Below are 41,434 nucleotides of genomic sequence, written 5' to 3'. Positions count from 1 at the left end.
GGGGGGGGGCGGGGCCGGCCCGGGCGGTGGCCGCCCGTGCCGCCCGGCCGGACGAGGGGCCGCGTGCTCCAACCGGCCCACCCGCGTCACCCGGTCGTGCAGCGGGCGCTCACGTCACCCGAGGCGCCGGGCAGGGCCTGAGCCGCCTGGGTCACCCGACCGGCCCCCGGGGCAGTCCGAACCACCTGAATCGCCTAGATCACCTGAACCGCCCGAAGCGCGTTAACCACTCGGACCACGTCCGTCACCAGGCCGCGCGACCCGCGCCGGCCGGCGGACGCGCAGGACGACTGCGCAGGACCACCTGATCTGCCCGGACCCGCCCCATCCCGCACGGGAGGACCGACCCATGTCAGCACGGAGCGCACGCCGCGCCGCGAGGGCACCACACGGCACGCTGGCGTTCGTGGAGTCGCCGGTGCAGTTGCTCAACGTGCTGGAGTGGGCGCACCTGTCCACGGCACGCGAGCCCGAGACCGCCCCCGGCGACCTGACCCTCGTGGTGCTCGCCCCCACCGACCCCATGACCCGGGGCCAGCTCCGCCGCATGTCCGAGCTGGCGCGCGTGGACGGCTTCCAGGTGCGCTGGGAGGAGGCGCGCGGCGGTACGACGGCGCCCTTCCACACCATCGGCGGCCTCGCGGCCCCGCTGCGCAAGGCGGCCCGGGTGGTGATCGGCGACCCCTTCTCCCGCTACGTGCAACTGCTGCTCACCATCACGCGCGCCCGCGACCTGGTGGTCGTCGACGACGGCACGGCGACCATGGAGTTCGTCTCGCAGCTCGCCAAGGGCGAGCGGCTGGTGCGCTGGCACCGCAGGGGCGGCCGCCCCGGCCCCCGGGACATGGTCTTCATGCCGGTCTCGTCCTCGGCCCGCCGCAGGCTGACGCCGAACCCCAAGGGCCGGCGCCGGGTGGAGGTCTTCTCCTCGATGCCCATCGACGAGGCCCCCTCCGGCGTGACGGTCACCGTCAACTCCTTCGCGTGGACCCGGGCCCGCTTCGGCCCGCCGCGCATCACCAAGGGCGCGGACCTGGTGGGCACGTCCCTGGTGGAGACCGGGGTGGTGGACCCGGACCGCTACCTGGACGCGGTGGGCGCGCTCGCCCGTACGCACGGGGCGGCCCGCTACTTCGCGCACCGCCGCGAGAGCGCCGAGAAGCTCCACCGCCTGGCCGTGGAGACGGGCCTGCAGGTGATCCGGCCCGACCTGCCGCTGGAGCTGATCGCCCGCCGCGGCCCCATCGGCAGCACGATCCTGAGCTTCCCCTCCACGGTCGTCCACACCCTGCCCCTGGCCCTGGCCGGGACCGAGGTGAAGGTGGCGGTCATGGACATCGACCCGGCGTGGCTCACGGACAAGGCGTCACCGCGCGCGCAGGGCTTCCTCTCGGGCGTGACGGACACGGCCCGCGACGTCCACCGCCTGGCCGCACTGGACCACACCCCGCCCCAGCCCGGCATCCCCACCCAGGGCGGCACGCAGCAGGCACCGGCTCCGGCGTGAAGGCCCGGCCGGACCCGGGTCAGCGGCCCCCGGGCCCGGCCGGCGCGTCCGGGACGTGGCGGGCGCTCAGGGCCAAGGCGTTGGTCGCCGTGTAGTAGGGCCTGAGGCGGGTGGGGGTGCCGGTGGGGTGGGGGAGTTCCACCGCGGGGTAGGGGTTGGGCTTCTTGCGTTCCACCGTGTCGCCGGTGATACGGCCGATCGGAACGGTCCGCCCGGCCGTGCGCAGGTGGAGGTCCCAGATGGTGTGCTCCGCCGTGCCGTGGCGCGCCTGCGCCTCCGCGTAGGGGAGCGTGAACTGGAAGTGGGCCGGGGACAGGGCGCGTACGGGCACTGTGAGGGCGGCGGCCCGCGGGTCCGTGGCGCCTTCGGCGGCCGGGTCGGCGCGGGGGGTGAGGGTGACCGCGTCGGGCTCCGCGCCGGGGAGCGGGGAGGCGTCGCCCGTCGTCCTGCGCAGCTCGGCGTCGCCGAGGAGCTTCGCCGTCACCGTCGCGCCCTCCTCGCTGACCAGGACGTGGTGCACCTCCGCGTGGGCCGGGCGCAGCCACGTGCGGACGGCCAGGTAACCGTCGGACGTGGTGTACGGGATCCAGGAGGTCAGGCCCTCGGCCGTGACGACCGGGGGCAGCGTCAGGAGCGCCGCCGTCTCCACCAGGCGGGCCCGCAGGCGCCGGCGGTCCGCCGGGGCCGCGCGCGGTGCCACGTAGCAGTCCCAGCGGCCCTCGGCGAGGACGTGGGCGGCGCGGGGGACCGCGGCGACCGGAACCGCACCGTCCGCCGCCGCGGCGGCCGGGGGCCCGGCCGGGACGCGGACCTCGCGGCGCTCCGGGTCCTTGCGCTTGCGCAGGACCAGGTCGAGGGGGCCGTCCGGCAGGGTGTCGGGGGTGAGGGCGACCACCAGGCTGCCGTCGGACGTCATCCGCGCCGAGGCGGCGGGGACGACGGCCTCCTGCTCGGGCTCCGGGGCCGGAGCGGTCCCCTCGCGCGGGGACTTGAGGGCCGCGCGGAGGCGCGTGGTGAGGCTCCGGCGCGGGGAGGTGACACCCGGCCGCAGGGACTCCATCAGGTCCTCGTAACGGCGCGCGATCACGGACGGGGCGTACGTCGCGGCCTTCGCGCGGGCCGCCGCGCCCATGCGCGCGCGTGATTCCTCGTCCTTGATCAGGGACTTCAGCGCGTCCGCGTACGCGTCCACCCCGCCCGCCAGCGGGACCAGGAGCCCGTCCGCGCCGTGCGTGATGATCTCCGCCGGGCCGTGCGGGCAGTCCGTCGCCACCACGGGGACACCGCAGTGCATCGCCTCGACGATCGTCATGCCGAACGACTCCATGTCGGAGGAGACCGCCGCGATCGCCCCCTTCGCCCACTCGGTCTCGATGGGGGAGGCCGGGCCCATGAGGAACACCCGGTTGTAGAGGCCGAGTTCGTCGACGAGGCGGCGCAGGCGGGCCTGGTCGGGGCCGCGGCCGTAGACGCGCAGCGTCCAGTCGGGGTGTTCGGCGGCGACCTTCCCGAAGGCGTTGATCAGGCGGTCGTAGCGCTTCACGGCCACCAGGCGGCCCGCCGCGACGATGGTGCGGGAGTCGAGCGCGGACGGGGTGACCGACGGCGGGGTGACGCCGTTCGGTATGCAGAGGATCTTCGCCCGTACGTCCGGGAGCGCCGCGCGGTAGAGCTGGGCGTCCGCCTCCGAGACCGTGACGAAGGCGTCCAGGCCCTCGGCTATCGCGGCGTTCTGGTCGCCGCGGAGCTGGTCGCTGTGCGCGTCCAGGGAGAGGTGCTCCTGGCCGATGCGGAGGTAGGCCGGGCGGCCCCGCCTCGTGCGCGCGTACCGCGCCAGGTAGCCGTTGAGGATGGGGCGGGTGGCTATCACCGCGTCCGCCTCGGTCCCCTCCAGGTACGCGGCGATCCGCTGGTCGTGCAGCCTGGTGTAGCGCATGCGCCCGAAGTCCACGCCCTTCTCCGGGAACATGCTGTTCGGGCCGCTGTTGAGCTCGTGCTCACCCTCGTACGTCGGGCTATCCGGACGCATGTCGATCAAGGAGCGCAGCCGGACCCGCGGGTCGAACGGCAGCTCGGGGTTCTCGGCCACCCGGTGCACGCTCACGACCTCCACGTCGTGGTGCGCGGCCGCGAGCGCCGCCGAGAGGTTGGCGGTGGAGCGGATGGTGCCGCCGATGCCGTACGCGTTGTGGATCAGGAACTCGATCTTCACCCAGGGTCCTCAGGTCGTCCTCCGCCCGCCTCGCGGGCACGCGAGGGCGCACGCACACCGGCGGGCAGGCAGGGGTGCGTGAAGGAGATGTGATCTCGTGAAGGCTGGGTGATGAATTCACAGTGCACGTGTAAAAGTCAAAGTGAGGAACAGAGTGGGGCGATCTGTCGCTCTGAGTGACATTTCGCACATCGCGGACAGGCGGGGTGCCGCCTGTCCTGTCCCGGCACAGGACAGGCGAGGGGCGACCGGCCCCCCGCCCCAGTTTCAGTTGGACGCCGCTCGACTCCGGCCGCACGCCCCCCGGCCGCCCGCGCCGCCCCGGGGATGATCTCCCCGTCGCCGAGCCGTGCCACGTGACCTGCGGCGATCGCTCTGCGCGTGCGAATGGCAACAGTGCTACATACCCGCTGTACCAAGCGCGCATGCGCAAGGGGGCCCTGATTCTTACCTCAATCTGGCTGAAGTTTTGTTGATCGCGCCTTAGTTGACGGCCCCGTCGGCTTACCCTTCACAGGGTGAACCAATTGATGTCCCTCGCGTCCGCAGACGCGTCAGACGCGTCCGACGGGTCCGAAGAAGCCGACAACGCACCGCCCGGAAACCTGCCCGGCGCGCTGCCAGAAACGCTGCGCGCCGAACTCGTCGCGTTCCGTCGCGACTTGCACATGCACCCCGAGCTCGGCCACCAGGAGTTCCGCACCACCGCGGCGCTCAAGGCCCGCCTGGAGAAGGCCGGGCTCGCCCCGCGCGTCCTGCCCGGCGGCACCGGGCTCATCTGCGACGTCGGGGGCGCCCCGGACGCCGCCGCGCGCCCCGTCCTCGCCCTGCGCGCCGACATCGACGCGCTGCCGATCCCGGACACCAAGGCCGGCGTCCCGTACCGGTCGACCGTGCCGGACCGCGCCCACGCCTGCGGCCATGACGTGCACACGACCGTCGTGCTCGGCGCCGGCCTGGTCCTCGCGGAGCTTGCGCGCCAGGACCGGCTGCCGCAGCCGGTGCGGCTGATCTTCCAGCCCGCCGAGGAGGTGCTGCCGGGCGGCGCCACGGAGGCCCTGGAGTGCGGCGCGCTCGACGGTGTCGGCCGCATCATCGCCGTGCACTGCGACCCCCGCGTCGACGCCGGCCGCATCGGCCTGCGCCACGGGCCGATCACCTCCGCCTGCGACCGCCTGGAGATCGCCCTGGGCGGGCCCGGCGGCCACACCGCGCGACCGCACCTGACGACGGACCTCGTCACGGCCGCCGCCAAGGTCGTCTCCGAGGTCCCGGCCCTCGTCGCCCGGCGCGTCGACGCCCGCTCGGGCCTCTCCATCACCTGGGGGCGCATCGAGGCCGGCCACGCGTGCAATGTCATCCCGCAGCACGCCGAGCTGTCCGGCACCATCCGCTGCCTCGACCTGGACACCTGGCGGCAGGCGCCCGACATCATCCACGCCGCCGTGCAGGAGGTCGCCGACCTGCACCGCGCGAAGTCCGCGATCAACTACGTCCGCGGCGTGCCGCCCGTCGTCAACGACGCGGCCGTCACCGACCTGCTGCGTGACGCCATGACGGCCCGGCGCGGCGCCGACGCCGTGGAGGACACCGCGCAGAGCCTCGGCGGCGAGGACTTCTCCTGGTACCTGGAGCACGTGCCCGGAGCCATGGCGCGGCTCGGCGTCCGTACGCCCGGCGAGCGCGGCGTGCGTGACCTGCACCAGGGCGACTTCGACGCCGACGAGCACGCGATCACCGTGGGTGTCGAGCTCTTCACCGCGGCGGCGCTCGTGGACGCGGCCAACCGCCCCTCCTGAGGACCCGCCCCCCTCCAGGGACCGCACACCCGCACACCGGGCCCCCGGGCGTCCCGCAGACAGCACCACGGCCGCCACGCCAGAAGCTCCCGGCCGGGACCCCGCGCGCGTCGCCGTCGGCACCCACAAGGCGCCCACGGCGCGACGGCCCGCACCGGGAGGTGCCCCGCACCGGGAGGCGCCCCGCACCGGCGGGAGGCGCCCCGCACCGCAAGACGCCCCGCGTCCCACCCGTCACACGGTGTCGGCAGCACCCGCCACGAATCGGTAACGGCGGCCGCCGGACCCGTGTCGCCCCCTTTCCGCGCGCACTACTGTGCGCCGACATCCGCGCCGTCCCAGGTGCGCCGGGGAACGATCGGAACGTAGGGGGTTCGTCCTATGCGTCGGCGTCGTCAGCTCCGCACCACCCGCTCCCGCTCCCGTACACGCACCCGTACACGCAACGCGCAGTGGCCCCAACTCGCCGTCACGGTCACAGCGTTCGCCCTCCTGGCCACCGCCTGCGGCGAGACCAGCAGTGACGCCGCCAAGGACGACGACGGCGGCAGGAAGAGCGGCGCCTACCAGGGCGAGGGCATCGGTCTCGCGTACGACATCGGCGGCCAGGGTGACCAGTCCTTCAACGACGCGGCCTTCTCCGGCTACGAGCGGGCCCGCAAGGACTTCGGCATCGGCGGCGTCGACATGGAGCCCGGCGACGGCGAGTCCGCCGCCGACAAGACCCAGCGCATCGAGCAGCTCGCGCGGCAGGGCTACGACCCCGTGATCGGCGTCGGCTTCGTCTACGCGCCCGCCATCCAGGAGGTGGCGAAGAAGTACCCGAAGACCACCTTCGGGATCGTCGACGACAACACCGTCCAGGCCGCGAACGTCGCCGACCTGGTCTTCCACGAGGAGCAGGGGTCGTACCTCGCCGGGGTCGCCGCGGCCCGGGCGACGAAGGCGCGGCACGTCGGCTTCATCGGTGGCGTGGACATACCGATCATCCACAAGTTCGAGGCCGGGTTCGTCCAGGGCGTGCGGTCGGTCGACCCGAGGATCAGGATCGAGCGGCGGTACCTCACCGAGAAGCCGGAGGAGGGCGGCTTCTCCAGCCCCGACAAGGGCCAGGACGCCGCGAGCGGCCAGCTCGAAGCGGGCGCCGACGTGCTGTACCACGCCGCCGGGCTCTCCGGCCAGGGCGTGATCCAGGAAGCCGGGACCCAGAAGAAGTGGGCCATCGGCGTGGACTCCGACCAATACCGGCAGAAAGCCCTCGCGAAGTACAAGAGGTACATCCTGGGCTCGGCCTTCAAGGACGTGGGCGGGGCGGTGTACGACCTGACGAAGTCGGTCGTACGGGGCAAGCCGCTGACCGGAACCCAGCGGTACGACCTCCGGTCGGGGCGGGTGGGGTTCTCGGACTCCAACCCCGCCTACCGCGCCCGCAAGGACATCGTGGCGGCCGTGGAGAAGGCGGAGAAGGACATCATCAGCGGCCGGGTGAAGGTCCGCACGCGCCCGTGAGGGGCGCATGCGCCCACCCGTAGGGGGCAAGGGCCGTCCCCCAAAATCCCCCCGCCGTGGGCAGGTTCACGTCGTACGTATAACGCGGGCGCCCGTCCCTGCCCCGCCCGCCCGGTCGTCGTACGTATAACCCGTTGCGCCCCGGCGGATCGGCCCCGGGCAGGGGCGGGGTGGGGGTGATCACCTGCGTGTCATCTCGCCGTCGCCCGGGGGCCACAGGTCGATAACGGAGCGGACAGAAGGGTTCTTATGTCAGGTCTACGCGCGTTACGCTGCGGCGAAATCGCGCCGGTGAGGCGCGTTCCCGTACGTCGTCCCGTACGCACCGCACGTTCGTACTCCCAGGCAAGAGCACGCCGCAGGCGTGCCCGGGCCCGGGGTGCACGCGGCGGCCGTACGCACGTACGCACCCCCGTCCTCGTCCAAGGACTTGTCTAAGGAGTTCGTCCATGCGCCGGGTGTCCCGATTCGCGCTCGCGTCCGCCGCGACCGCCGCCCTCGCCGTCACCGTCTCCGCCTGTGGCGGCACCTCAAGCGACGCCGCCAAGAGCGAGGACGGCGGCAAGAGCAAGGGTGTCGCGATCGCGTACGACGTCGGCGGCGCGGGCGACCAGTCCTTCAACGACGCCGCCACGGCCGGTATGGACAAGGCCGCCAAGGACTTCGGCGTCGGCAAGAAGGCCGTCGAGCCCACCGACGGCGAGTCCGACGCCGACAAGATCCAGCGCCTCACCGAGCTGGCCAAGCAGGGCTACAACCCCGTCATCGGCGTCGGCTACGCCTACGCGCCCGCCATCAAGGAGGTGGCGGCCAAGAACCCGGACGTCACCTTCGGCATCGTCGACGACGCCACCATCGAGGCGAAGAACGTCGCCGACCTGGTCTTCAACGAGGAGCAGTCCTCGTACCTGGCGGGCGTCGCCGCCGCCAAGGCCACCAAGTCCAAGACCGTCGGCTTCGTCGGCGGCGTCGACAACATCCTGATCCGCAAGTTCGAGGCCGGCTTCGTCCAGGGCGTCCAGGCCACCGACAAGTCGGTCAAGATCAAGCGCCAGTTCCTCACCGAGAAGGCCGAGGACGGCGGCTTCTCCAGCCCCGACAAGGGCAAGGAGGCCGCCAGCGGCCAGATCGAGGGCGGCGCCGACGTGGTCTACCACGCGGCCGGCCTGTCCGGTCAGGGCGTCATCGAGGCCGCCGCCGCCAAGAAGATCTGGGCGATCGGCGTCGACTCCGACCAGTACAAGCAGAAGGCGCTCGACAAGTACAAGAAGTACATCCTCACCTCGGCCACCAAGGACGTCGCCGGCGCGGTGTACAACCTGGTGAAGTCGGTTCAGGATGACAAGGCCGAGGGCGGCGTCGTGCGTGCCGACCTCAAGTCCGGCGGTGTCGGCCTCGCCGACTCCAACCCGGAGTTCATGAAGATGAAGGACCTGCAGGCCGAGCTGAAGAAGGCCGAGCAGGGCATCATCAGCGGCAAGATCAAGGTCAAGACGAAGCTGTAGATCGCGGCGTCACGGCCGCGGAACGGGGCGGGGAAGGCCCCCGGGCACCCGCCCCGTTCCCACGGTCAGGGCCTCAAGTCCCGCGCACGGCGCCGCAGTCGGCGGGCGCGGCGGTGCTTGAGGCGTGAAGCAGGGGCACACCGCGTGCGCGGCGCCGGCCCCTTTCCTTTGAGTCCCCGAGGAGAGTGCGCCATCGACGCGTCCACCACCCCTCCGTCCACCGCCACCACCGCGTGCGCGGTGGAACTCACCGGGATCACCAAGCGGTTCCCGGGCGTCGTGGCCAACCACGACATCCACCTGAGCGTCCGCAAGGGCACCGTCCACGCCCTCGTCGGCGAGAACGGCGCCGGCAAGTCGACGCTGATGAAGATCCTCTACGGCATGCAGAAGCCGGACGAGGGCACCATCGCGGTCGACGGCGAGCAGGTCGCCTTCCACAGCCCCGCCGACGCCATCGCGCGCGGCATCGGCATGGTGCACCAGCACTTCATGCTGGCCGACCAGCTCACCGTCCTGGAGAACATCGTCCTCGGCAGCGAGAAGCTGTACGGCATCGGCGCCGGGGCCCGCCGCAAGGTCCTGGAGATCTCCGAGCGGTACGGCCTCGGCGTGCGCCCCGACGTGTACGTCGAGGACCTCGGCGTCGCCGACCGGCAGCGCGTGGAGATCCTCAAGGTCCTCTACCGGGGCGCCACCACGCTCATCCTCGACGAGCCGACGGCCGTGCTCGTGCCGCAGGAGGTCGACGCGCTCTTCGACAACCTGCGCGAGCTCAAGGCCGAGGGCCTGTCCGTCATCTTCATCTCGCACAAGCTCGGCGAGGTGCTCTCGGTGGCGGACGACATCACCGTCATCCGCCGTGGCACCACGGTGGGCACGGCCGTCCCCGCCGAGACCACTCCGCGCCAGCTCGCCGAGCTGATGGTGGGCAGCGAGCTGCCGACCCCGGAGACCGCCGAGTCGACGGTCACCGACCGCCCGATGATCGAGGTCGCGGACCTGCGGCTGCTCGCCGACGGCTCGGAACGCGCGCTCCTCGACGACATCTCCTTCACCATCCACGAGGGCGAGGTGCTCGGCCTCGCCGGCGTCGAGGGCAACGGCCAAACCGAGCTGATCGACGCCCTCATCGGCCTCAGGCACGCCGACTCCGGCTCCATCCGGCTCGGCGGCGAGGACATCACCGCCTGGGCCACGCGCAGGCGCCGCGAGCGGGGCGTCGGCTACATCCCCGAGGACCGCCACCGCCACGGGCTCCTCCTGGAGTCCCCGCTGTGGGAGAACCGCATCCTCGGCCACGTCACCGAGAAGCCCAACTCCCGCGGCCGCGGCGGCTTCTGGCTCGACCCCAAAGGCGCCCAGGCCGACACCCGGCGCATCGTCGAGGAGTACGACGTCCGCACGCCCGGCATCGACGTGACCGCGGCCTCGCTGTCCGGCGGCAACCAGCAGAAGCTGATCGTCGGCCGCGAGATGAGCCACAAGCCGCGCTTCCTCATCGCCGCGCACCCCACCCGGGGTGTCGACGTCGGCGCGCAGGCGCAGATCTGGGACCAGATCCGCGAGGCCCGCCGCGAGGGGCTCGCCGTCCTGCTGATCTCCGCCGACCTGGACGAGCTGATCGGCCTCTCCGACACGCTGCGCGTCATCTACCGCGGGCGGCTCGTCGCGGACGCCGACCCGGCCACGGTCACGCCGGAGGAGCTGGGCTCGGCCATGACGGGCGCGGCCAGCGGCCACCTGGAGCACGTGGAGGAGCCCGAGAACGCGGCGGACGCGGCGGCCCAGGCGGACGAGCCGGCCGCGGCCCCGGCGGACACCACCCCGGCCCCGGCGGACACCACCCCGGCCCCGGAGCCCGCCCGCGCCGCGGAGAACGTACAAGAAGCAGCCGGTCCGGAGGACGAGGCCCGATGAAGAAGTTCGACAAGGAGCGTCTGCTCCTCGCGCTGGCCGGACCGGTCATCGCGCTCGTCGCGGCCATGGTGCTGACCTCGGTCGTCCTGGTCGCCTCGGGCAAGAACCCGGTCGAGCCGTACACCCTGATGTTCGAGCAGGCCACCTACTCCGACGTCCAGGTACTGATCATCAACGAGGCCGGGATGTACTACCTGGCCGCCCTGGCGGTGGCCATCGGCTTCCGCATGAACCTGTTCAACATCGGCGTGGACGGCCAGTACCGCCTGGCCGCGATGATCACCGCGGTCGTCGGCGCGCACGTGTCGCTGCCGTCCGCCCTGCAGATCCCGCTGCTGATCGCCGTGGCGATGCTCACCGGCGCCTTCTGGGCGGGCATCGCGGGCATCCTCAGAACCACCCGCGGCGTCAGCGAGGTGGTCGCCACGATCATGCTCAACGCCATCGCGACGAGCGTCATCGCCTACCTCACGCTGGACGAGAACTTCGGCGTCCCGGTCGGCAACAACAACACCACCGGCGTCATGCACTCCTCGGGCTGGTTCCCGGGCATCGACATGGGCGCCTCCGGCGAGATCTACGGCTTCGTGATCGTCGCCGCCCTCGCCGGCGTCCTGTACTGGCTGATCCTGAACCGCACCCGGTTCGGCTTCGACCTGCGCGCCACCGGCGCCTCGGAGTCCGCCGCCGCGGCCTCCGGCGTCCACGCCAAGCGCATGGTCTTCACCGCCATGCTGATCTCCGGCGCGGTCGCGGGCCTCGCGGGCCTGCCCATCCTCCTCGGCGACGTGCACACCTACAGCCTGAGCTTCCCCACCGGCCTCGGCTTCACCGGCATCGGCATCGCCCTGCTCGGCCGCAACAGCCCGGTCGGCATCGCCCTCGCCTCCCTGCTCTGGGCCTTCCTCGTCAAGGCGTCCCAGGCCCTCGACTACAAGGGCTACGACAAGGAGATCGCGGTCATCATGCAGGGCCTGATCGTGATCGCCGTCGTGGTCTCGTACGAGGCCGTGCGCCGCTGGGGCCTCAAGCGCCAGCAGCAGCGGGTCGGTGAGGAACTCGCCGCGGCCGCCCGCGGGGCGGGCACCGGCGGCACCAACGACACCGTGAAGGAGGTGGCTGCGCGATGAGCACGGCAACCGTCACCAAGGCCGCGCCCGCGCCCGCCGCACCGGGCCGCCGCCGCATCTCGCTCCCCGTCCTGCTCCTGATCGTCGCGGGCGTCCTCGTCCTGACGTCCGTCGTCCGGATGGTCACGGACGCCCACGGCATCACCTCCACCGGGCAGATGTCGGGCGCCCTGCGCCTGGCCGTGCCGATCGGCCTCGCGGGCCTCGGCGGCCTGTGGGCCGAGCGCGCCGGCGTGGTCAACATCGGCCTCGAGGGCATGCTCATCCTCGGCACCTGGTTCGGCGCCTGGGCGGGTTACCAGTGGGGCCCGTGGGTCGGCATCGTCTTCGGCGTGCTCGGCGGCGCCATCGGCGGCCTGCTGCACGCGATCGTCACGGTCACGTTCAACGTCAACCACATCGTCTCCGGTGTGGCCCTGAACATCCTCGCCCTCGGCACCACCCGCTACCTGTCGACCTTCGCCTTCGAGGGCACCGACGGCGGTACGTCCAAGCAGTCGCCGCCCGTCGACTCGCTCGGCAAGTTCTCCGTGCCGGGCCTGTCGGACTGGCTCGTGGACCTCAACCAGAAGCACTGGTTCCTGGTGTCCGACCTCGCGGGCCTGCTCAGCGGGCTGCTCACCGATGTGTCGCCGCTGACCCTGATCGCGGTCGCCATGGTGCCGCTGAGCTGGTTCGTCCTGTGGCGGACCGCCTTCGGCCTGCGGCTGCGCTCCTGCGGCGAGAACCCGATCGCGGCGGAGTCCCTCGGCGTCAACGTCTACAAGTACAAGTACCTGGCGGTCGTGATCTCCGGCGGCCTCGCCGGCCTCGGCGGTGCCTTCCTCTCCCTGGTGGCCTCCAACATCTACCTGGAGGGCCAGACCGGCGGCCGCGGCTACATCGGCCTCGCCGCGATGATCTTCGGCAACTGGATGCCGGGCGGACTCGCCCTCGGCGCGGGCCTGTTCGGCTACACCGACAGCCTGAAGCTGCGGGGCGGCGGCACGAACGTCCACGCCCTGCTGCTCCTGCTGGCCATCCTCCTCCTCATCGGGGCGGTCTACCTGGTGTGGCGCAAGCGCTACGTCCCCGCGGCGGTCACCGCGGCGGTCTCGGCGCTGATGTTCGCCTGGTACGGCCTCACCGACGAGGTGCCCAACCAGGTCGTGACGGCGACGCCGTACGTGGTGACGCTGCTCGTCCTGTCGCTCTCCGCCCAACGCCTGCGGATGCCCAAGGCGGACGGCATGCCGTACCGGAAGGGGCAGGGCAAGTGACCGCCGCTGTCGACTGGGAGGCCCTGCGGGACGCCGCGCGCGCGGCCATGTCCCGTGCGTACGCGCCCTACTCGGGCTTTCCGGTCGGCGCGGCGGCCCTCGCCGACGACGGCCGCACGGTCACCGGCTGCAACGTCGAGAACGCCTCGTACGGCCTCGGCCTGTGCGCCGAGTGCGGCCTGATCTCGCAGCTCCAGCTCACCGGCGGCGGCCGGCTCACGCACTTCACCTGCGTGGACGGCAAGGGCGACGTCCTCATGCCGTGCGGCCGCTGCCGCCAGCTCCTGTACGAGTTCGGCGGCCCGGGGCTGCTCCTGGAGACGGCGTCGGGCGTCCGGCCGCTCGGTGAACTGCTCCCGGACGCGTTCGGCCCCGAGCACCTGAGCTCGTGAGCACCTGAGTTGGACTCCGGGCCGCCCGGCCCGGGGTGTCTGCCCCGCAGAAGGCCCCCGCCGACGGCGGGGGCCTTCTCCGCCCCGTCTCTCTATGCGCGTAGAGTCGCCCTTTACGCATCACCACTGCCACAGCCGAACAGCCGGAAGGGATTTGCCATGGACGTCATCTCCGTCATCCGTACCAAGCGGGACCGCGGCGAGCTGAGCGACGAGCAGATCGACTGGGTCGTCGACGCGTACACGCGCGGCGCCGTCGCCGACGAGCAGATGTCGGCCCTGGCGATGGCCATCCTGCTCAACGGCATGAACCGCCGCGAGATCGCCCGCTGGACGGCGGCGATGATCGCCTCCGGCGAGCGCATGGACTTCTCGTCCCTCTCCCGCCCCACCGCCGACAAGCACTCCACCGGCGGCGTCGGCGACAAGATCACGTTGCCGCTCGCCCCGCTGGTCGCCGCCTGCGGCGCGGCCGTGCCGCAGCTCTCCGGGCGCGGCCTCGGCCACACCGGCGGCACCCTGGACAAGCTGGAGGCGATCCCCGGCTGGCGCGCCCTGCTCTCCAACGAGGAGATGCTGAACGTCCTGGACGGCGTCGGCTCGGTCATCTGCGCGGCCGGCGACGGTCTGGCTCCGGCCGACAAGAAGCTGTACGCCCTGCGCGACGTGACCGGCACGGTGGAGGCGATCCCGCTGATCGCCTCCTCCATCATGTCGAAGAAGATCGCGGAGGGGACGGGCTCGCTCGTCCTGGACGTGAAGGTCGGCAGCGGCGCGTTCATGAAGACGATCGAGGACGCGCGGGAGCTGGCCTCCACGATGGTCGGCCTCGGCACGGACCACGGCGTGCGCACGGTGGCGCTCCTGACGGACATGTCCACGCCGCTGGGCCTCACGGCGGGCAACGCGCTCGAGGTCCGCGAGTCCGTGGAGGTCCTGGCGGGCGGCGGCCCGGCCGACGTGGTCGAGCTGACCCTCGCCCTGGCCCGCGAGATGCTCGACGCGGCGGGCCTGCCCGACGCGGACCCGGCGAAGGCGCTCGCGGACGGCTCCGCGATGGACGTCTGGCGCCGCATGATCGCCGCGCAGGGCGGCGACCCGGACGCGGCCCTGCCCGTGGCCCGCGAGACCCACGTCGTCACGGCCCCGGCCTCGGGCGTCCTCACCCGCCTCGACGCGTACGACGTCGGCGTCGCGGCCTGGCGCCTGGGCGCGGGCCGGGCCCGCAAGGAGGACCCGGTGCAGGCCGGGGCGGGCGTCGAACTGCACGCGAAGCCGGGCGAGGCCGTGACCGCCGGACAGCCGCTCCTCACCCTCCACACGGACACCCCGGAGCGTTTCGCGTACGCGCTGGAGTCCCTGGAGAACGCGTACGACATCGCCCCCGCGGGCACGGCCTTCTCGGCGAAGCCGATCATCCTGGACCGCGTGGGCTGACCCCGACCCCGGGGCCGGGGAGAGGCCGTGCGGGCCGCGCGCTCGTGTCCCCTCCCGGGCCCGGGGAGCAACCACCCCCGGGCCCGGGCCCCTTCGTCTGGGGCTCCGCCCCTTTCCCCCTTCATCGGCGCTCCGCACCTCGTCCTCAAACGCCGGACGCGCTGAGAGCCACCTCGACCGGAGCCTTACCCGGGAGTGGGGTCGGGAGGCTCACCGATGAGTTCGGGGGCGTGGGGCGGTCCTTTGTGCGTGGCTGAATCCGAGGAGACCCCCGCGAACCTCATGGTCCTCACCGGGCCCGTCCGCAAGGACGACGTTCCGGCGCTCTGCGCCGAGCTGGACCGGGTGGCCCGGCCCGGCCAGGGCCCCGTCGTGTGCGACCTGCGCGGCGTCACCACGGCCGACCTGGCCACGGTCGACGCCGTGGCCCGGCTGCGGCTGGCGGCCCGCAGGGCGGGGGTGGGGCTGCGGCTGCGCGGTCCCACCCCGGCCCTGTGGGCCCTGCTGGGCCTGGTCGGCCTCGCGGAGCTATGCGTCGAGGTGGAGCGGCACCCTGAAGAGCGGGAACCACCGCTGGGTGTCGAGGAAGCAGTGGAATCCGGCGACGCGGCCCTCTGAGATCTCGATGACCTGGATCGCCCAGGGCATGTAGCCGCCGTTGTCCGGGTCGGGCTTGTACTGTGCGAAGCCGGGCGTGCCGTTGGCCGCGACCGGCAGCAGCCGCGAGCCCGCGCACGGCGCGCCCATCGTCGACATGAAGCCGGTGATGTCCCGCGGCCCGCGCAGCCACAGGTCGAACGGGGGCATCGTCATGACGGCGTCCTCGTGGAGCAGGGCCGTCAGGGCCGCCATGTCGTACCCCTCGAAGGCCTTCACGTAGCGGTCGAGGAGCTTCCGCTGGTCCTCGTCCAGCGGGTCGGACGTGGCGGAGTCGTCTGCGGGGCGCTCGGCGAGGGTCGCGCGGGCCCGCTGGAGGGCGCTGTTCACGGAGGCGACCGTGGTGCCGAGGAGCTCGGCGACCTCGCTCGCCTTCCACGCGAGCACCTCGCGCAGGATCAGCACTGCCCGCTGCTTGGCGGGCAGTTGCTGGAGCGCGGCGACGAAGGCGAGCCGCACCGACTCCTTGGCGACGGCCGCCTCCTCGGGGCCGCTGACGGCGGGCAGCACGCGGGCGTCCGGTATCGGCTCCAGCCAGACGTTGTCCGCGCGGGGGGTGAGGGCCGCCTGCGCCAGCGGCGTGGACGCGGTCAGGTCCATGGGACGGGCGCGGCGGTTGCCCGCGTTCAGCATGTCCAGGCAGACGTTGGTCGCGATGCGGTACAGCCAGGAGCGGAGGCTGGAGCGGCCCTCGAACTTCTCGTAGCTCCGCCAGGCGCGGACCATCGTGTCCTGCACGGCGTCCTCGGCCTCGAAGGCCGAGCCCAGCATGCGATAGCAGTACCCCGTGAGCTCGACGCGGTACTTCTCGAGACTGGCGTCCAGCTCCGTGGCCGCCCCGACAACCTTGCTCATCCCAACCCACCCCAGTGCCCGTGCCGGCCGGCGCCGGCTCCCCGCGGACCCGCTGCCCGCGGTGTGCGTGCGGAAGTCCCAGTACTCCGGAAGCTACCGCAGCCCACTGACAATGGCCCCCGGAGCGGAGAAATCAGCAGCTCACGGGGGTGGCACCACACCGCCCGGGCGGTCAGTGGTGCGCGCCCGCGGCCGTCAGGCCGCGCGCCACCCGCGTCCCGTACAGCGTGATGCCGACGACGCCCGCCACCGCGAGCGCGCCGAGCGCGACCGTGCCGCCCCAGCCGCCGGAGTGGAAGGCGACCGCGCCGAGCGTGCCGCCCGCGCTGCTGCCGACGTAGTACGCGGACTGGTAGAGCGCGGAGGCCTGGGCGCGGCCCGTCGTGGCCGTGCGGCTCACCGACGAGGACGCCACCGCGTGGCCCGCGAAGAAGCCCGCGGTGATCAGCACGAGGCCGAGCAGGACCAGGAGCAGGGCGGACGACAGGGACAGCAGCAGACCGGCGGCCGTCGTGCCCGCGCCCAGGTAGAGGGCGCCGCGGCGGCCGAGGCGGCCCACCAGCCTGCCGGCCGCCGCCGAGGAGGCCGTACCGACCAGGTAGACCAGGAAGATCGAGCCGATGACGCCCTGCGGCAGCGAGAACGGCGCCTCGGTGAGGCGGTAGCCGATCACCGTGTAGACCGCGCCGAACACCGTCATGAACAGCGCGCCGATCGCGTACAGGCGGCACAGCAGCGGGTTCGACAGATGGGTGCGCACGGTGCGGCCCAGCGACCTCGGGCTGAGCGTGCCCGGCGTGAAGTGGCGCGGCGCGGGCAGCAGCGCGCGGAAGGCCAGCGCGCACAGCACCGCGACGGCGCCGACCACGCCGAGCGCCCAGCGCCAGCCCCAGGCCTGCGCCACCCAGCCGGTGACGATGCGGCCGCTCATGCCGCCGATGGAGTTGCCCGCCACGAACATGCCGATCGCGGCGACCAGCGCCTTGGGCCGCACCTCCTCGGCGAGGTACGCCATGGCGGAGGCGGGCAGTCCGGCGAGCGCGGCGCCCTGCACGGCGCGCAGCGCGATCAGCGCGCCCACCGAAGGGGCCAGCGGCACGAGCAGGCCGACCACGACGGCGACGGCCAGCGAGGCGGTCATCAGGGTCCGGCGGCCGTACCGCTCCGACAGGGCGCTCAGCGGCAGCACGCACAGCGCGAGGGCGCCGGTCGCGGCGGACACGGTCCAGCTCGCCGTGGACGCGCTCGCGCCCAGGTCGGCGGAGAGCAGGGGGAGCAGGGCCTGCGTGGAGTAGAGCAGGGCGAAGGTGGCGACGCCCGCAAGGAAGAGCGCGAAGCTCATGCGGCGGTAGCCGGGGCCTCCGGGTGCCATGCGGCTGTCGTGGGTCGAACGGGGAGCGGACGGTTCGGGGGACGCTGGGGGAAGGGCGGCCGCGTGGGTGGCGGTCGCCCCGCTACTGGCAGGAGGCATGTCCCGAACGTAGGACGGCCCCGGCTCATGCGTCCAATGCATGAACCGGCCATAATCCATCCCATGGAGCATCAGCGGAGGTCAGCGGGGCGGCTGTCGCAGAACAGTGACACAGAGGACACAGATCACATCGTGCGCCTGCTCGCCCCGCGGCTCGCGTACTTCGCCGGGGTCGCCCGCACCGAGCACGTCACGCGCGCCGCCCAGGAGCTCCAGGTGCCGCAGTCCACGCTGTCCCGGGCGCTGGTGCGGCTCGAACGGGACCTGGGCGTCGACCTCTTCGCGCGGCACGGGCGCACGGTGTCGCTCACCCCGGCGGGCCGCACCTTCCTCGCCTCCGTGGAGCGCGCGCTCGCGGAGGTCGGCAGGGCCGCCGAGTCCGTCCGCGCCGACGCCGACCCCGCCTCGGGCAAGGTGGCGTTCGGGTTCCTGCACACCATGGGCTCCGAGACCGTGCCCGGGCTGATCCGCGCCTTCCGCGCCGACCACCCGCGGGTGCGCTTCAGCCTGGTGCAGAACTACGGCGAGGCGATGCTGGAGCGGCTGCGCGCGGGCGAGCTGGACCTGTGCCTGACCTCGCCGGTGCCGGACGCGCCCGACCTGGTCGCCCGCCGCCTGGACGAGCAGCGCCTGCGGCTCGTCGTGCCGGACGACCACCGGCTCGCCGGGCGCAAGCGGGTGCGCCTGACGGAGGCCGCCGACGAGGCCTTCGTGACCCTGGAGCCGGGGTACGGGCTGCGCCGGATCACGGACGCGCTCTGCGCCGAGGCCGGGTTCAAGCCGCGGGTCGCCTTCGAGGGGGAGGAGGCGGAGACCCTGCGGGGCCTGGTGGCCGCGGGCCTCGGCGTGGCGCTGCTGCCGCCGCCCGCCGTGGCCCGGCCGGGGGTCGTCGAGCTGACGGTCACCGGGCAGCGGGCGGTCCGCGAGATCGGCGTCGCCTGGCTGGACGGCCACCCGGACACGGCTCCGGTGGCGGCCTTCAAGCGGTTCCTGCTCGGCAGGCGGGGCCAGTTGCTGCCGCGGTGAGGGCGACCGCGCCCCCGGCGCCGTACCTGACGTGACGTCAAGTTGCCCGGTACGCCGTGGTTTGGGCGGGACCGGTCAGTAGGACGAGTTGCACATGCTGCAATCAAACGGGTCCGGGCTGGCAGTTCGGACACTTTTAACGGTCAAGGTGTTGCGCCACGCCCGTCCCATTGGTCTAGTCTCTTGATCGATCATCGTTCGATGCGTCTTCAACTTCCCTTGGCGTCATGCCCGTTGGGCCGACATCGCCATGCGCGAGACAAGTGAGGCACACATGGCAAAGCAGGACAGACCTCTGGGCCGCAGATCCCTCCTCACCGGCGCCGCCGCCGTCGCCGGCGGCGCGGCCGTCACCACCGCCCTGCCCGCGAGCGCCCAGGCCGCGCCCCGGTCGGCCGGGGCCTCGGCGGCCGCGGTGGCGGCCGAGACCGCCACGACGCCGGACTACATCACGGTCCAGCCCAGCGACCCGCGCTTCCCCGACCTGGTCCGCGGCATCAACCAGCGCTGGGTCGCCGACCCCGACTACGTGCGCCTGGTCACCACCACCGCCCAGGCGGTGCGGGCCGTGCAGGACGCGGTCGCCGCGGGCAAGCGGCTCACGGTGCGCAGCGGCGGCCACTGCTACGAGGACTTCGTCTTCAACAAGGACGTCCAGGTCGTCATCGACATGTCCGGCATGACGCGGGTCTACTACGACGAGGGCCGCAACGCCTTCGCCGTCGAGGGCGGCGCCTCCAACCTGCAGATCTACGAGACGCTCTACAAGCTGTACGGCGTCACGCTCCCGGCGGGCTCCTGTGCCTCCGTCGGCGCGGGCGGCCACATATCCGGCGGCGGCTACGGCCTGCTCTCCCGCCTGCACGGCCTGACCGTCGACCACCTCTACGGCGTCGAGGTCGTCACGGTGGACCGGAACGGCACCGCCAAGGCGGTCGTCGCCACCCGCGACTCCGGTGACGAGCGCCTCAGGGACCTGTGGTGGGCCCACACCGGCGGTGGCGGCGGCAACTTCGGCCTCATCACCCGGTACTGGCTGCGCTCGCCCGGCGCCACCGGCACCGACCCCACCAAGCTCCTGCCGAAGCCCCCGTCCGAGGTCTTCGTGCACGCCACGGCCTTCCCCTGGAAGGACATGACCGAGGCGTCCTTCACCCGGCTGCTGCAGAACTGGGGCACCTGGCACGAGCAGAACAGCGCGCCGGACTCCAAGTACAACTCGCTGTTCGGCCTGCTGAAGCTGAACCAGAAGGCCAGTGCCAACTCCGAGATCGTGCTGCTCACGCAGATGGACGCCACGGTCCCGAACGCCCAGGCACTCCTCGACGACTACCTGGCCGCGGTCTCCGCGGGCGTGGGCGTCACCCGCCGGGCGATGACCCAGCGGGCGGGCGAGCACGCGGCCATGCCGCAGTTCGCCAAGCCGCGCACGCTGCCCTGGTACATCGCCACCGACTACCTCAGCGGCGGCAACCCCACGCTGTACGGCAAGTACAAGTCGGCGTACGCGCGCAAGGGCTTCTCCGCCCACCAGATCAAGGCGATGTACAAGCACCTGACGCGCACCGACTACAGCAACGGCGACGCCCTGCTCCAGGTCGACTCGTACGGCTGCCGCATCAACAGCGTCAAGCCCGGCGACACCGCCGTGCCGCAGCGCGACTCGGTGCTCAAGCTCCAGTACCAGACCTACTGGACCAACCCGGCCGACGAGGCCAAGCACCTCGCCTGGATCCGCGAGTTCTACAAGGACGTGTACGCGGAGACCGGCGGCGTCCCGGTGCCGAACGAGATCAACGACGGCTGCTACGTCAACTACCCCGACAAGGACCTCGGCGACGCCGCCTGGAACACCTCGTCGACGGCGTGGAACAGCCTCTACTACAAGGACAACTACGCCCGGCTGCAGAAGGCCAAGGCGACCTGGGACCCGAAGAACATCTTCCGCCACGCCCAGTCGGTCCGCCTGCCGTAAACGGTGCACCGCAGTTCCCCGCGCCCCGCACGGAAGCGCCCGAAGGGGCGCGGGGAACTGCGCGACCAGCCACAAACGCACCCGCAGTCAGCAGCGAACGATCAACCCCGCAGAGCCCTCCCGAAGCCGGAGGCAAGCGGCATACGCAGCCCGATGGGCGGCGGAGCCGCCAGCGCGTCCTCCAGGGGCCGGGCGTAGGGATACCCGTACAAAGACCCCCGCACGAAGTCCACGGCCAGCGCCAGCACCTCGTCGTGGTGCTGGCTCAGCCGGTGCCCGTCCGAGTGGACCTCGAACCGGCACACGTCCGGGTTCGCCTTCTTCGCCCGCTCCGCGAGCCGGAACGACAGCTCGGGGTCGGTCCGCTCGTCGTTCGTGCCGTGCACGATGAGCACCTGCCGGCCGGCGAGCTGCTTCACCGGCTCGGGCGGCGCCGCCACGTCCTCCTCGGGCAGCCACGGGGCGAGCGCGAGCACGGACTCGACGGCCGAGTGCCCGGCCGCGCGCAGCGCCGCGCGGCCGCCCATGCCGACCCCGGCCAGGCACACCGGCACGTCGCCGTAGCGGCGCACCACCTCGTCGGCCGCCCACTCCGCGTCCCGCGCGAGCTCGGCCTCGGTGCCGTTCCAGCCGCTCACCCGGTAGCGCACCGCGTGCGCGGCGAGGCCGTCCGGGCGCCCGGCGCGGGCGAGCCGCCGCCCCAGGGACCGCACCGCCGCCGCGGCGAGGAAGGACGGCCTGCGGGTGGAGGTGGCGTGGCCGCCCGGCAGGAGCAGCACCGCCGCGCTCACCGTCGCGGGGCGCGTGCCGATCGGGCGACCGAGACCGGCCGTGCGAGCGGGACGGGAGGTCGCTTGCTGAGCCATGGCAGAACAGTGGCAGAAGACACGCCGTATGCCACCCGTCCGCCCGGTCACCGTTCCGTATCGACCAGTGAGTTCTACGCGCGTAGGCGTTAGAGTGCGAAAATGACGAGCCAGATCAACAAGATCACCGAAGGAAGCGGTCACACGGGCCGTGGCACCGCCCCGGGCACCCCGGACTCCGAGCAGATCCGCCGCGCCCCCAAGGTCCTGCTCCACGACCACCTCGACGGCGGCCTGCGCCCCGGCACCGTCGTCGACCTGGCCCGCGACTGCGGTTACGCGGGCCTGCCCGAGACCGACCCGGACAAGCTCGGCGTCTGGTTCCGCGAGGCCGCGGACTCCGGCTCCCTCGAGCGGTACCTGGAGACGTTCGCGCACACCTGCGCCGTCATGCAGACCAAGGACGCCCTCAGGCGCGTCGCCGCCGAGTGCGCCGAGGACCTCGCCGAGGACGGCGTCGTCTACGCCGAGGTGCGCTACGCCCCCGAGCAGCACCTGGAGGCCGGCCTGACCCTCGAAGAGGTCGTCGAGGCCGTCAACGAGGGCTTCCGCGAGGGCGAGCGGCGCGCCAAGGCCAACGGCCACCGCATCCGCGTCGGCGCCCTGCTCACCGCCATGCGGCACGCGGCCCGCGCCCTGGAGATCGCCGAACTCGCCAACCGCTACCGCGACTCGGGCGTCGCCGGGTTCGACATCGCGGGCGCCGAGGCGGGCTTCCCTCCCACCCGCCACCTCGACGCCTTCGAGTACCTCAAGCGCGAGAACAACCACTTCACCATCCACGCCGGCGAGGCCTTCGGGCTGCCCTCCATCTGGCAGGCCCTCCAGTGGTGCGGCGCCGACCGCCTCGGCCACGGCGTGCGCATCATCGACGACATCAAGGTCGCCGAGGACGGCACGGTCCAGCTCGGCCGCCTCGCCTCCTACGTCCGCGACAAGCGCATCCCGCTGGAGCTGTGCCCGAGCTCCAACCTCCAGACCGGCGCCGCGCGTTCGTACGCCGAGCACCCGATCGGGCTGCTCCGCCGGCTGCACTTCCGGGCCACCGTGAACACGGACAACCGCCTGATGTCCGGCACCAGCATGAGCCGCGAGTTCGAGCACCTCGTGGAGACCTTCGGCTACACGCTCGACGACATGCAGTGGTTCACCGTCAATGCCATGAAGTCGGCGTTCATTCCTTTCGACGAACGCCTCGCGATGATCAATGACGTCATCAAGCCCGGATACGCCGAGCTCAAGTCCGAATGGCTGTTCCGCCAGACCGCCTCCACCAGCGGTTCCATCGACAGCTAAGCGGATTTTGTACGTCAACGGGGCGGCCGGGACTACCACCTCCCGGCCGCTTTCGGCTGTTTGCGGGCCTCGCCGGGGGGTGTTTAACGTCGGGCACCGCTCAACGCCCCCGGACCAAGGACGCATTGCCATGAAGCAGTCTGCCGCCAAGACCCTCGGTGTCGCCGCGCTCGGTGCCGCCTTCGCCGCCCTCGGCGCGGGTGCCGCGCACGCGGCCCCGGCCGCCGTTCCGGACCCCGCGACCGCCCTGGAGACCGTCACCACGACGCTGCCCCTGGACCAGACCGCCGGCACCCTGCCGGCGGGGGCGCCCGAGTCCCTCACCGCGGGCCAGGACGCCCTCACCAGCGGCGTGTCCGCACCCGGCCCCGCCGTCGACCGCCTCGTCCCGGCGCTGCCGACCGAGTCGGTGGAAGGCGCCACGAAGACCGCCACCGCCCCGGGCGACGACGAGGGCGAGGACGGCCGGAAGGCGGCCGGGCGGGAGTCCGGCGAACAGCAGTCGGCCGACCCGGTCGCCCAGCTCCTCGGCGGCCTGCCCACCCAGAGCCTGCCGACGCAGGGCCTCGGCCTGCCGCTCTGACCCGCGCGGCACCCGGCGCGCACCGCGCCGCACACGACTGACGGGGCGCACCCTCGAAGGGTGCGCCCCGTCGTCGTGCGCGGGGGCCGGGCCGCGCCACGGGCGCCGCGGTCACCAGGCCGTCTTGGCCTTGCCCTCGGTCGGCAGCAGGATCCACAGCGCGACGTACAGCAGGAACTGGGGGCCGGGCAGCAGGCACGACAGCACGAAGATCACGCGCATGGTCCTCGCCGACATGCCGAAGCGGCGGGCGAGGGCGGCGCAGACACCGCCGATCATGCGGCCGTCGGTGGGGCGGACAAGGGCGGACATGGTGACTCCTTCAGGGGCCGACGTCGGATCGCGTACGAGAGGCAACGGCTTCCGTATACCCCGATGACTCCACGGTAGGAGCCCCGGAGCCACCGGGCATCGGGCTACGGGGCGATCCCGACCCTGGGAATCGTCGGGGTCGACCCCTGAGCGGCCTCCTCCCGCGGGCGGTGCGCCCGGGGGCGCACACCCCGGCGGCGCGCCCCGCGGCGGCGGCGCAGCCGGGCCCGCGCGGCGGGCACCACGCAGACGTGGACGAGCGCGACGCCGCTGGTGTTCAGGAACAGCGAGTCGATGTCCACGACCTGCCCCGGCACCCCGGTCTGGAGCAGCTCGATGCCCAGCGAGAGCAGCGCGCCCGCCGTGACCGTACGGGCCAGGGAGGCCAGCGGCGACACGTCGAGGCGGCCCCCCACCAGCGGCAGCAGCGCCCCGAGCGGCGCGAGCAGCAGCAGCGCCCCGCCGATCTGCCGCGCCGCCTGCTCGGGCCCGCGCGCCAGGTCGGCCTTGATGCCGGCCAGCGGCTCCAGATTCGCGGCGCTCACCCAGGGCACGTCCAGCGGCCGCAGCGTGATCCACGCGACGACCAGGAGATGCGCGGCGAGGAGGACCCCTCCCGCCGCGCGCAAGCGAATGGCGGCACCGCGCCCGCCCGAGCCTTGACGCACGCCCCCCAAGACGCGCCGGGCGGCGGGATCGGTTCCGCGCGGGCCGCAACGGCCCCCGGCCCCTGGCCCTTCAGGACTCCGCGGGCCGGGAGGGCGGCGCCACCCGGCCGGGCCGGTCCCGGACCTCGGGGGTGCACTCGTAGCGGCGGAGGTCCGTCCCGGCGGGGCCGCCGAGCAGCACCGCCCCGCCGTCCGACGCGGCACTCTCCGCGTACGTGCACACGAGCTGGGAGAGCGCGGCCGTCGGCAGCTCCTGGGGGCGCCTGCTGAGCCGCAGCGCCTCGCCCGGGTCGCCGGACCGGGGGCCCGTGACGGTGAGGCCCCGGCGCACCTCCGTGGTGTACCCGGCCTGCTTCTCGTCCGCGGCGGGCGCGGCGGACAGCTCGGTGAGGAGCGCCCGCGCGACGCGCACCCGGTCCGTGCCGCCCTGCTGCGCGGGGACGCGGACGGTCCGGTCCGCGGGGACGAGCCGGCCCGAGCACACCAGGAAGATCTGCACGGGCACGCCCGTCGCCTGGTCGCGCGCCGAGATGCCGGACGCCGACGCCCCGCACGGCACCCGCGAGGGCGCGGCGCCGAAGTCGGTGGGCACCTCGGTGGAGCGGATGCCGCACCCGGCCAGCACGGTGGTGAGCGCGGCGGCGGCAAGGACGCCCCGCAGGCGTCGCCTGGTCATGTCTCTTCCTTGCCTTCCTCGGAACGTTCCCCGGCCCCGGCCCCGCCGGCCCCGGCCGCCCCGCCGGCGCCCGCGCCGGACTCCGGCTCGGCCGTCAGCGGCGAGGCGTCGCGCGGCAGCCGCAGCGTGAACACCGCGCCGCCCGCGGGCGCGTTCGCGGCCGTGATCTCGCCGCCGTGGATGTGCGCGTTCTCCAGCGCGATGGACAGGCCGAGCCCGCTGCCCTCCGACCGCGGCCGGGACGCGCTCGCCTTGTAGAAGCGGTCGAAGACGTGCGGCAGGACGTCCTCGGGGATGCCCGGGCCGCCGTCCTTCACGGAGATGACGAGGCTGTCGCCGTCCAGGCGCACCGACACCTTCACCGGGGAGCCGCCGTGCTTGAGCGCGTTGCCGATGAGGTTGGCCAGGATCACGTCCAGGCGGCGCGGGTCGAGCCGGGCCATGATGCCGCGCTCGGCGTCCAGGTCGACGGCGTCCAGCCAGGCGCGGGCGTCGATGCAGGCGGTGATCTGGTCGGCGATGTCGACGTCGTCGAGGACGAGCTTGGCGGTGCCCGCGTCGAAGCGGGTGACCTCCATCAGGTTCTCCACCAGGTCGTTGAGGCGCCGCGTCTCGCTCACCACGAGCCGGACCGCGGGCTCGATCATCGGGTCGACACTGCCGGTCTCGGCGTCCAGCTCCTCCTCCAGGACCTCCGTCACCGCCGTGATCGCGGTCAGCGGCGTACGCAGCTCGTGCGACATGTCCGCCACGAAGCGCCGGCTCGCCTCGTCCCGGGCGCTCATGTCCGCGACCTTCTTCTCCAGGTTCTCCGCCGTGCGGTTGAACGTACGGGACAGATCGGCCAGCTCGTCGGTCCCCGACACCCGGAGCCGGGTGTCCAGCTTGCCCTCGCCGAGGCGGCGCGCGGCCACCCCCAGGCGGTGCACCGGCTTCAGGACCGTCGTCGCGGCCGCCTGCGCGAGCAGCGCGGAGCCGACCAGCGCGAGCGCCGTGGCGATGGCGAGCGACCAGCCCAGCGAGCTGAGGTCCTTCGCCTCCGGCTCCAGGGACTTGAGCATGTACCCCGTCGGACCGCCCCCGACGATCCGCGTGCCGCCGACGAGGTAGGGCGTGCCGTGCTCGACGGTCCGCTGCCAGTACAGGTGGTACGGGCTCTTGTTGCCGTCGGTGAGCGGCTGCTCCTTGCGCACGGCCTCGCGCAGCGCCCGCGGCACCTTGGCGAGGGTGAACCCGTCCAGGTCGGAGTAGCCGTGGATCCGCCGGCCGCGGGGGTCCTCCCCGACCAGGAGCACGCTGTAGCGCTGGCTGCTCTTGGCCATCTGGCCGGCGGCGGCCTGCAGCGCGTCCTGCGTGGGGTTCGGCGGCAGCGCGCCCGCGCGGGTCTGCATCTGCTGCCGGAAGTCCTTCAGCGCGGCGTCCTGCGCGCGCGTCAGCACGGCCTCGCGGTTGAGCCAGTACGCGATGCCGGACGCGGACACCGCCGCGGTCAGCGCCACCAGGGCGAAGACGACGACGAGGCGCAGCCGCAGGCTCGTGAAGCGCAGGCCGGACCAGAGTGCCTTGCGGACCGCGGACAGGCCGCGGGACTGGTCGTGCGGTGCTGTCACTGAGGCGCGTCCAGCCGGTAGCCCACGCCGCGCACGGTACGGATCAGCGTCGGCGAGGACGGCACGTCCTCGACCTTGGCGCGCAGGCGCTGCACGCACGCGTCCACGAGCCGCGAGTCGCCCAGGTAGTCGTGCTCCCACACCAGGCGCAGGAGCTGCTGGCGCGACAGGGCCTGCCCGGGCCGCCGGCTCAGCTCCAGCAGGAGCCGCAGCTCGGTCGGCGTGAGCTGCAGGTCCTCGCCGTTCTTCGTCACCGTCATCGCCGCGCGGTCGATCACCAGGGAGCCGAACGTCGCCGCGTCGTTCGCCTCGCGCTCGCCGCGGCGCAGGACCGCCCGGATCCGGGCGTCGAGCACCCGCCCCTGCACGGGCTTGACCACGTAGTCGTCGGCTCCCGACTCGAGGCCCACGACCACGTCGATGTCGTCGCTGCGCGCGGTCAGCAGGATGATCGGCAACTGGTCGGTGCGCCGGATGCGGCGGCACACCTCGAAGCCGTCGATGCCGGGCAGCATCACATCCAGCACGATCAGGTCCGGCCGCTGCTCGCTCAGGAGCTTCAGCCCGTCCTCGCCGGTGGCAGCAGTGGCCACCCGGTGACCCTGGCGCGTCAGTGAGAGCTCCAGGGCCGTCCGGATGGCGTCGTCGTCCTCGATCAGCAACAGGGAAGGCACGAACGTCATTCTGTCCCATGGCGCGGGCGCAGTTCGACTGTTGGCCGGCGTCTCACACGGCACCCACACGAGCGAACGGTGTCGTCGATCTTGGACGGTGGGGCAAGAACCCCTGTGACAGGCCTGTGACAGTCGGCGGACACCGCCATGAAGTGGCTCCGGCAGAGTTTTGGTCACACGGAAATCCCAGACTCCACGACGGGGGGCGCGAGATGAACACGCTGCACAGCACCAGCTCAAGCGCAGTTGTCACGCGTCTGCACGACGTCCACCGGAGTTCTGAGAAGCACGAGAAGTCCGGTGCCGTGAGCGGGCGGGGGTGCGCTCGCGGCACCGGGCGTCAGCACACCGGTTACATGACGGTGGTTGACGCGCTCAAGGGCGGCGGTGACGGGGGAGCTCGCGGGGGAGCCGCCGCGTACAGGGAGGAGTCGGGGGAACGGACCTCCCGGTCGGAGGCCGAGGACGCCGAAACGGCGTTCACCGCCTACGTCCAGGAGCGCCGCGCCTCCCTGTACGCCACCGCCTACCACCTGACCGGCGACCGCTTCGAGGCCGAGGACCTGCTGCAGAGCGCCTTGTTCTCGACGTACCGCGCCTGGGACAGGATCAGCGACAAGGCCGCCGTCGGCGGCTACCTGCGGCGCACCATGACGAACCTGCACATCAGCGCGTGGCGCCGCCGCAAGCTCAACGAGTACCCGACCGAGGAACTGCCGGAGACCGTCGGCGACACGGACGCGATGCGCGGCACCGAGCTGCGCGCCGTCCTGTGGCAGGCGCTCGCCCGGCTGCCCGAACTCCAGCGCACCATGCTGGTCCTGCGCTACTACGAGGGCCGCACGGACCCGGAGATCGCGGACATCCTCGACATCAGTGTCGGCACGGTGAAGTCCAGCATCTGGCGGTCCCTCCGCCGGCTGCGCGAGGACGAGGTCCTCAGCTTCGGCCGTGACCAGGAGGAGTCCTTCGGCGAGTTGGTCGCCTGAGGACAGGGGGAACGGGGGCCGCCGCTCCTAGGGGGGAAGCGGCGGAAGCAGGAAAAAGAGGGGGGAACACGGGGGACCACGGGGGAAAACCGCGGGACCGGAAGGCCGGGGGGTCTTTCCGGTCCCGCTCTTCATGCTGCCGTGCCGCTGTACGGGGCCTGTTCCGCGCGGCGTACGGTGCCCGCGGACCGGGCGGTGCTACGCGGCGCTCGCGTGGGCCCGCGCGCGGCGGCCCGCCGCCGCGTCCGTGAGGCGGCCGAGGGCCTCCTCCGCGCCGCACGGGTGGGCGCCCAGGGCGGTCTGGCGGGCCACGATGGCGCGTTCGGCGCGCATCAGGCGCCAGCCGCGGCGCAGCAGGAACGGCACGGACTTGCGGCCCTCGCGCAGGTCGCGAAGGAGCCGGCGGCGGAACGTGGTGGACGGGCGCCCGCGCAGGCAGAGCGCGTCCGCGAGCACGCCGAGCTCCCGGCAGCGCTCCACGATGTCCGCCGCGAAGATGCCCTCGGCGATGAACAGCGGCGTGCGCTCGATGTCGAGCGTCTCCTCACCGACCCGCGCGCTCGTGGCGATGTCGTACACCGGTACGCGCGTACGCCCCGTGCGGCACAGCTCGCTGATCGCGGCGACCGCCACGTCCGCGTCCCAGGACCGCGGCGAGTCCCAGTCGATGTCCGTACTGCCCTCGACGAGCGGCAGCGTCGGGTCGGTGCCCTCCTTGTAGAAGTCGTCGAGACACAGGACGGGCAGCCCGCTGCGGGCCGCGAACGACGACTTGCCCGAACCGGAGGGCCCGGTGAGCAGGACGACGCGCGTGGGTGTCGGAGGATGGGGACCCAAAGCTCTGAACCTTCTCACCTGCGGTTGTGCCGGACAGCCGGACCTGTGTGCCGTGACTCGACCTCGCGGGGTCGCGCACGCCCGCGAGGCATTATCCCCTCCCGGCGGCGGGGGAGCGCCGGGCGGGGCGGGTGCCGTGCGGCGCACGCCCGGGAGACGACGGCGGCCACGTACCGGAGGGCCGGGCTCCGCGGGGGTGCGGTTTCCCGAACCACCGTTCCGGGGGCGGGCATGATCGACCGCCGCGCCCGCGGCGGCGAGGCTGGGGGCATGGCTGAGACGGCGACGGACAGAGCGACGTACAGGGCGAAGGAAAGAGCGGGGGACGGGGCGGCGGACGCCGCCCGGGCGGAGGACCTGCACCGGGAGTACGGGCGCGGGACCGCCGCCGTACGGGCGCTGCGGGGGGTGTCCGTGCGCCTCGCCCCCGGGACGTTCACGGCGGTGATGGGCCCCTCGGGCTCGGGCAAGACCACCTTGCTGCACTGCCTCGCCGGGATGGACCGACCCACCCGGGGCTCCGTCTGGTGGGGCGGCACCGAGGTGTCCCGGCTGCCCGAGCGGCGCCTCGCGGAACTGCGGCGCAGCCGGGTCGGGTTCGTCTTCCAGGCGTTCAACCTGATGCCGGCGATGACGGCCGCGCAGAACGTCGAACTCCCCGGCCGGCTGGCGGGCGAGCGGCCCGACCGGGGCCGGGTCCGGGACGCGCTCGCCCGGGTGGGCCTCGCCGGGCGGGAGCGGCACCGGCCCGGGCAGTTGTCCGGCGGGCAGCAGCAGCGGGTGGCGATCGCCCGGGCGCTGGTGGCGCGCCCCCAGGTGCTCTTCGCCGACGAGCCCACGGGCGCGCTGGACCGGGCCACCGGCCACGAGATCCTCGCCCTGCTGCGCGCCGGGGTGGACGAGGAGGGGCGGACCTGCGTGATGGTGACCCACGACCCGGTCGCCGCCGGGTACGCGGACCGGGTGCTGCTGCTCGCCGACGGCCTGCTGGTGGACGCGCTCGACCGGCCCACCGCGGCCGAGGTCGGCGCCCGCCTGAGCCGGCTGGGCGGGTGAGCGCGATGGCCCCGATCGGCCTCGGGCAGATGCGCCGTCGTCCGGCCGCCTTCGTCGGCCTGGCGGTCGCGCTCTTCCTCGCCGTCGCCACCGTGACCCTGTTCGGCTCGCTGGTGGCCGCCGACGCCACGGCCCCCGCCGCCCGGGAGGCGGTCGCGGGGCCCGGGCTGATGGTGATCGCCGGTGCCTTCGGCGAGATCGCCGTCCTGGTCGCGTTCTTCGTCGTGGTCAACGCGCTGGGCTTCACGCTGCGCCAGCAGCACCGCGAACTGGCCCTGCTGCGCACCGTCGCCGCCACGCCCCGGCAGACGCGGCGGCTGGTGCGCGGCCAGGTCGTCGCGACCACGCTGCTGGTCGCCGTGCCCGCGTGGGCCGTCGGCGCGGTGGCGGCCCGCCGCTTCCTCGCCGCGCTGCAGCGGCGCGGGATGGCGGCGCCGGACGTCCGGGTGCCGGGGACGCCGCTGCCCATGCTGGTCGCGCTGGCCGTCACGCTCGCCGTCGGCCTGGTGGCCACGGCCGTCGCGGCCCGGCGGATCTCCCGCATCGCGCCCGCGGCCGCCCTCACCGCGAGCTCCACCGAGCACGGGCGGACGGGCGTGCCCCGCCTGCTGGCCGGCGTCGGCGCGCTGGCCGGCGGCGGGCTGCTGCTGCGCCTGGCCGCGACCCGCCCGGCGGGCGAGGTGGACAAGGCGGGGCAGGCGGCGCTGCTGGCCTCGCTGGTCCTGCTCACGGGCGTCGCCCTGGTCGGGCCGCTCGCGGCGCGCGTCCTGGCCGCCGCCCTGGGCGCTCCGCTGCGGGCGGTGGCCCCCGGCGCGGGGTGGCTGGCCGACGCCAACCTGCGCGGGTACGCGCGGCGGCTGTCCTCCGCCGTGGTGCCGGTCGCGCTGCTCGTCGGGCTCTCCGGCACCATGATGATCATGACGAGTACCGCCGAGGACGTCTCGGGCGCGGCCGCGACCGCCGTCACCTCCGACACGGACGTCTGGCTGCGCCAGGCCGAGCTGGCGCTGCTGGTCTGCTTCGCCGCCGTCTCCACCGTGAACACCCTGGTCGCCGTGACCGCCGAGCGGCGCCGCGAGTTCGCGCTGCTGCGGCTGGTCGGCGCGACCCGGGCCCAGCTCATGCGGGTGCTGACCGTGGAGGCGGTGCTGACCACGGCGGTGGGCGTCCTGCTCGGCGCGGTGGTCGCGGGCGCCGCGTCGGCGGCGTTCAGCCTCGCGGTGACCGGCTCGCCGCTGCCGTCCGTCCCGGCGACCGCCTGCGCCGTGACCGTCGCGGGCGCGGCGGCGCTGACCGTCCCCGGCATCCTGGCCACGGGGGCGCGCGCGACGCGCGGCGCGGCGGTGGAGGCGGCGGGGGACGGCCGTGAGTGAACGGGGCGGCGGACCGGGCCCGCGCACGGGCGCCTCACGGCGGGTTGTGCCGCGGTTGGGTGCCTTGCGGCCGGGTGCCTTGCGCCCGGGTGCCCTGTGCCAGGGCGGGCTGTGCCCTGATGTGTCCGGGCGCCCTGCGGCCAGGCGCGTTGCGCCCGCCTCGGGGCGCCCTGCGGCCGGGCGCCCCGCACCCCGGGACACGGGCGGTGTCGAGCGCCTCGCCCGCCAGGGGTCCGTCGTGAGGCCGCCGACCGCCGGGGAGCGCGCCACGGGGCCCGGAGCCGTACGTGGCTGAGCGGCGGGGCCCCGGCGTCCGGGGGGACCGGGACGGTCATGACGTACGGGACGCAAGGCGCAGCAGCACAAGGCGCAACAGCACAAGGCGCATCAAGGGTGTAAAGGGCATAAAGGGCGTCCTGCGCGTGCGCGGCGGTGACTGGGCCTTCGCCCTGGCCGGGCTGCCGCTCGCCGTGGTCGGCGGCGGCTACGCGCTCGCCGTCCTCTACGCGGGGGCACTGCTCTCGCTCACCGTGCTCGGCCTGCCGTTCGTGGCCGTGGCGCTGACCGGCGCGCGAGCGCTCGGGGCGCTGCACCGGCGGCTGGTCGCGCGGCTGCTCGGCGAGCGCGTCGAGGCCCCGGCCGCGCCGCCCCGCGCGAAGGGCCCGGTCGCCCGGTGCCGCGTCGCCCTGACCGACCCGGCCGCCTGGCGGGCCCTGCTCTACCTGGTGCTGCGGCTGCCGCTCGGCGTGCTCGGCTTCGCCGCCGCCGTCGTGGTGCCGCTGGGCTGCGGCTGGCTGATCGGCTTCCCGCTCTGGGTGCGCCTGCTGCAACCGGACCAGCGGCCGGCCCTGTGGCCCACCGCCGTCTCGGTCCCGCTCGGCCTGGTCCTCCTGGCCGCGGTGCCCGGCGCGGTCCGGGCGCTGAGCCGGGCGAACCGGTGGCTCGCCCGGCTGCTGCTCGGCCCCGCCCGCGCCCAGCGGCGCGTCACGGAGCTGGAGGCTGCCCGCGCCGCCCTGCTCACGGAGAACACCGACCGGCTCCGCCGTCTGGAGCGCGACCTGCACGACGGCACCCAGGCCCGGCTCGTCGCCCTGGCCATCACCCTCTCGCTGGCCGACGACGCGCTCGGCCCCGCCGCCGGGCCGGACCTCGGGCGGCTGCGCGACCTGGTGGACCGCGCCCGCGGTCAGACCGACGCCACCATCGCCGAGCTGCGGCTGCTCACCCGGGGCATCCACCCCGTGGCGCTGGACGGCGGGCTCGGCGAGGCGCTGCCGGGGCTCGCCGCCACCGCGCCGGTGCCGGTCACCGTCGACCTGGACCTGCGGGAACGCCCGGACCCGGCGGTCGAGCGCGCCGTCTACTACTGCGCCGCCGAGCTGCTCACCAACATGGCCCGGCACAGCGGTGCCCGCTCGGCCGGACTCGCCGCGACCGCGGCCGGCGGCCGGGTCACCCTGACCGTGCGCGACGACGGCCGCGGCGGCGCGGCGCCCGGCACCGGGACCGGGCTGACCGGCCTCGCCGGGCGGCTCGCGGCGGTGGACGGCGTCCTGCGGGTCGACAGCCCGCCCGGCGGCCCCACCGTGATCACCGCCGAACTCCCGGCGCGCCTGTGACGCCCCCGCCCGGGGCGCTCCGCCCTGGGCCGTGACCCGGAATCGTCAGCTCCCGCTCTCCGCCAGATACGTGAGGACGGCCTTCACCCGCCGGTTGTCGGTGTCCGTCGCCCGCAGGCCGAACTTGGCGAAGACGGCGGCCACGTGCTTCTCCACCGCCCGCTCCGACACCGCGAACAGCGTGGCGATGGAGCGGTTGGAGTGGCCCTGCGCCATCAGCTCGAGGACCTCGTACTCGCGCGGCGTCAGGGCGTCGACCTTGGGGCGCCGCCCGCCGCGCAGGAGCTGGGTGACCACCGCGGGGTCGAGCGCCGTACCGCCGTCGGCGACCCGGTGCAGCGCGTCCACGAACTCGGAGGTGCGGGCGACGCGCTCCTTGAGCAGGTACCCGACGCCCGCCGTACCGTCCGCGAGCAGCCGGGAGGCCCAGACGGTCTCGACGTGCTGGGAGAAGACCAGGATGCCGACCTCGGGCGTGCGCGCGCGGATGTCGACGGCGGCGCGGATGCCCTCGTCGGTGTGCGTGGGCGGCATGCGGATGTCCACCACGGCCACGTCGGGCCGGTGCGCGGCCACCGCGGCGAGCAGCTCGGGCGCCGTACCCGTGGCCGCCACCACCTCGCACCCGCGGGCGCCGAGCAGCTCGACCATGCCGTCACGGAGGACGACGGAGTCCTCGGCCAGGACCACGCGCAGACGCTTGTCGATCACGCCGCCATTATCGGGCCGGACGGGTGCGGGAGGCCGGGCGGGTACGCGCGGGCGGCGGGTACGCGCGAACGCCGGGCGGGCCGAGGCCGGCCCGCCCGGCGTCCGGGCGTGAGGAGAGGAGAGGAAGGGACGGGGCTCAGTACGAGGAGCCCGACGCGCCCAGCGACCCCGTGGGGTGCCAGACCGTCTTCGTCTCCAGGAAGGCGGTGAGGCGCTCCGTGCCGGGGGGCGCGGTGAAGTCGCCGTCCACAGCCTGTGGACGCAGCACGCGCTTCAGGTTGTCCGCAGCCGCGATCTCCAGGTCCTTCGCCAGGCCGGCGTCGGCGCCCGTGAGGTCGATGGCGTTCACGTCCTGGTGCGCGGCCAGCGGGGCCGCGAGCTCCGCCGTGCGGCCGGAGAGGATGTTGACGACACCGCCGGGCACGTCCGACGTGGCCAGGACCTCGCCCAGGGACAGGGCCGGGAGCGGGGCCTTCTCGGAGGCGACGACGACCGCCGTGTTGCCGGTGGCGATCACCGGGGCGACGACGGACACCAGGCCCAGGAAGGACGACTCCTGGGGCGCGAGCACCGCGACGACGCCTGTCGGCTCCGGCGTGGAGAGGTTGAGGAACGGCCCGGCGACCGGGTTCGCCCCGCCCACGACCTGGCCGATCTTGTCGGTCCAGCCCGCGTACCAGACCCAGCGGTCGACCGCGGCGTCCACGACCGCCGCGGCCTTGGACTTCGACAGGCCCTCGGCGTCGGCGACCTCGCGCGCGAACTGGTCGCGGCGGCCCTCCAGCATCTCCGCCACGCGGTACAGGATCTGCCCGCGCAGGTACGCCGTCGCGTTCGACCAGCCGCCGAACGCCTTGCGTGCGGCCACCACCGCGTCCCGCGCGTCCTTGCGGGACGACTGCGGGGCGTTGGCCAGCCAGTTGCCCTTGGAGTCCGTCACCTCGTACACCCGGCCGCTCTCGGAACGCGGGAACTTACCGCCCACGTACAGCTTGTAGGTCTTGAAGACAGTCAAGCGCTCAGACATCGAGGTACGCCTCCAGGCCGTGGCGGCCGCCCTCGCGGCCGAAGCCCGACTCCTTGTAGCCGCCGAAGGGCGAGGTCGGGTCGAACTTGTTGAACGTGTTGGCCCAGACGACGCCCGCGCGGAGCTTGTTCGCGACCGCGAGGATGCGCGAGCCCTTCTCCGTCCAGACGCCCGCCGACAGGCCGTACTGCGTGTTGTTCGCCTTGGCGACGGCCTCGTCGGGGGTGCGGAAGGTCAGCACCGACAGAACGGGGCCGAAGATCTCGTCCCGGGCGATGGTGTGCGCCTGGGTGACGCCCGTGAACAGCGTCGGGGCGAACCAGTAGCCGGAGGTGGGCAGCTCGCACGCCGGGGACCAGCGCTCGGCGCCCTCCGCCTCGCCCTGGTCGGCGAGGGCGGTGATGCGGGCGAGCTGCTCGGCGGAGTTGATCGCGCCGATGTCGGTGTTCTTGTCCAGCGGGTCGCCCAGGCGCAGCGTGGAGAGCCTGCGCTTGAGGGCGTCGAGCAGCTCCTCCTGCATCGACTCCTGCACGAGCAGGCGCGACCCGGCGCAGCAGACCTGGCCCTGGTTGAAGAAGATGCCCGTGACGATGCCCTCGACGGCCTGGTCGACCGGGGCGTCGTCGAAGACGATGTTCGCGCCCTTGCCGCCCAGTTCGAGGGTGAGCTTCTTGTCCGTGCCCGCGACCGTGCGCGCGATCTCCTTGCCGACGGCCGTGGAGCCGGTGAAGGCCACCTTGTTCACGTCCGGGTGCGCGACCAGGGCCGCGCCCGCGTCGCCGTACCCCGGAAGGATGTTGACGACACCCTTGGGCAGGCCCGCCTGGCGGCAGATGTCCGCGAAGAACAGCGCGGAGAGCGGGGTCGTCTCGGCGGGCTTGAGGACCACCGTGTTGCCGGTCGCGAGGGCCGGGGCGATCTTCCAGGCCAGCATGAGCAGCGGGAAGTTCCAGGGGATGACCTGGCCCGCGACGCCCAGCGGCCGCGGGGCCGGGCCGAACCCGGCGTGGTCGAGCTTGTCGGCCCAGCCCGCGTAGTAGAAGAAGTGCGCGGCGACCAGCGGGAGGTCCGCGTCGCGGGTCTCCTTGATCGGCTTGCCGTTGTCGAGGGTCTCCAGGACGGCGAGCTCGCGCGAGCGCTCCTGGATGATGCGGGCGATGCGGAAGAGGTACTTCGCGCGCTCCGCGCCGGGCAGCGCGGACCACTTCTCGAACGCCTTGCGGGCGGCCTTCACCGCGCGCTCGACGTCGGCCTCGCCCGCCCGGGCGACCTCGGAGAGGACCTCCTCGGTCGACGGGGACACGGACTTGAAGACCTTGCCGTCCGCGGCCTCGGTGAACTCGCCGTCGATGAACAGGCCGTAGGAGGGCGCGATGTCGACGACCGCGCGGGACTCGGGGGCCGGCGCGTACTCGAATACAGATGCCATGGTGATCAGTCCACCGTCACGTAGTCGGGACCGGAGTAGCGGCCGGTGGCCAGCTTCTGACGCTGCATCAGCAGGTCGTTGAGGAGGCTGGACGCGCCGAAGCGGAACCAGTGGTTGTCCAGCCAGTCCGCGCCCGCGGTCTCGTTCACCAGGACCAGGAACTTCACGGCGTCCTTCGACGTGCGGATGCCGCCGGCCGGCTTCACGCCGACCTGGACCCCGGTCTGCGCGCGGAAGTCGCGCACGGCCTGCAGCATGAGCAGGGTGTTGGCCGGGGTGGCGTTGACCCCGACCTTGCCGGTCGACGTCTTGATGAAGTCGGCCCCCGCCATCATCCCGAGCCAGCTCGCGCGGCGGATGTTGTCGTACGTCGACAGTTCGCCGGTCTCGAAGATGACCTTCAGGCGGGCCTGGCGGCAGGCCTCCTTGACGGCGACGATCTCCTCGAACACCTTCAGGTAGTCGCCGGACAGGAACGCGCCGCGGTCGATGACCATGTCGATCTCGTCGGCGCCCGCGGCCACGGCCTCACGGACGTCCGCGAGCTTCACCTCCAGCGGGGCGCGGCCCGCGGGGAAGGCGGTGGCGACGGAGGCGACCTTCACGTCCGTGCCGGCGACGGCCTCCTTCGCGGTGGCCACCATGTCCGGGTAGACGCAGACGGCGGCGGTGCGCGGGGTGGTGCGGTCCGTCGGGTCCGGGTGGACGGCCTTCGCGCCGAGCGCGCGGACCTTGCCCGCGGTGTCGGCGCCCTCCAGGGTCGTCAGGTCGATCATGGAGATGGCCAGGTCGATGGCGTACGCCTTGGCCGAGGCCTTGACCGACCGCGTCCCCAGCGCCGCCGCGCGCGCCTCCAGGCCGACCGCGTCCACGCCCGGCAGCCCGTGCAGGAAGCGGCGCAGCGTGGACGCCGACGCGGTGACGTCGGCGAACGCGCCGGGCACGGCGCGGCCGGCCGGGGTGGGGGGCGGGGCCGCGGCGGCCTTTTCTGTCTCTGTGGGTGGAGTCGTCCGCATGGTCACGAGGGGAGCATATCTACGCGCGTAGCGGCTGTACAGGGGCCCTGCCCGCGCGCGGGCAGGGTGCGCGGGGTCCCCATGGCCGGACCGGGCGGCGCCCGCCCGGCCGGGCAGGCCGGTGCGGGGCCACCGCGCGGGGCCATGGCGCCGGGTGCGCCGCGGCCCCGCCGGTCGGAGCTGCCTCCGTGCCCGGGCCCGGCCGCTCTCAGGGCCGCCGCAGCGGCGGCCGGGCCCGGTGCCCGGGGGTCACCGCAGGCCGTTGTCCAGGGCGGACATCAGCGTGCCGGTGGGGGTGTCGCCGGACATCTCCCAGACCATGCCGCCGAGCAGGCCCTTCGACTTGATCCAGGCGGTCTTCCTGCCGATCGACCAGGCGTCGTCGAAGCTCCACCACTGGCCGTTGTTGCCGGTGTAGCCGTACGTGGAGACGGACTGCTCGTCGTGGTACACGGTCATGTTCGGGACGCTGGTCATCATGTTGTGGTAGCCCCTGATGCCCGCCTCCTCCGGGAACTGCCCGGGGGCCGCGCCGTTCGCCGTCTGCCACTCGCCCTTGGCGCCGCCGTCGGCGACCTCCTTCCAGCCGCGGCCGTAGAACGGGAAGCCGACGGTCAGCTTGCGCGGGTTGACCCCGGCGTCCAGATACGTCTGGACCGCCTTCTCGACGCTGAAGTCGAAGGGGTACGGGTCCTGCGCGTCGCGGTGCAGATTGGCCTGGTGCCCGGTGCGCTTGGGCTCCCAGGAGTTGTCGCTGCCGGAACCGTGGAAGTCGTAGCCCTGGACGTTGGCGAAGTCCAGGTACTCGAAGATCTTCCTGATGTCCCAGCCCGCCTCGATCTTCGCCGGGTCGGCGGGGGTGAAGGCGGTGAGCAGCTTGTGCCCGCCGCCGGTGGCGTCGAGCTGCTTGCGGAACTCGGCAAGGAGCGCCGTCAGGTTGTCCTTGTCGGCCGCGCTGTAGTGGTTGCCCGGGTGGCCCTCGGCGCCCGGCCACTCCCAGTCGATGTCGATGCCGTCGAAGACGCCCGCGCCGGTGCCGGGGCCGCCCGCGCCGTTGTGGACGGGCAGGTTGCCCTTGATCCAGACGTCGACGCAGGACCGGACGAACTTCTCCCGGGACGCGGGGGTCGCGGCGGCGTCCGCGAAGAACTTGGAGAACGTCCAGCCGCCGAGCGAGACGACGACCTTCAGGTGCGGGTGCTTGGCCTTGAGCTTCTTGAGCTGGTTGAAGTTGCCGCGCAGCTTGCCCCAGCCGTCGTCCGCGACCCCGTCCACCGACTGCGCGGCGGAGAAGGCGCGCCCGTAGTCGGCCTCGGCGTCGCCCGCGCCCGTGCCCTCGTCCGGGTCCTGCGGGTTGCCGGAGACGCCCTTCGTCACCCCGGCCAGGCAGGTGTGGTTGACCGGGTCGACGTTCTCGAAGGCGTAGTTGATGACGTCGAGCTTCGCGGCGGCGCCGGAGGTGTCCAGGTTCTTCACGAAGTACTGGCGGCCGTAGATGCCCCACTGCGCGAAGTAGCCGACCGTGAGGTGGTTGCCGGGCCCGGCCGCGTCGTCCGTGGTGACGCGCACGGCGTTCGAGGCGGGCGAGGCGTTGTCGGCCGTGTCCCGCGCCTTCACGGTGAAGGTGTAGGCGGTGGCGGGGGTCAGGCCCTCGACGGTCGCGGTGGTCGCCGACGCGGGAACCGTCTTCGCCAGCGTGCCGCCGCGGTAGACGTCGTACGCGGCCACGGCCACGTTGTCCGTGGACTTCTCCCAGGCCAGGGACGCCGAGACCTGCGTCTTGCCGGTGGCGCGCAGGTTGCCGGGCGCGGTCGGCGGGGTCGGGTCGGTCGCCGGGTCGACCGTCGTCGCGGTCACCGGCGGGCTCTCCGGGCTGGTGTTGCCGCGCCGGTCCTTGGCGCGGACGGTGAAGGTGTAGCGCGTCGCCGGGGTCAGGTCGGTGACCGTGGCGCTGTTCGTGGTGGAGGTCGCCACCACCTTGCCGCCGCTGAGGACCTCGTACGTCGTCACGGGGTAGTCGCCCGCCCCGGCCGGGGGCCAGCCGAGGGAGACCGTGCGGGACGTGGCGGTGGTGACGGTCGGGGTGCCGGGCGCGGTCGGGGGCTTGTCCGGCGAGCCGTCGCACTTGTCACCGTTGACCGTGCACCCCGTGGGTGTCCCGATCGGCCCGTTCGCCGTGAACTGGTAGCTGTACGGCTCGGTGGTCCCGCCCGCCGGGACCCTGCCGTTGTAGTACGCGTTCTTCACGGTCACGTGGCTGCCGGAGACGGTCGCCTCGCCGTGGGTGTGCCCGCTGACCCGGACGCCCGGCGGCAGGTCGAACTCCAGCGTCCAGCCGGTGGCCGCGGCGGAGCCGCTGTTGCGGACGACGTACTTGCCCTGCCAACTGGAGCCGCCGCCCTCGGTGGTGAAGGTCGCGGTGAGCGTCCCGGCCGCGTGCGCCGGGGTCGCCGTCAGGGCGGTGAGCAGGGACAGGGGCAGCAGCAGGGCCGTGAGCAGCGCGGCCGCCCGGCCGCGCAGGACGGTGGCCGCCGCTCTTCGTAAGACTCCGGGCGCTGTCCTGGTTCCTCTTCCGGTGGGGGCCATGGCTCTCCTCGGGGGTGGGTGCGGGGGTGTCTCCTCCGGGGGGTTCGGGCGGTGCCGGTCCGCGTGGGCTCGGGGCCCGGGTGGGAGGGGCCGGCACCGGACGATGCTTAGGCGTACATGACAACCCTCTGACCGTACTAGGTCTGGACCAATCCCCACACCCTTGCCGCACGCCGAGTACGGGAAGGCGCCAGCACCTCGCCGCACGCCGAGTGCGGAAAGGCGCCAGGACCTTGCCGCACGCCGGGGGCCGGAACGCGTCAGGCACAATCAGCCCTATGACGAGCGACCCGCAGCCCACCCCCGCGGACCAAACCCCCGCGGACCACACCCCGGTGTACCAGGACCGCGTCCACCGGTCGCACGCGGCCATCGCCGGAGGCGTCCTGCTGCTCGTGATCGGCGTCTGGCTGGCCGTCGACGCCCTGGTGCGCGGCGAGGGGAGCACCCCCTGGGTGGCCCTCGCCGGGCTGCTCTTCGCGGTGCCGCTCGTCGTCGCCTACACCCTGCGCCCCGCCGTGTTCGCCAACGACGACCGGCTGCGCGTCCGCAACCCCTTCCGCACGATCACGCTGCCGTGGGGCGCCGTCTCGGGGCTCCGCTCCGGGTACTCCAACGAGGTCTTCACGCAGGACGGCACCAAGTACCAGCTCTGGGCCATCCCGGTCTCGCTGCGCGGCCGGAAGAAGGCCGCGCGCCGGCACGCCCAGCAGGTCGCCGCGGACGACCCCGCCACCAGCCGGGTCCGCCCCGGCGCGGGCCCCGAGGGCCTGCGCGCGCCCGGCGACCAGGCCATGGACGACCTGCGGGAGATCGCCGAACGCCGGGAGGGCGCGGAGTCCGCGCAGGGCGAGCCGGTCGTCCGCTGGGCGTACGAGATCCTGGCCCCGGCCGCGGCGGGCGCGGTGCTGCTCGCGGTCCTGCTGGGTATCGGCTAGCCGCGCCGCGGGCCGCCGGGGGAGTGCCCGGAGAGCCGGACACGGGGACGAGGTCCGCCGTGCCCGGCCGGGCGGCACCTCGCCAGGGGGGGGTGGGCGGGCGCCGGAAGCCGTCGGCTCCCGCTAGGGGGGGTGGGGAGCCGTCGGACAGCGCTTCCATAGTGAGGCATGGCCGTGGACGAGCGGCAGCCGGGGTCCGTACTGGACGCCAACTTCCCGGCAACGGGCCGGATTCCACGCCGTCGCGGCCGGGATGCAGAGGGCAAGAAAGTCCGGCGGTCCGGCGGTCCGGCAGCGCGGCGGTCCGGCAGCGCGGGGCGCCCGGCCGGGCTCACGGCGGCCCGAGCCACACCAGCAGCATGTGCCCGCCGAACGCCGCCGAGCTGAGGGCCGCGCCTGTGAGCACCGGCACCACCACCCGGCGCCGGGCCCGCGCCAGGGCCGACGCCACCGGCAGCAGCAGCGGGAAGCCCGGCAGCAGGAACCGCGCCCGGGGGAAGTACACCCCGCTGGA

The 41,434-nt window shown here is 73.5% G+C and carries 35 protein-coding genes (1 of these 35 running past the window's edge); 19 read left to right on the top strand and 16 right to left on the bottom strand.

What is annotated here, in order from left to right:
* Window positions 1-349 precede the first annotated feature (349 nt).
* A complete protein-coding gene (locus QK440_RS11200; protein WP_282792883.1) occupies window positions 350-1,507 on the top strand; it encodes a hypothetical protein in 1,158 nt (385 codons plus the stop codon).
* 19 nt (window positions 1,508-1,526) lie between these two features.
* Here QK440_RS11200 and QK440_RS11195 read toward each other — a convergent pair whose 3' ends face one another.
* Window positions 1,527-3,719: a glycosyltransferase gene (locus QK440_RS11195; RefSeq protein ID WP_282792882.1), complete on the bottom strand. Its 2,193-nt coding sequence runs from the start codon at window positions 3,717-3,719 to the stop codon at window positions 1,527-1,529.
* A 518-nt stretch (window positions 3,720-4,237) separates the two neighbouring features.
* Between QK440_RS11195 and QK440_RS11190 the strand changes: the two genes are divergently transcribed.
* From QK440_RS11190 to QK440_RS11150, 9 genes are all read left to right on the top strand, one after another.
* Window positions 4,238-5,518, top strand: coding sequence for a M20 family metallopeptidase (locus QK440_RS11190; RefSeq protein ID WP_282792881.1), 1,281 nt, complete (start codon window positions 4,238-4,240; stop codon window positions 5,516-5,518).
* A gap of 381 nt (window positions 5,519-5,899) precedes the next feature.
* Complete coding sequence (locus QK440_RS11185; RefSeq protein ID WP_282792880.1) at window positions 5,900-7,027, top strand: BMP family ABC transporter substrate-binding protein; 1,128 nt, start codon at window positions 5,900-5,902, stop codon at window positions 7,025-7,027.
* Window positions 7,028-7,476: 449 nt separating this feature from the next.
* Entirely contained in the window at window positions 7,477-8,532 is a 1,056-nt protein-coding gene (locus tag QK440_RS11180; protein ID WP_282792879.1) for a BMP family ABC transporter substrate-binding protein, read from the top strand.
* A gap of 192 nt (window positions 8,533-8,724) precedes the next feature.
* Window positions 8,725-10,452, top strand: coding sequence for an ABC transporter ATP-binding protein (locus QK440_RS11175; protein WP_282792888.1), 1,728 nt, complete (start codon window positions 8,725-8,727; stop codon window positions 10,450-10,452).
* On the top strand, window positions 10,449-11,582 hold the full coding sequence (locus tag QK440_RS11170; RefSeq protein WP_282792878.1) for an ABC transporter permease: 1,134 nt from the start codon (window positions 10,449-10,451) through the stop codon (window positions 11,580-11,582). The genes QK440_RS11175 and QK440_RS11170 overlap by 4 nt, the downstream gene beginning before the upstream one ends.
* Window positions 11,579-12,841 carry an ABC transporter permease gene (locus QK440_RS11165; RefSeq protein WP_282792877.1) on the top strand — a complete coding sequence of 421 codons (1,263 nt, stop codon included), beginning with the start codon at window positions 11,579-11,581 and terminating at the stop codon, window positions 12,839-12,841. Before QK440_RS11170 ends, QK440_RS11165 begins: the two co-directional genes overlap by 4 nt.
* The gene (locus QK440_RS11160) at window positions 12,838-13,233 is read left to right on the top strand and encodes a cytidine deaminase (protein WP_282792876.1); all 396 of its coding nucleotides are present in this window, start codon (window positions 12,838-12,840) and stop codon (window positions 13,231-13,233) included. Before QK440_RS11165 ends, QK440_RS11160 begins: the two co-directional genes overlap by 4 nt.
* Window positions 13,234-13,392: 159 nt before the next feature.
* On the top strand, window positions 13,393-14,670 hold the full coding sequence (locus QK440_RS11155; protein WP_282792875.1) for a thymidine phosphorylase: 1,278 nt from the start codon (window positions 13,393-13,395) through the stop codon (window positions 14,668-14,670).
* A 249-nt stretch (window positions 14,671-14,919) separates the two neighbouring features.
* Window positions 14,920-15,288 carry an STAS domain-containing protein gene (locus QK440_RS11150; RefSeq protein ID WP_282792874.1) on the top strand — a complete coding sequence of 123 codons (369 nt, stop codon included), beginning with the start codon at window positions 14,920-14,922 and terminating at the stop codon, window positions 15,286-15,288.
* Here QK440_RS11150 and QK440_RS11145 read toward each other — a convergent pair.
* Window positions 15,199-16,182, bottom strand: a complete 984-nt coding sequence (locus tag QK440_RS11145; protein ID WP_282792873.1) for a sigma-70 family RNA polymerase sigma factor — start codon at window positions 16,180-16,182, stop codon at window positions 15,199-15,201. The two genes, QK440_RS11150 and QK440_RS11145, sit on opposite strands and share 90 nt — an antisense overlap.
* 172 nt (window positions 16,183-16,354) lie before the next feature.
* The gene (locus QK440_RS11140; RefSeq protein ID WP_282792872.1) at window positions 16,355-17,653 is read right to left on the bottom strand and encodes an MFS transporter; all 1,299 of its coding nucleotides are present in this window, start codon (window positions 17,651-17,653) and stop codon (window positions 16,355-16,357) included.
* Between the two features lie 63 nt (window positions 17,654-17,716).
* Here QK440_RS11140 and QK440_RS11135 point away from each other — a divergent pair, with 63 nt between their 5' ends.
* Both QK440_RS11135 and QK440_RS11130 read left to right on the top strand, forming a co-directional pair.
* The gene (locus QK440_RS11135; protein ID WP_282792871.1) at window positions 17,717-18,679 is read left to right on the top strand and encodes a LysR family transcriptional regulator; all 963 of its coding nucleotides are present in this window, start codon (window positions 17,717-17,719) and stop codon (window positions 18,677-18,679) included.
* A 274-nt stretch (window positions 18,680-18,953) separates the two neighbouring features.
* Window positions 18,954-20,654, top strand: a complete 1,701-nt coding sequence (locus QK440_RS11130; protein WP_282792870.1) for an FAD-binding oxidoreductase — start codon at window positions 18,954-18,956, stop codon at window positions 20,652-20,654.
* Between the two features lie 101 nt (window positions 20,655-20,755).
* Here the strand turns inward: QK440_RS11130 and QK440_RS11125 are convergent, their stop codons facing one another.
* Window positions 20,756-21,520 (bottom strand): alpha/beta hydrolase, encoded by a 765-nt coding sequence (locus QK440_RS11125; RefSeq protein WP_282792869.1) that lies wholly within the window; start codon window positions 21,518-21,520, stop codon window positions 20,756-20,758.
* A gap of 102 nt (window positions 21,521-21,622) precedes the next feature.
* On the opposite strand from QK440_RS11125, the gene QK440_RS11120 reads away from it, so the two are divergent.
* Together QK440_RS11120 and QK440_RS41375 are read left to right on the top strand one after the other, a co-directional pair.
* Window positions 21,623-22,816, top strand: coding sequence for an adenosine deaminase (locus QK440_RS11120; protein WP_282792868.1), 1,194 nt, complete (start codon window positions 21,623-21,625; stop codon window positions 22,814-22,816).
* Window positions 22,817-22,946: 130 nt separating this feature from the next.
* Window positions 22,947-23,399, top strand: a complete 453-nt coding sequence (locus QK440_RS41375; protein WP_349239281.1) for an ATP-binding protein — start codon at window positions 22,947-22,949, stop codon at window positions 23,397-23,399.
* Between the two features lie 111 nt (window positions 23,400-23,510).
* Here the strand turns inward: QK440_RS41375 and QK440_RS11110 are convergent, their stop codons facing one another.
* From QK440_RS11110 to afsQ1, 5 genes are all read right to left on the bottom strand, one after another.
* Complete coding sequence (locus tag QK440_RS11110; protein ID WP_282792867.1) at window positions 23,511-23,711, bottom strand: PspC domain-containing protein; 201 nt, start codon at window positions 23,709-23,711, stop codon at window positions 23,511-23,513.
* A 104-nt stretch (window positions 23,712-23,815) separates the two neighbouring features.
* Window positions 23,816-24,340 carry a VanZ family protein gene (locus tag QK440_RS11105; RefSeq protein ID WP_282792866.1) on the bottom strand — a complete coding sequence of 175 codons (525 nt, stop codon included), beginning with the start codon at window positions 24,338-24,340 and terminating at the stop codon, window positions 23,816-23,818.
* 109 nt (window positions 24,341-24,449) lie between these two features.
* Window positions 24,450-25,055, bottom strand: a complete 606-nt coding sequence (locus QK440_RS11100) for a hypothetical protein (RefSeq protein ID WP_282792865.1) — start codon at window positions 25,053-25,055, stop codon at window positions 24,450-24,452.
* On the bottom strand, window positions 25,052-26,665 hold the full coding sequence (locus QK440_RS11095) for a HAMP domain-containing sensor histidine kinase (RefSeq protein WP_282792864.1): 1,614 nt from the start codon (window positions 26,663-26,665) through the stop codon (window positions 25,052-25,054). The genes QK440_RS11100 and QK440_RS11095 overlap by 4 nt, the downstream gene beginning before the upstream one ends.
* On the bottom strand, window positions 26,662-27,339 hold the full coding sequence (afsQ1, locus tag QK440_RS11090) for a two-component system response regulator AfsQ1 (RefSeq protein WP_190134928.1): 678 nt from the start codon (window positions 27,337-27,339) through the stop codon (window positions 26,662-26,664). The genes QK440_RS11095 and afsQ1 overlap by 4 nt, the downstream gene beginning before the upstream one ends.
* Window positions 27,340-27,551: 212 nt before the next feature.
* Here afsQ1 and QK440_RS11085 point away from each other — a divergent pair, with 212 nt between their 5' ends.
* On the top strand, window positions 27,552-28,328 hold the full coding sequence (locus QK440_RS11085) for a SigE family RNA polymerase sigma factor (RefSeq protein WP_282792863.1): 777 nt from the start codon (window positions 27,552-27,554) through the stop codon (window positions 28,326-28,328).
* A gap of 198 nt (window positions 28,329-28,526) precedes the next feature.
* On the opposite strand, the gene QK440_RS11080 is transcribed toward QK440_RS11085, so the two are convergent.
* Window positions 28,527-29,165: an ATP-binding protein gene (locus QK440_RS11080; RefSeq protein ID WP_282792862.1), complete on the bottom strand. Its 639-nt coding sequence runs from the start codon at window positions 29,163-29,165 to the stop codon at window positions 28,527-28,529.
* Between the two features lie 270 nt (window positions 29,166-29,435).
* Between QK440_RS11080 and QK440_RS11075 the strand changes: the two genes are divergently transcribed.
* From QK440_RS11075 to QK440_RS11065, 3 genes are all read left to right on the top strand, one after another.
* Window positions 29,436-30,221, top strand: a complete 786-nt coding sequence (locus tag QK440_RS11075) for an ABC transporter ATP-binding protein (RefSeq protein WP_282792861.1) — start codon at window positions 29,436-29,438, stop codon at window positions 30,219-30,221.
* 5 nt (window positions 30,222-30,226) lie between these two features.
* A complete protein-coding gene (locus QK440_RS11070) occupies window positions 30,227-31,594 on the top strand; it encodes an FtsX-like permease family protein (RefSeq protein WP_282792860.1) in 1,368 nt (455 codons plus the stop codon).
* Window positions 31,595-32,016: 422 nt separating this feature from the next.
* Window positions 32,017-33,213, top strand: coding sequence for a sensor histidine kinase (locus QK440_RS11065; protein WP_282792859.1), 1,197 nt, complete (start codon window positions 32,017-32,019; stop codon window positions 33,211-33,213).
* A gap of 45 nt (window positions 33,214-33,258) precedes the next feature.
* Here the strand turns inward: QK440_RS11065 and QK440_RS11060 are convergent, their stop codons facing one another.
* The 5 genes from QK440_RS11060 to QK440_RS11040 form a co-directional block, all read right to left on the bottom strand.
* The gene (locus QK440_RS11060) at window positions 33,259-33,924 is read right to left on the bottom strand and encodes a response regulator transcription factor (protein WP_282792858.1); all 666 of its coding nucleotides are present in this window, start codon (window positions 33,922-33,924) and stop codon (window positions 33,259-33,261) included.
* 136 nt (window positions 33,925-34,060) lie between these two features.
* Entirely contained in the window at window positions 34,061-34,951 is an 891-nt protein-coding gene (locus QK440_RS11055; RefSeq protein WP_282792857.1) for an aldehyde dehydrogenase family protein, read from the bottom strand.
* Window positions 34,944-36,380, bottom strand: a complete 1,437-nt coding sequence (locus QK440_RS11050) for an aldehyde dehydrogenase family protein (protein ID WP_282792856.1) — start codon at window positions 36,378-36,380, stop codon at window positions 34,944-34,946. The genes QK440_RS11055 and QK440_RS11050 overlap by 8 nt, the downstream gene beginning before the upstream one ends.
* A gap of 5 nt (window positions 36,381-36,385) precedes the next feature.
* Window positions 36,386-37,438 carry a deoxyribose-phosphate aldolase gene (deoC, locus tag QK440_RS11045; protein WP_282792887.1) on the bottom strand — a complete coding sequence of 351 codons (1,053 nt, stop codon included), beginning with the start codon at window positions 37,436-37,438 and terminating at the stop codon, window positions 36,386-36,388.
* A 207-nt stretch (window positions 37,439-37,645) separates the two neighbouring features.
* Window positions 37,646-39,982 (bottom strand): glycosyl hydrolase family 18 protein, encoded by a 2,337-nt coding sequence (locus QK440_RS11040; RefSeq protein ID WP_282792855.1) that lies wholly within the window; start codon window positions 39,980-39,982, stop codon window positions 37,646-37,648.
* Between the two features lie 278 nt (window positions 39,983-40,260).
* Between QK440_RS11040 and QK440_RS11035 the strand changes: the two genes are divergently transcribed.
* On the top strand, window positions 40,261-40,920 hold the full coding sequence (locus QK440_RS11035) for a PH domain-containing protein (protein ID WP_282792854.1): 660 nt from the start codon (window positions 40,261-40,263) through the stop codon (window positions 40,918-40,920).
* A 331-nt stretch (window positions 40,921-41,251) separates the two neighbouring features.
* Here the strand turns inward: QK440_RS11035 and QK440_RS11030 are convergent, their stop codons facing one another.
* Window positions 41,252-41,434, bottom strand: the final stretch of a protein-coding gene (locus QK440_RS11030; RefSeq protein WP_282792886.1) for a glycosyltransferase family 39 protein. Its footprint extends 945 nt past the window's final position; the window shows 183 of its 1,128 coding nt (coding positions 946-1,128); its start codon lies beyond the right edge, outside the window — the gene reads right to left on this strand; its stop codon occupies window positions 41,252-41,254.

The sequence above is a fragment of the Streptomyces sp. CC224B genome (assembly GCF_030010595.1).
In the GTDB taxonomy this organism is placed as follows: Bacteria; Actinomycetota; Actinomycetes; order Streptomycetales; family Streptomycetaceae; genus Streptomyces; species Streptomyces longispororuber.
This window is presented reverse-complemented; position numbering and strand designations above follow the sequence as displayed.

Bases quoted from the DNA above. Each gene is read 5' to 3' on its own strand.
- QK440_RS11110 (WP_282792867.1), bottom strand. From the start codon at position 23,711: ATGTCCGCCCTTGTCCGCCCCACCGACGGCCGCATGATCGGCGGTGTC.
- QK440_RS11165 (WP_282792877.1), top strand. From the start codon at position 11,579: ATGAGCACGGCAACCGTCACCAAGGCCGCGCCCGCGCCCGCCGCACCG.
- QK440_RS11200 (WP_282792883.1), top strand. From the start codon at position 350: ATGTCAGCACGGAGCGCACGCCGCGCCGCGAGGGCACCACACGGCACG.
- QK440_RS11100 (WP_282792865.1), bottom strand. From the start codon at position 25,055: ATGACCAGGCGACGCCTGCGGGGCGTCCTTGCCGCCGCCGCGCTCACC.
- QK440_RS11085 (WP_282792863.1), top strand. From the start codon at position 27,552: ATGAACACGCTGCACAGCACCAGCTCAAGCGCAGTTGTCACGCGTCTG.
- QK440_RS11130 (WP_282792870.1), top strand. From the start codon at position 18,954: ATGGCAAAGCAGGACAGACCTCTGGGCCGCAGATCCCTCCTCACCGGC.
- QK440_RS11135 (WP_282792871.1), top strand. From the start codon at position 17,717: ATGGAGCATCAGCGGAGGTCAGCGGGGCGGCTGTCGCAGAACAGTGAC.
- QK440_RS11120 (WP_282792868.1), top strand. From the start codon at position 21,623: ATGACGAGCCAGATCAACAAGATCACCGAAGGAAGCGGTCACACGGGC.
- QK440_RS11170 (WP_282792878.1), top strand. From the start codon at position 10,449: ATGAAGAAGTTCGACAAGGAGCGTCTGCTCCTCGCGCTGGCCGGACCG.
- QK440_RS11040 (WP_282792855.1), bottom strand. From the start codon at position 39,982: ATGGCCCCCACCGGAAGAGGAACCAGGACAGCGCCCGGAGTCTTACGA.
- QK440_RS11070 (WP_282792860.1), top strand. From the start codon at position 30,227: ATGGCCCCGATCGGCCTCGGGCAGATGCGCCGTCGTCCGGCCGCCTTC.
- QK440_RS11050 (WP_282792856.1), bottom strand. From the start codon at position 36,380: ATGGCATCTGTATTCGAGTACGCGCCGGCCCCCGAGTCCCGCGCGGTC.
- QK440_RS41375 (WP_349239281.1), top strand. From the start codon at position 22,947: ATGAAGCAGTCTGCCGCCAAGACCCTCGGTGTCGCCGCGCTCGGTGCC.
- QK440_RS11035 (WP_282792854.1), top strand. From the start codon at position 40,261: ATGACGAGCGACCCGCAGCCCACCCCCGCGGACCAAACCCCCGCGGAC.
- QK440_RS11075 (WP_282792861.1), top strand. From the start codon at position 29,436: ATGGCTGAGACGGCGACGGACAGAGCGACGTACAGGGCGAAGGAAAGA.
- QK440_RS11055 (WP_282792857.1), bottom strand. From the start codon at position 34,951: ATGTCTGAGCGCTTGACTGTCTTCAAGACCTACAAGCTGTACGTGGGC.
- QK440_RS11155 (WP_282792875.1), top strand. From the start codon at position 13,393: ATGGACGTCATCTCCGTCATCCGTACCAAGCGGGACCGCGGCGAGCTG.
- QK440_RS11145 (WP_282792873.1), bottom strand. From the start codon at position 16,182: ATGAGCAAGGTTGTCGGGGCGGCCACGGAGCTGGACGCCAGTCTCGAG.
- QK440_RS11140 (WP_282792872.1), bottom strand. From the start codon at position 17,653: ATGCCTCCTGCCAGTAGCGGGGCGACCGCCACCCACGCGGCCGCCCTT.
- QK440_RS11180 (WP_282792879.1), top strand. From the start codon at position 7,477: ATGCGCCGGGTGTCCCGATTCGCGCTCGCGTCCGCCGCGACCGCCGCC.
- QK440_RS11125 (WP_282792869.1), bottom strand. From the start codon at position 21,520: ATGGCTCAGCAAGCGACCTCCCGTCCCGCTCGCACGGCCGGTCTCGGT.
- QK440_RS11185 (WP_282792880.1), top strand. From the start codon at position 5,900: ATGCGTCGGCGTCGTCAGCTCCGCACCACCCGCTCCCGCTCCCGTACA.